This is a genomic window from Curtobacterium sp. 314Chir4.1, from assembly GCF_900215175.1.
GTDB classification, from domain to species: domain Bacteria; phylum Actinomycetota; class Actinomycetes; order Actinomycetales; family Microbacteriaceae; genus Curtobacterium; species Curtobacterium pusillum_A.
The window spans coordinates 856,688-914,358 of record NZ_OCMI01000001.1 but is presented as its reverse complement, the minus strand read 5'-3'; the positions used below and the strand labels follow the sequence as shown (position 1 = coordinate 914,358).

Sequence of the window (57,671 nt, the reverse complement as noted above, 5' to 3'; positions counted from 1 at the left end):
CGTCGGGCATGTACGTCCGACTCGGGTTCTCCGTCGCCGTCGCGGTGACACCGGACATCCTGGTCGTCGACGAGGTCCTGGCCGTCGGTGACGCCACGTTCCAGAAGCGGTGCCGGACCAAGTTCAAGGAGATGAAGGAGGAGGGCCGCACGGTCATCCTCGTCTCCCACTCGATGAGCACGGTCAAGGACATGTGCGACGAGGTGGCTTGGCTGAACGAGGGCGAGCTGAAGATGATCGGCAAGACGAACGACGTCGTCAAGGCCTACAACGAGACCGTCTGACCGGACCGGCTCCGTACCGGAGCACCTGCGGTCAGACGGTGTCGGACGCTCGGCGTCGCGACGGTCGCTTCTCCTGCTGGCTCATCGACTCGATTGCGGTCTGGACGGCCCTGCGGAGTGGCTTCGCGGCCCGCTGTTCGATCCCGATGTGCACCGCGACCGCCAGTGCGATGCTGACCAGGATCGCGATCGCGAGCGTCAGCGCCCACGGCAGGTGCGGGGCGAGCGCGCTGATGATCGTCCAGCCCAGTTCCTCGTGGACGAGGTAGAGCGGGTAGGTCAAGAGCCCGGCGACCGTGAGCCACTTCCAACCGATCCGTCGGACGGGCGTCAGCGTGACACACATGACCGCGAGGAAGCAGCACACGGTGACGGCGATCATGACGAGGTCGTTCATGCCCCTGCCTGTCAGGCGCGCGATCGAATCGGCAGCATCGGAACCGGCGGTGGGGATGGCCCACAACACGTTCGCTCCGAGCAGCAACCAGGTGATGAACGACCGGTGATCGAGCGACAAGAGATAGATCAGCATCCCGCCGGCGAAGAGCGGTGCGTACGTCGGCTGCAAGAACGTCGACAGCAGATGGGCGTCACTTGCCTCGGCGAGCGACGCCACTATCGGCCAGAGGCCACAGAACACCAAGATTCGGTTCCGTGTGATCCCGATGAGGAGGAACGCACCGATCATGAGGTAGAAGTGGAGTTCGATCCAGAGCGTCCAGTAGACACCGTCGACGTGCTCGACCCCGAATGCTGATTGGCCCATCGTCAAGTTCACGAGGATCTGCTTGACCGTGACGTCCTGCGGGGCGGTGACGAGGAGCAGCAACCCGGTGAAGAGCACCGCGAACCAATACGCGGGGTACAGCCGGGCGGTCCTCGAAGCGACGAAGGCTCCGAGCGGACGGCCCCACGCGCTCATGAGGATGACGAACCCACTGATGACGAAGAACAGGTCGACACCGAAGTAGCCGAACTTCGCCACCCCGAACAGCGGGGCTGAGAGGTCGCGGAACGATTGCCCCCAGCGGTCCGTCGAAGCGGCGTAGTGGAACAGCATGACCGCCACCGCGGCCACGAATCGCAGTCCGTCGAGCGCAGCGAATCGCCCCTTCGACGCGGGGATTGCTCTCGGCGTTACTTCGACCAAAGGAGTGACCTCACTCGTGGGGGTGGTGGAGGGGTTGCTCAGACGCGGACTGCAGGCCGGACCGCGTGGTCGAGTTCTTCAATTCGAGGGCCACCATCGAGTGCCTTCATCGCCCCGATGACCCGTTCGCAGTTCTGGCCGTCCCGCACGGGGAACGCTTCCCGCGCACGCTCCGCGTAGGTCGGCGCGACGTGGTAGCCGCCGGTAGCGATGTCGACGATCGCGTCAACCGCCTGATCGACGTCATGAGTGACCGGCCCGAAGCCGTCTCGCTCGTACTCGAAGTACCCCCGCCGACCGATGTGCATGCCGTTGAAGAACTCGTGGGCGTCGAACTGGAGGTAGACGAGTGGCACATCGACCACGGCGGCTTCGAAGGCAATCGACGAGTAGTCCGTCAACACGGTGCTCGCTGATGCGAGGACCTGCTGAACGTCCGCTTCGCGGTAGCTCAGGACCTCGACGTGCGCCGGGACGGTGAAGTCCGCGAGGTACGGACGCATGTTGGGGTGCGGCATGAAGATGATGCGCCGACCAGTGTCGCGAGCGACAGCGGCAAGACGTTCGTCGTGCAGGAGCCGCAGGTACGTCTGGGCGTACTCGCTCTCCATGAACCGCTCGTTCCGAAGCCGTTCGTTGGATCCGCGGAGCGCCGCCCCGACGATGTTCTGGCGCCACGTCGGCATGATCACGATGGTGTCGCGTTCTGACTCGGCGGTCGACGCTCGCTTCCGGAGCAGCGCATCATGGCGCGGGAAACCGGTCAGGACTGCCTCGCGGTCGCTGAACGCCCACGGGCTCGACTGAGCGATCGACTGCTGCTCCGCGCGGGTGCCGGTCACGAGCAGCGAGATCGGCTTGATGTTCAGCCAGCGCGAGAGGTCGTACTGGGTGATGCCGTGCTGCAGGAACGTGTACTTGAATCGTGGCTGCCCGTACCGACGGCCGTCCAACGGCGAAACCACGTAGGCGTCGGCGTGCGACGAGGCCAGATGGGCCGCATGCAGGATCAGGAGCCGCCACTCGGCGCTCCCGTACGCCACGAGACGGAACCCTTCGGCCTTGAGCCGGTCCCAGTCCTCGGACTTGCGTTCGAGCACGAACCAGGCGTTGATCTCGGGATGGTGTTCGCGTGCGTAGCGGTACAGATGTTCCGCGTTGTCGTTCGCGTCGGTGTTGCGATCCATGAACACCCACGCATCGTGGAATCGTCGTCGGACCGTCGGCGAATGGAATCGGACGGCGGTGAGATCGCTGCTGAGCTTCTGCTTGTCGAGGCTGCGCCTCCAAGCGAGCAGCGTCTGGCCGGCTTTCGAACGGAAGTAGCGCAGAAGGCTCTGCGAGGGGTCGAGCTCCGCCTTGTGGCGACGGCGCTGGCCGATGATCGTCGGATTGAGCTGCTTGTACGTCAGCGACTCTGCGTGGCCCCACTGATCCCCGCGCACCACCGACACTTGGAGCCCGTCCAGATGGATGATCGAACGCAGCCCGCGAGGAATCCAGATGTGACGACGCTTGAGGAGCGTGCGGCCGTAGAACTGGTACTCCTGCACCGTGCTGTACAGCGGCGCGACCACGACGTCGTCCACGACGATGTGCTCGGTCGGTTCCGGGCCGGAGAACCAGTACGTGAGGTGGACCTCCTGGCGCGACTCGTCCACGACGTTCAGCCGCACGTAGTCGGGGCGGAGGGGCTCCGGCTTGTACGCCTTGAGGAACGTCTCCTTCACGGCGAACTCGACGCCCATGACGTCGAACGTCCTGATCGCGTCATCGCCGATGAGCTCCAGGATCTCGCGCATGAGTTCGTGGAACTCGTCGAAGACTTCCGGGGGAGCGGCGGCCGTCAGCGAACGGATGGCGAGTTCGTTCTTGAAGTACCAGAAGAGGTCGTAGAGGACGGTGTTCTCGAGCCAGCGTGGAACCGTGCCTCGTTCACTCGCTTCTCTCAGCAGCGCGAGGAAGCCGTGCCGGACCAGAGTGGTGTACTTCTCCGGCATCAGGAAGCTCGTCTGCGTGGCAGACGAGCCGTTGCCGCGGGTCCGGTAGTAGTACTTGGCCGACGCCACCACTCCGAGTCGGTGCGTGTCCGAGCCGAGGAGGTACCGTGCGATGAAGTGTCCGTCCTCGAAGTTCGGGCGGATCCGCGTGTCGAACCGAAGACCCAGTTCATCGATGACCGACGTGCGCAGGAAGGTGTTTCCGGCGCTGACGTGCACGGTCGGCTCGACGTGCAGGTTGATGACGCGCGAGCCCTTCTGGAACTTGTGTCGCAACGGGTGTGTGTCGGTTCGCTCACCGGTGCGCTCGTCGAAGGGCATCAGGTGCGTGCAGACGACCGAGACTGCTTCGTCCTGGTAGATGTCCAGGAACTTCGTGACCTGGCTGAAGTAGTCATCCGACAGCACGTCGTCCGGGTCGCAGAACGTCACCCAGTCAGCCTCGACGGCGTCCAGCCCAGCGTTGCGGGCGGCGGCGACGCCGGCGTTCGGCTGTGAGATGACGGTCGCAGTCGCGCTGTGCTGCTCCGCCCACGCGCGGATCACCCGCTCGCTGTCGTCTGTCGAACCGTCGTTGACGAACACCAGCTGGACACGCTGGATCCCGCCTGCCTGGGCTGCCAGGGAATCCAGGAACTCCGGCAGATACGGAGCGACGTTGTACGTCGCGATGACGGCGGCAATACGAGGACGAGCGGCGACTGAGCGGCCTGCGAGATCGGACTTCGCCATCGACTGATTTGCTCCGTATCGGATTGAGGGCAGGGCAGTGCGTCAGAAACGCCTCAGGAGAATACCAGCGATCCTCATATCCGTTGTGCTTCTCGGGCCCTGCTAGCGTCAGGATCACGATGAAGACCGTGGAGAGCCGAACCGTCAGCAGTCTGGTCTCGGTCGTCGTGCCGCTCCGGAACAGCGCACCGTGGGTGGGCGAGCTCCTCGAGAGCGTTCTCGCGCAAGGGCTGCCGGACATCGAAGTCCTCGTGGTCGACAACGGTTCTGTCGACGCATCGGCAGAGGTGGTGAGGAGCTTCGCCGACCGAGACGACCGCGTTCAGCTCATCGAATCCGGTGCGGCCTCCGCCGCCGCAGCTCGGAACGAGGGAGTTGCGGCGGCGGCGGGGGAGTACCTCGTCTTCGCCGACTCAGACGACATCGTTCCTGATGGTGCCTACAAGACGATGGTCGAATCGCTCGAGACGAGCGGCTCCGACATGGCGATCGGCGATCACCTGAAGTTCTCGCCGACGACGACGTGGAGTCCGACTGCACGTTGGTCTTCCTTCGATCGCGCGCGAACCGGGATCGTCCCGGAAGACCTGCCGGGCATCCTTGCAGGCCGAGCCTGCTGGAACCGCATGTTCCGTCGGTCGTTCTGGGACCGAGCAGCTCTCCGGTTTCCCGAAGTGGTGAGCGTCGATGACATCGAGCCGATGACACGTGCGCTCGTGAGCGCTGAACACATCGATATCGTCCCCGTTCCCGTCTACCTGTACCGCGACAGGAGCGACAGCAGTTCGATCTCCAAGTGGGCGGACGCTGCCGCCACGGTGAGGTACCTCGAGCAAGAGCTCCTCTGCGCGCAGCTCCTCGATGGCCGACCCGTCCTCGAAGCGATACATGCTGAAGTCGTGCTCGATGCGGACGGATGGGCACATCTCGCTCGGTTCTTCGCCGTCGAACACTCTGATGATGACGTCGCAGCCGTCCGAGCCGCGGTGACGGCTCTGCTCCGAGTAGTTCCAGTCGACCGGATCGAGGAGGTCGCCCCCGTCCGGAGAATGCTGTGGGCGCTCGTGCTCAGCGACGAGCACGCTGTGCTGCCCGGTTTCGTCCGTGGTTCCACGTCCTCGCACGGTCAGGATCGCGTCGACGCCTGGACTGTCGGCCTGGCCGCGTTGCGCCGGGCGGATGCGAGCTGGGTCGACGTCGGGCGACTCGCGGCGGGGGGACTCCTCCCGACTCTGGTGAACGGCGCCGACGAAGTGGCTCCAGATCGGCTCGCTGACGCTGTGCGGGCCTTCGATGGGCTGCCGCTCCAGTCCAGCGAGCCCGGACTCCTCGCCGCCATGGCCGATGCTGTCCGTCGTGGCGATGTCGCTGCGGTGCGGGCTGTGTCCAGCCTGCGCCATCTCGTTCCGTTGGTCGTCAGCAGTGCAGAGCCCACGACGAGTGGACTCGCGCTCAGTGGCACGTTGAACGGACGGGCGCGGAACGCGAACCTGCAGCTGGTGCTGCGGTCGGACGAGGGCTCGGACACGCTCGTGGTGCCGGTGCGAACGACTCCTGGAAAGTGGGTCGCTTCGCTCGACGCCACGCAGTTCGCCGCCGGACGGTGGACCGTGAACGTCGAAGCCGACGGCGTACTCGGCGACTTCCCTGTCGTGACGGCGCGCATGCCGTTGCCGCCGCTCGACACCGGTTATCCGATGCAACCGCTCGCGGACCGCAAGAACGGTTGGCGGTTCCTCGTCGACCGACGCGGTGCTCGTAGACGAGGCATCACGGGGATCCTCGCGCGGGTGAACCGCAGGCTTCGTTGATGTTCTCTTGAAGAAGCCTCGCATGCCGCAGAATGGTCGCGTGCGTCGTGTGTTGTCCCTGAGCTTGGTGGTCGCCCTGCTCGTGGCGCTCTTCGTTGCCGGAGACCTCGTGCCGACGTTCCGCGAACCTGACTCGACACCGCAAGCAGCCGAACGTGCAGCTCCAGCTCCACTCCGGGTGGCCGTGGTCGGTGACTCGCTCAGTGCCGGACGATCGCACTTCTCGGGCAACGGCCTCGACGATGAGTCGTGGATGACCTACGCCGAGGGGGAGGGCATCCAGTACGCGGGCGGCTGGGCGCGTTCTGGCGCCACTCCCGAGCAGATGGCTGCCGCCGTGCAGTCGATCAGCGATGTCGACGTGCTCGTCATCCTCGCCGGTACGAACGCCGTGCGGACCGGCAAGACGCTCGCTGACGAAGCGCCCGCTTACGAGCAGATCGTCGCGGTCGTGCGGCCCAAGCGGGTCGTCGTCGCAAGGATCCCGCCGTACCGATTCCACGCTGCGGCGGCCCTCCGGTACAACGACGATCTGCGTGCGTTCACGGAGGCGCACGGCTGGTCCTGGGCGGACCCGTGGGCGGTCGCCAGGGACGGCGATGATTGGGCCGAGGGCTTCAGCACGGACGGCACCCATCCAGCCGGCCCAGCTCAGTACGAGGTGCTCGGTGAGGCCTTCCGCCGGATCATCCTCGAGACGCGAGTGTTCCCGTCAGCGCTCAGCTGAGACTGACGCCGAGACCTCGTCCAACACCCCCGCGTACTCCCTCGACCGCGCGAACGGCGCCAGCCGCCGGCTGAACGCCTCGGCCCCCTCCGCACTGCCCGCAGGTCCAGCGAGCACCGCAGCGAGCGACCCCGCAGCGTCACCGGTGTCGAACCACCGGATCCACTCCTCGCCCCCGAACTCCGCGCGCAGGTGTGCTTCGTCGGGCAGCACCGAAGGAACCCCGAACGACGCAGCCAGGTGCAGGCTGCCCGAGTTGAGCACCCGCCGGTAGGGGAACACCGCGACGTCGGCAGCCCGGAACCACCACTGGACGTCGATGTCCTCGACGTGGTCGTGCTCGCGGACGGCCCGGACGTCGTCGCCGAGCAGCACGTCGATCGAAGCGCGGTCCTCGTCCGACGTCCGACCCGCCAGCAGCAGCACCGGGCGGTCCGCTGCCGGGATCCGGCGCACGGCGTCGACGAGCACGTCGAGGCCCTTGTACGGACGCATCTGCCCGAACGCCAGGACTGCCCGGTCGTCGTCGCCGAGGCCGAAGCGTGCCCGGGCCTCGGACCGCGACACCGACGACGGGTACACGCCCTGGTAGCTGGGGTGCGGGATGTGCACCACGCGGTCGGTGTCGAGCGTGTAGTGCGGCGCGACGGCTGCGGGTGTGTCGCGGTTCATCACGTGCACGGCGTCGGCGGTCGCGGCGAGGTACCGGTTCAGTTCGAGTTCGAGTTCGAGGTGCTGGGCGTCGTGGGGCAGGACGTTGTGGATCGTCCACACGAGGCGTGCGCCGCGCGAGCGTGCCGCGTCGACGGCGCTGCGGAAGCGGTCGAGACGCGCGCCGGCCGAAGCGAGGTCGTCGTCGGTGCGCTGCACGATCGGGGCGGTCCAGTGCATGTGGAACACGTCGCCGGAGCCGAGGTGTCCGAGGTGCTGTTCGAGCTGCTCGAGGCGGAGGCTCTCGAGGACGTTCCAGCCGCGAGCCCGGGGGGCCAGCAGCATCAGGTTGAGGTACGGGTTGTCCCGGTAGGCCGGGAACACCACGAGGGAGCGATCGGGCACTGCCCGATCCTACGGGGAGACGTCAGTCGGCTGTGGCGACGATGTACTCGGCTTCGTGGAGGACCGAGCAGAACGCCAGCCCTTCGTGGCCGAGCGCATCGCGCTTCCGGATGACGGCACCGCACACGGAGCACTTGGTCGTGAAGGTCGACCGCATGGCATCGGAGAGGAGCGACATACAGATATGTTCGCCCCCGAAGATGAACAACGGGCTGCGTCCCGCTTGGAGCAGGGTGAACGTACCCCCAGAAAGGGCCACAGAGACGACGGGTGCTCACGTCACGCGAGCGCCCGGACCACCTGCTCCGCCCCGTCCTCGGCGTCCACGACCGCGGCGAAGTCCCCGTCGGCCACGACCTGTCCCGGCGCGAGCCACACGACGTTGTACGCGCCGGGCTGCGGCACGAACGAAGGACCCCCGGACGCTGACGGCGCCCCGGAGACCAGCACGGTCACCTCGTCGATCCCGCTCGACCCTCGGTACCAGGACGTCGGCACGTCGACCTGCACGGTGTGCCCTGCACCCTCCAGAGCAGCCACCAGCGCCGTCACGTCCGCCACCCGGGTGCCGTCGTGCTTGACCGCGACGCGGAGGCCCACGGCGCCTTCCTCGCGGACGACGACCGGACGCGAGGACCGCACCATCACGGCGTGCCCCTTCGGCAGTCCCGGTTCGACCCCGAGCCAGCGCAGGCCGGCAGCGTCGTACCGGTCGACGGCGTCTGCAGCCGGGTACCGGCCGCGCCAGCGCTCGTCGAAGATCCGGCGGTTGTCGACCCGGGCGTCGTCGCGACCGGGGGAGCGGCTCTCGTGGTGGACCACGACGGAGGACGGCACGACGACGAAGGTCGAGCCGGCCGGGGACGACGCCAGTGCGCGAAGGCACAGGTCGACGTCCTCCAGGCCGTTCGCGTACACGGGGTCGAACCCGTGCCACCGGATGAGGTCGGCGGCCCGGAACGCGGCAGCAGCAGCCGTGATGGCCGAGAACCGCAGAACCGACGACGACGCTCCGTCCGGAGCACCGAAGTACCGGTCCGCATCGTGCCGGGGGTGGTCGCCGAGGAAGTGCCACGGCAGCACCTTGTCGCCGCCGAACACGGTGCCGGCGGTCTGGACGACGCCGTCCGGGTAGACGAGGAGCGGCTGCGCTCCGAGGACCGCGCGGTCGTCCAGCGCTGCGACGAGCGGCCGGAGCCACCCGGTGGTGACCTCGGTGTCGTTGTTCAGCATGACGACGATCCCGCCCGAGGACCGCGCGAGGCCCAGGTCGCTGCCGAGGCCGAAGTTCCGGTTGCGGTCCTCGCGCTGCAGGACCACCCGCGGCTCGTCGCGGAACCACGCGCCGAGGATCGCGGACACGGATCGGGGTGAGCCGTTGTCGACGAGCACGACCTCGACGGTGTCGCCGTCGTGGTCCGCGGCACCGAGGACGGCGTCGACGGCTCGACGCGTCATCGTCCAGTCGCGGAAGACCGGGACGACGACGGACACCAGTGCCGCGTCGCGCGTCGGAGCGGCGGCGGCGAGGGCGTCCCAGTCGATGCGGTGCCGCGCGAGTGCGACCTCCTGCCAGGACGCCGGCTGCGCGGACGACACCCGGCGCGGGTCGCGGACGTTGTCGTAGTCGACACCGATCACCGGCACGTACGCGGGGACGCCGAAGCGCTTGCCGATCCGGAGCAGCCACTCCCAGTCGATCCAGCGGCGCAGGGTCTCGTCGAAGGGACCCACGGCCGCCGCGACGTCGCGCCGCACGACGAGGGCGTTGAGGTCGATGAAGTTCCCGGCGAGCAGGTCCTCGAGGGTGCCGTCCTCGCCGCGGTACGTCTCGACGGGCGCGGTGGAGTCGTCGGCGTTGTTGGCGCCGATCATCCGAACACCGGTGTGGACGCCGGGGCCGTCGGTCTCGAGCAGTGCGGCGAGGGCGGCGGCGAGGTGCTCCGGTCGCCACGTGTTGTCCGCGTCGAGGAACGCCACGAAGTCGCCGCGGACCGCCGCGAGCCCGGTGTTCCGTGCGGCGCCGGCCCCGCCGTTCTCCCGCTCGATCAGGCGGACCCGGGCGTCGTCCGCCGCGGCCCGGCGGACGACGTCGACGGTGTCGTCGCCCGAGCCGTCGTCGACGACGACGAGCTCCCACGCAGCGTGCTGTTGCGCGCGGACGGACGCGATGGCCGCGCCGACGACGTCGGCACGGCGGTGCACCGGCATCACGATCGAGACGAGCGGCTGCTCGGCCTCGCGTCGGGCCGCCCCGCGCGCGTACCGCGCGAGGACGTCGGCGGTCTCCGGACCGTCCCAGGTCGACCGGTAGCGACGCCGGGTCCGGTGCTGCGCGGCCGCGAACTCGCGGGCCGCCAGCACGGCCGACTCCCGGACGGCGCCCCACGTGGGTGCGGGTCCGCGACGGCCTGGAGGCACGGGGAGCGCGGTCGTGTCCGTCGCGTTCCGCAGGAAGTGGCGGAGTGCATCCAGGGTGGACGTCGGCCGGTCGGCCGCCGGGAGCGACGCCACGTACACGCCGGCGTCGAAGAGCGGCCCGGTCTGGAAGAGCTCTGGTCCCTCCTGGTGCAGTGCGTCGTACCAGGACATCGCGGGCACGGGCTGGTGCTCGCGCATCCACTCGTGCTCGACGAGCGGGCTGAGCGAGAGCCCCCGCTGGCCGTCGTTGTGCACGTAGAACGCGATCGCCTCGTCGTCGGTGGCGAACGTCCGACCGGTCTGCGCCTCGAGGTACCCGCGGTCGAGCACGCCGAACTCGCCGATCCGACGGGCCCACCGGTCGAGCCGGTCGGTGACGGTCAGCGGCTTCTCGGGGCCGCGCAACCCGCGTGCGAGCCGCCGTGCGACCCGCCCGAGCCCGGAACGGTCCGCCATCAGCGGCGCCCCGGCAGTCGCGAGGCGACCTTGGCGATCGCCTGGCCGGTGCGGAAGGAGCGGCTCGTGCGCAGCTCGTCGAGCTCCCGGCGCAGGCGCGCGACCTCGTCGGAGGCGTCGTCCGCGCCGACTTCGACGGCGGCGAGCTCGAGGGGCAGGAACGCCGCCCACCGCCGCTCCAGGTGTGCGGACGTGCCGTCGAGCGGCGCGAGCATGCTGTTCTCGACGCCCTCGCGAGCGCTCTCGAGTTCGTCGGGCGTGACCACGTCGGCGAACGGGCGTGCCAGGTCGGCCACCCGGTCGGCGCCGGCGCGGTACCGCGCCGAGGACCAGGGCGGCGTGGTCGAGCCGGTGCGCACCACCACCCAGACCGCGGCGCGACGGTTCGCGGTCACGAGGTCGCCCGGCGTCGGGTCGACCAGGATCTGCGCCGTCACGAGGTCGTCGGGGTTCGGGTCGTCCGAGGTGACCGCCCACCCGGCGGGGGCCGACGTGCCGGCGGGGAGCCGTGCCTCCAGGCTGAAGCCGTCCCCGAAGGCCGCGTCGATCTGCCGGGCCAGCCCCGCGGCGTCCTCGACGTGCCGCAGGTCGACCGCCAGCCGGGCGGCGGGCCCGGCGGGGACGAGCACGTCGGCGAAGCGCTCGGTCGCGGTCATGCCGTGCCGCTGGTAGGCGGCCACCGCCTCGGGAAGGAAGGGGTACCGGCGTTCGAGCTCCCGCTGGTGGGCGGCGCGGAGCGCGGACCGGTTGCCCGCGAAGCTCTTGCCGCCGGCGTGCAGGACGAGCGCCCGGTTGGCGATCTTCGCCAGCCAGCCGTGTGCGGCGATGCGGAGGCAGTAGTCGTTCTCCTCGCCGTACCCGGGGGCGAACGCCTCGTCGAAGAGGCCGTGCTCCGTGATCAGCTCGCGACGTGTCAGGAAGCAGAACCCCATCGCCACGGGGAGGACCTGGGACTCGGGCAGGAGCGGGGCGATCTCGGACCAGACCGCACGGGTGCGCGCCTCGGTCCGGGCGGCACCGCGGTTCGTCAGGCGGTACGGGATGCTCGCGATCGTCGCGTTGTCGCTGCGGGCGGTCACGACACCCGTGCGTTCCTCGTCGAGCACGGCGAGCATCGCGTCGAGGAAGCCCGCGGTCGGCACGGCGTCGCTGTTGAGCAGGAGGACGGCCTCGGCCCCGGTGTCCAGCTCGAGCACGGCGCGGTTGCAGGTGCCGACGAAGCCGAGGTTGTGGTCGTTGCGCTCGTACCGGAAGCCGGGCCGGTCGGCGATGCGGTCGAGCAGGGCCCGTTCGATCGTGTCGACGTCGGGGCCGCAGTCGTTGACGAGCAGCACACGGTGGCGGTCGGTGTCGAGGTGCTCGATCAACCCGTCGACGCAGCGCAGCAGGGAGTCGAGGTCGCCGTACACGGGCACGACGACGAGGGTGGAGCGGGTCATCGGGTGGACTCCTGGTTCGCTTCGGTCGCCGGCTGCTCGTGCTCGTGCTCGTGCTGGTGCTCGATCTGGGCGGCGAGGGTGTCGACGGCGCTGTCGAGCGGGCCGCCGAGCGCGTCGTCGTCGAGCGGCACGAACCCCGTCGGGCCGTCGGCCGCGGCGGCTCGGACGGCGTCGGCGACCGCGAGCCCGAGGGACCGGGCGTCGGCGGGGACCGCTGCGAGGTTCGGGTGCAGGTGGCCCCGGGTGTCGCGGAACTCGTTCGTCACGACCCGCGCGCCGGAGATCGCACCGTCGAACGGCGGGTGGCTCGGGTGCGGGCTGTGCTGCAGCGACAGGACGACGTTGGTCGAGGCGATGAAGCGGAAGTAGTCGTCCCACGGCATCGTCCCGTGGCTCACGAGCTTGACGTCGCCCCGGCCCCCGTCGAGCTCCACGTCGCCGTGCTGCTCGCCGGCGGAGTGGAACTCCACCCGGATGCCGTCGTCGGCGAGCTCCTGGACGGCGACCCGCAGCGCCGCGACGCCGAGCCGGAACAGGTTGCGGTGCTTGCTCGGGCGTCCGTAGAAGAGGACGCGGACGGTCGACTCGTGTGTACGGGCCCCGGCGACACGTTCGAGCAGCTCGAGGTCGAGGTGCGGCGCGAACGTCCGCTCCCTCGGGACGTCCAGGCCCTCGACCTCGGCGAGGTACTTCCGGAGCGGTTCCGAGTTCACGAGCATCCGGAAGCCGGCGCGGTAGGTCGACGCGGCGACGGCGTACTCGGTCGACCAGGGGCTGAACCCGGGTTCGTAGTCCTGCACGAGGTACACGACGCGGTCGCGGGGGACCACTCCGGCGGTGACGGCCACGTCGATCGGGTGCGCGGTCTTCCAGTGCGTGGCGATCCACACGTCGTCGCGGCCGAACGCGGTGTCGAGCACGTCCTCGCGGCGGACGACGCGGACACCGGGGCGGCCGTCGACGCGGGACTCCGGGAAACGGTCGGCGACCAGGGCCTCGGCGGCGGCCGCGCTGTTGCCCGGGGTCGTCCAGCGCACCATGACGACGCGGACCGGGCGGCCGAGCCGCTCGCCGAGCGCGAGGGCCACGGCGAGGGCGGTCTGCACGCCGGCGAACGCGGCGCCCTCGCGGAGCTCGTCGACCACGAGGACGACCTCGGGCGCGCGGTCAACGGTGCGGATGCCGGCGAGCGCCAGGCTGGTCTCGACCAGGCCCTCGAACGGGCGCGCGGTGAGCGGTGCCCGGTCGCGTTCGCGCCGGGCCACCCCGACGTCCACCCGGGACACCGTGCGCCCGAGTCGCTCGCGGACGTCGTTCCGGTAGTGGCCGTCGCGTGCGTACCGCTCGTTGACGCGGACGAGGTCGCTGACGAGGCGCCGTGCCTTCTCGAAGTTCATCGACCCTCACGTTACTGGGCGCGGGGCACGTTCCGTCCGACCCCCTCGGTAGGCTTGGCCCCCTGATGATGCAGCGAATCGACCTCCGCGGCGGCCTCCCCGCCCGTGCCGAACTCCTCCGACTCATGCCCCGCGCCGCCGGTGACGTCTCGCACGCCGTCGACGCCGCACGCGAGCTCGTGGACGCGGTCCGCGAGCACGGCGAGTCGGCGCTGCGCGAGCAGGCCGAGCGGTTCGACGGGGGAGCGCCGGAGCACGTGCGCGTGCCGGCCGCCGAGATCGCCGCCGCCGTCGCCGGGCTCACCCCGGCGCTGCGCGCGTCCCTCGACGAGGCGATCCGCCGCGTCCGTGCCGCGAGTGCCGCACAGGTGCCCGCGGCCTCCGTCACCACGCTGGCCGACGGCGCCGAGGTGCACCAGCGCTGGCAGCCGATGCGCCGCGTGGGGCTCTACGTCCCCGGTGGCAAGGCGGTGTACCCGTCGAGCGTGGTCATGAACGTGGTGCCCGCGCAGGTCGCCGGTGTCGGGTCGATCGCCCTCGTGTCCCCGCCGCAGCGGGACCACGGCGGAGCGGTGCACCCGACGATCCTCGCGGCCGCCGGGCTCCTCGGCGTCGACGAGGTCTACGCGATGGGCGGTGCCGGGGCGATCGGCGCGCTGGCGTACGGCGTGCCGTCGATCGGGCTCGAGCCGGTCGACCTCGTCACGGGTCCCGGCAACAACTACGTCGCCGCGGCGAAGCGCCTGGTGCGCGGGGTCGTCGGCATCGACGCCGAGGCCGGGGCGACCGAGATCCTCGTGATCGCCGACGACACCGCCGACGCCGGGTTCGTGGCCGCCGACCTCATCAGCCAGGCCGAGCACGACGAGCAGGCCGGCAGCGTGCTGGTGACGACGTCGGCGACGTTCGCCGATGCGGTGGAGGCGGCCATCCCGTCACGGGTGGCTGCGCTGGGGACTGCTGCGCGCCTCCAGACCGCCCTGGACGGACCGCAGTCCGCCATCGTGCTGGTGGACTCGCTCGCCGACGCCGCGACCGTGAGCAACGCGTACGGGCCGGAGCACCTCGAGATCCAGACGGCCGACGACGACGCCGTGCTCGCGCAGATCGACGCCGCCGGTGCGGTGTTCGTCGGGCCGAGCACGCCGGTCAGCCTGGGGGACTACCTCGCCGGGTCGAACCACGTGCTGCCGACCGGCGGTCAGGCGCGGTTCGGCTCCGGGCTGTCCGCGTCGACCTTCCTCCGGCCGCAGCAGGTCATCCGGTACACGCCCTCGGCGTTGTCCGAGGTCGCCGGCCACATCGTCGCCCTCTCCACCGAGGAACAGCTCCCCGCGCACGGCGCCGCCGTGACGGAGCGCACGAACCGATAGCCTGGGGGACGCCATGTTCTGCCCCTTCTGCCGCCACCCGGACTCCCGCGTCGTCGATTCCCGGACGAGCGACGACGGAACCTCCATCCGTCGCCGTCGTCAGTGCCCCAACTGCGGGCGCCGCTTCTCGACCACCGAGACCGCCTCGCTCAACGTGGTGAAGCGCAACGGGGTCACCGAGGCGTTCAGTCGCGACAAGATCGTCTCCGGCGTGCGCAAGGCGTGCCAGGGCCGCCCCGTGACGGACGGCGACCTGGCGGTGCTCGCGCAGCGCGTCGAGGAGACCGTCCGCTCGTCCGGCTCGAGCCAGATCGACGCGAACGACATCGGCCTGGCGATCCTCGACCCGCTGCGCGAACTCGACGAGGTCGCGTTCCTGCGCTTCGCGAGCGTCTACCAGGCCTTCGACTCGCTCGAGGACTTCGAGGACGCCATCGGGCAGCTCCGCATCGACCACCACGGCGGGGCAGGGGCTGCCTCACCGGCCGGGGCCGACGCGTGAGCGGCATCGCGGAACGCATCGTCCGTGGCGGGTACGCCGTCGTCTTCCGTTCCGTGTTCGCGAACATGGACCCGGAGCGCGCGCACCACATCGCCTTCGCGGTGATCAAGACCCTGCCGCACGTGCCGATCGTGCGCGGCCTGATCGAGCGGTACTCGCGTCCCTCGGCGATGGACGGCGTCACCACGATGGGGATCCACTTCCCGTCGCGGTTCGGCCTGGCCGCCGGGTTCGACAAGGACGCCCGCGGCATCGCCGGACTCGGGGTCCTCGGGTTCGGGCACGTCGAGGTGGGCACCATCACCGCGAAGCCGCAGCCCGGGAACGAACGACCGCGGCTCTTCCGGCTCATCGCGGACCGCGCGCTCATCAACCGGATGGGCTTCAACAACCACGGTGCCGCCGCGGCCGCCCGCAGGCTCGAACGCGCCCGCCGGAACCCCGGTCGCCCGGTGATCGGCGTCAACATCGGCAAGAGCCGGGTCGTCGACGTCGCCGACGCGATCGACGACTACCTCGAGTCCACCCGACGCCTCGCACCGTTCGCGGACTACCTGGCCGTCAACGTCAGCTCGCCGAACACGCCCGGGCTCCGTGGCCTGCAGGAACTCGACCAGCTCCGTCCGCTGCTCACCGCCGTGCGGGACGCCGCTGGCAAGGTGCCGGTGCTCGTGAAGATCGCTCCGGACCTCACCGACGAGCAGGTCGACGCGATCGCCGAGCTCGCGGTGTCCGTCGGGTTGGCCGGCGTCATCGCGAACAACACCACGATCTCGCGGGCGGGCCTCGTGACCCCGGAGGCTGAGGTGTCGGCGATGGGTGCCGGCGGCCTGTCCGGCGCTCCGGTGGCCGCCCGATCCCTCGAGGTCTTGCGGCGCGTGCGTGCTGCGGTGCCGGCTGACTTCTGCGTCATCGCGGTCGGGGGCGTGACGAGCGAGCAGGACGTGCAGGACCGCATCGACGCGGGGGCCACGCTCGTGCAGGGCTACACGGCGTTCCTCTACGAGGGGCCGACCTGGGCGACGCGCATCAACCGGCTGCGGCGGCGGCGCCTGCGGCGCGCTGCGCGCTGACGCGGGGTCGTACCGTGCCACAGCCGCCGCGAGATCGCAGTCCGGCGGCGTTGGCCCGGCGGCGACGCCGTTGCGCGTGGTGACCGGCAGACGGCCTGGAGGCACGGTGCCAGGCCGCCCCGCGCCTCCAGGCCGTCAGCTGGCCACTGCGAGAACGTGAGATCGCACTCCGGGCGGCTTCGATCCGACGCGCGCGTCAGGAAGTGCGATCTCGGCGCGAGGGTCGCGGGCCGGACGCGGCGAAGCGCCGCCCGGCGAACCGGACGGCGCTTCGTGGTGGGTCAGACGGCGGGGTACTCGCCGCGCTTGACCTGCGGCTTCGGCAGGCGCAGGAAGCGCAGCTGCCACGCACGCGTGAGGATGTAGAGGAACGTGCCGCGCTGCATCGACCCGAACTTGTTCGTCAGCTTCTTGCGGAACGACAGCCAGAGGATGACGCAGTCGAGCACGAAGAGCGCCACGAACGCCCAGACGAGCAGGAGCGCGTACGACGCGATCGCGGTCTGCGAGGCCGCGAACCCGACGATCAGGAACAGCACGAGCACCGGCATCATGATCTCGCCGACGTTCCAGCGGGCGTCGATCCAGTCGCGCACGAACCTGCGCTGCTCGCCCTTGTCCTTCGCGGGGAGGTAGCGCTCCTCGCCGTTGGCCATGCCGACGCGGGCCTTCTCGCGCTCGTTCGTGAGGCGTGCGCGAGCGGCCTTCTTGTCGACCGGGCTGTTGCCGACGAGGGGGCGGCGGTTGGCGGCCTCACGCTCGCGACGGCTCGGGGTCGGGCGACCCTTCCCCTGCTCGAGGAGCTCGGCCTCGGTCGGGTTCACGGTCGTGTTGGTCTTGGGGGCTGCCTTCGCCACGGTGCGTTCCTAACGGCGGTGTGCGTGCTGGATCGTCCTCTAGATTACCGGGCATGACCGACACCGCACAGCACAGCCCCGCGACCGACCCCGCACTCCTCGACGCCCTCCGCGAACACGTGCAGGGCGCGCTGCCCACGACGATCGCCGACCTCTCCGCGCTCGTGCGGCTGCCCTCGGTGTCCTGGTCGGCCTTCGACCCGGCGAACGTGCGGGCCAGCGCCGAGGCCGTCGCGGACCTCGCGCGGTCGACGGGCGTGTTCGCCGACGACGCCGTGCGGATCGTGCGGTCGGCGGTCTCCGGGGACACCGCCGACGCCGAGTCCACCGGCGGCGAGCTCGGACAGCCCGCGGTGCTCGCGGTCCGCCCAGCCCGCAACGGCAAGCCGACGGTCATGCTCTACGCCCACCACGACGTGCAGCCGCAGGGCGACGACGCGCTCTGGGAGACCCCGCCGTTCGAGCCGACGCTCCGCGGTGACCGCCTGTACGGCCGCGGCGCCTCGGACGACAAGGCCGGCGTCATGACCCACATCGCCTCGCTCCGGGCGGTGCACGCGCAGTTCGGCGACGACCTCGACCTCGGCGTCGTGCTGTTCGTCGAGGGCGAGGAGGAGTTCGGCTCCCGGTCGTTCCGCACCTTCCTCCGCGAGCAGAAGGAGCACCTGGCGGCGGACGTCATCGTGGTGGCGGACAGCGACAACTGGTCGACCGAGGTGCCGTCGATCACGGTGTCCCTGCGCGGCAACGTCACGTTCAAGCTCACCCTGACGACGCTCGAGCACGCCAGCCACAGCGGCATGTTCGGGGGAGCGGCACCAGACGCCATGATCCCGATGGTCCGGCTGCTCGCGTCCCTGCACGACGACGACGGCTCGGTCGCGGTCGAGGGGCTGACGTCGTACGACGCGCCCGTGCCGGCCCGCTCCGAGGACGAGCTCGCGTCGGACGCAGCGCTCCTGCCCGGCGTCCGACCGGTGGGCCGCGGCGACGTCCTGTCCCGCATGTGGTTCCAGCCGTCGATCACCGTCACCGGCATGGACGTGCCGAGCGTCGCGAACGCGTCGAACACGCTGCTGCCGACCGTCTCCGCCCGGGTCTCGGTCCGGGTCGCCCCGGGGCAGGACGCGTCCGAGGCCGCCGCGGCGGTGGAGCGTCACCTGCGCGAGCACGTGCCGTTCGGTGCGCAGATCGAGCTCACCGAGCCGGACGCCGGCGACGGGTTCCTGGTGGACACCGCCGGCTGGGCCGTCCAGGAGGCGCGGACCGCGATGCGCGAGGGCTGGGGCAACGACGCCGTCGAGCAGGGCATCGGCGGGTCGATCCCGTTCGTGTCCGACCTCGCGGCGGAGTTCCCGGAGGCGCAGATCCTCGTGACCGGCGTCGAGGACCCGGACACCCGCGCGCACAGCCCGAACGAGTCGCAGCACCTCGGCGTGCTGCACCGCGCGATCGCTTCGGAGACGATCCTGCTGGCGCGTCTCGCGACTCGCGGCTGACGGTGCTTACAATCGGACCAGGAGCGGTGAACCACACCGCCCGGAGGGAGACGCGCGGATGAGCGACACCATCACCGAGAACGCACCGGCGACCGAGACGCCCTCGCACGGCGTCCTGCTCAGCGACGCGGCCGCGGCGAAGGTGGCGAGCCTCCTCGAACAGGAGGGCCGCGACGACCTGCGCCTGCGTCTCGCCGTGCAGCCCGGCGGCTGCTCCGGGCTGATCTACCAGCTGTACTTCGACGAGCGGCTGCTCGACGGCGACACCACGGCCGAGTTCGAGCCGGGTGTCGAGGTCGTCGTCGACAAGATGAGCGTCCCGTACCTCGACGGTGCCTCGATCGACTTCGAGGACACCATCCAGAAGCAGGGCTTCACGATCGACAACCCCAACGCGCAGGGCAGCTGCGCCTGCGGTGACAGCTTCCACTGATCACCCGTCGATCCGACACGAGCGGGGAGTGACCGACACGGTCGCTCCCCGCTCGTGCGTTCCCCGGGCGTGGCATCCCGCACGACCAGGGAAAACGCGTCCGGAACGGGTGCGGATCGCGGCCGAGTGCGTGTCGCGTGTGCGCGAGCGGTCTCCAGCTGCGAGTAAGCTAGGAGTGTTCCAACCAAGCTGGGAGCGGGCCATGAGCGACCTTCGCGTCGCAGGCTCCTCCGGTTTCACGTCTTCCGAGAGGTAACAGTGCGTTCGAATCGCCGTATACGTTGGGCGGCCGTCCCGGTGGCCGTCGGTCTGGTCATCGCACTGGCTGGCTGCACGCAGCAGCAGCTGAACGGATGGCTCCCCGGCACGGAGGAGACGAAGGACGTCACCAACCACACGAGCCGCATCGTCGGCCTGTGGACCACCAGCTGGGTCGTCCTGCTCGCGGTCGGTCTGATCGTCTGGGGCCTCATCATCTGGGCCGCCATCGTCTACCGCCGCCGCAAGGGCCAGACCGGACTGCCGGTGCAGATGCGGTACAACATGCCGCTCGAGATCTTCTACACGATCGTGCCGCTGATCCTCGTGCTCGGCTTCTTCGCCTTCACCGCGAAGGACCAGGCCGCGATCGAGAAGCCGTTCACCAACCCGGACGCCACCGTGCACGTGTACGGCAAGCGCTGGGCGTGGGACTTCAACTACATCGACCAGAAGAACCCCGACGAGAGCGTCTACTACCAGGGCATCCAGGCCCAGGAAGAAGAGAACGCCAAGGGGGCGATCGACGAGTCGCAGCTGCCGACCCTGTACCTGCCCCAGGGCAAGAAGGTCAAGATCGAGCTGTCCTCGCGCGACGTCGACCACTCCTTCTGGATCATCGACTTCCTGTACAAGAAGGACATGCTCCCGGGCAAGACGAACTACGAGTACTTCATCCCGGAGAAGCTCGGCACGTACCAGGGCAAGTGCGCCGAGCTCTGCGGTGAGTACCACTCGCTCATGCTCTTCCAGGTGAAGGTCGTGACGCCGGCGCAGTACCAGGACTACCTCGACACCCTGAAGGACCAGGGCAAGGTGGGTCTGCTCGGCAACGAGTACAACACCAACACGAACGAACCGGACAACAAGGCGCCGGTGGCGTCGAGCGAGAACGAGTAGGGGCTCCGAAAGATGACAACGTCATTTGTCGGCCAGCCGACTGCACAGACCACGACGCCGGACTTCCAGGCGTCGAAGGTCGGTCGGAAGGGCAACATCATCGTCCGGTGGATCACCTCCACGGACCACAAGACCATCGGGTACATGTACCTGATCGCCTCGTTCATCTTCTTCCTGCTCGCGGGTGTGATGGCGCTCGTGATCCGCGCCCAGCTCTTCGAGCCCGGCCTGCACGTGGTCGCGACGAAGGAGCAGTACAACCAGCTGTTCACGATGCACGGCACGATCATGCTGCTGATGTTCGCGACGCCGCTGTTCTCGGGCTTCGCGAACGCGATCATGCCGCTGCAGATCGGTGCGCCGGACGTCGCGTTCCCGCGTCTGAACGGCTTCGCCTTCTGGCTCTACCTGTTCGGCTCGCTCATCGCGGTCGGTGGCTTCCTCACCCCGCAGGGTGCCGCGTCCTTCGGCTGGTTCGCCTACGCGCCACTGAGTGACACGACGTTCACTCCGGGGCTCGGCGGCACGTTGTGGGTCTTCGGACTCGGCATGACGGGCTTCTCGACGATCCTCGGTGCGGTGAACTTCATCACCACGATCATCACGATGCGTGCCCCGGGTCTGACCATGTTCCGCATGTCGATCTTCACCTGGAACACCCTCGTGACGGCGCTCCTCGTGCTGATGGCCTTCCCGGTCCTCGCCGCAGCGCTCTTCGGCCTCGGGCTCGACCGCGTGTTCGACGCGCAGATCTTCAACCCGGCCAACGGCGGTGCCCTGCTCTGGCAGCACCTGTTCTGGTTCTTCGGGCACCCCGAGGTGTACATCATCGCCCTGCCGTTCTTCGGCATCGTGTCCGAGGTCTTCCCGGTCTTCAGCCGCAAGCCGATCTTCGGGTACAAGACCCTCGTCTACGCGACCATCGCGATCGCGGCCCTTTCGGTCACGGTGTGGGCACACCACATGTACGTCACCGGTGGCGTCCTGCTCCCGTGGTTCTCGCTCATGACGATGCTCATCGCGGTCCCGACGGGCGTGAAGATCTTCAACTGGGTCGGCACGATGTGGCGCGGTTCGGTCACGTTCGAGACCCCGCTGCTCTGGGCCGTCGGCTTCCTCATCACCTTCACGTTCGGTGGTCTCACCGGTGTGATCCTGGCGTCGCCGCCGCTCGACTTCCACGTGTCCGACTCGTACTTCGTCGTCGCGCACTTCCACTACGTGGTCTTCGGAACCGTCGTCTTCGCGATGTTCTCCGGCTTCTACTTCTGGTGGCCGAAGTGGACCGGCAAGATGCTCAACGAGCGCCTCGGCAAGATCCACTTCTGGCTCCTGTTCATCGGGTTCCACACGACGTTCCTCATCCAGCACTGGCTGGGCGTCATCGGCATGCCGCGTCGGTACGCGACGTACCTGCCGAACGACGGCTTCACCTGGATGAACCAGCTGTCGACGATCGGCTCGATGATCCTCGCGATCTCGTTCCTGCCGTTCATCTTCAACGTCTACGTCACCGCCCGGAACGCGCCGAAGGTCGCCGTGAACGACCCGTGGGGCTACGGCCGCTCGCTCGAGTGGGCGACCAGCTGCCCGCCGCCGCGCCACAACTTCACGTCGATCCCGCGCATCCGTTCGGAGTCCCCGGCGTTCGACCTCAACCACCCCGAAGCGGGTGTGCCGATCGGTGTGGGTCCCGCGAAGGACGCGCCCGATGCCCCGACCTACGACGCCGCGAAGGGCGAGGTGAAGTAAGGCGATGCGCGCCAACACCAACCTGTTCTGGATCCTCTTCGGGTTCTTCATCCTCGCGGACGCCGCGTACACCATCTGGTCGCTGATCTACTACGGCGAGCCGGAGTGGGTCGGCACCGTGGCCATCGGCCTCACCGGGATCATGTCCGCGTTCATCGCGTTCTACCTCGGCAAGGTCATGTCCTCCCAGGGCGGCGAGCTGCCCGAGGACCGTCCGGACGCCAACATCGAGGACGGCGACGCCGAGCTCGGACACTTCAGCCCGTGGTCGTGGTGGCCGATCCTCCTGGCGGCGTCGACGGCGGTCGTCTTCCTCGGCGTCGCGGCCGGCCTCTGGATCGTGCCGATCGGTCTCGCCCTCGTGGCGGTCACCCTCGTCGGCTGGGTCTACGAGTACTACCGCGGCAACTTCGGTCACTGACCTGGACCTGCAGCGCTCCTGACTTCGGGCGGCACCACACCGGTGCCGCCCGAAGTGCGTCCGCCCCCGCAGCCGGAAGCGCCGCCGGGAGCGCAGCAGGAACCGGAACGAACCGGCCCCGCCCGGGAATCAACCAGTCCGCCCACGGCTTGGCTTCAAGCGGACCACCCCCACCACAGCGAAAGGAGTCACCTCCGGTGACCGACAAGCGCACTCTCATCATCTTCGGCGCGACGGGCGACCTCGCCTCCCGCCTGCTGCTGCCGGGCCTCGGCACGTTCCTGCAGAGCGGTCGAGCGGTTCCCGTCCAGCTCATCGGCACGGGCCGCAGCGCCCGCAGCGAGGAGCAGTGGAAGGACGTCGTCACGAAGTCCTTCGCGTCGCAGGACGTGAAGGGCCCCGAGGTGGACGCAACGCTCGCCTCGACGCAGTTCATCCAGGGTGACCCGACCGACCCCGAGCACCTCAAGGCACTGTTCGCCGCTGCGGACGCCGAGCCGATCCTCTACTTCGCGCTGCCGCCGCAGATCGCCTCGGACATCTGCGAGGCCCTGCAGCAGGTGGAGCTCCCCGAGGGCACCACGCTCGCGTTCGAGAAGCCCTTCGGCACCGACGTCGAGAGCGCCCGCGCCCTCAACGAGACGGTCCTGAAGCTCGTTCCCGAAGAGCGCGTGCACCGCACCGACCACTTCCTCGGCCGCACCACGGTCCTGAACATCATCGGCCTGCGCTTCGCGAACCGCCTGTTCGAGCCGATCTGGAACGCCGAGAACATCGAGAAGGTCGACGTCTTCTACGACGAGACCCTCGGTCTCGAGAACCGCGCCCAGTACTACGACGAGGCCGGCGCGATGGTCGACATGATCCAGTCGCACCTGCTCCAGATCCTCGGCATCGTGACGATGGACGCCCCGGCGGACATCGACTCCGTCGAGTTCCGCTCGTCCCTGGCGCGCGTGCTCCGCTCGACCGAGCTCAAGGGCGGCGACCCGAAGATCGCATCGCGTCGCGCCGTCTACACGGCCGGCACGATCGACGGCAAGGAACTGCCGTCGTACCAGGACGAGGACGGCGTCGACAAGTCGCGGGGCACCGAGACGCTCGCCGAGATCTCGGTCGAGGTCGACACCGCTCGCTGGAAGGGCGTTCCCTTCACCCTGCGTTCCGGCAAGGCGCTCGGCGCCAGCCGGAAAGAGGTGCTCATCACCTTCAAGCCGGTCACGCGCCTGCCCTCCGGCCTCTCCGGTCGGCCGAAGGCGGACACCCTCCGCATCGTGCTGAACCCCGACGAGATCGAGCTGACGGTGTCGGCGAACGGTGGCGGCAACCCGTTCGAGATGGGCCAGGTCACGCTGTCCTCGTCCTTCGCGGACGGCGAGCTCACCCCCTACGGCGAGGTCCTCAACGGGATCTTCCACGACGACCCGCTGCTCTCCATCCGCGGTGACGTGGCCGAGCGCTGCTGGGAGATCGTCGAGCCGGTCGTCAAGGCCTGGAAGGCCGACGAGGTCCCGCTCGAGGAGTACCGCGCGGGTTCGCGCGGCCCGGCGGACTGGGAGTCCTCGTCCTGAGTTCCTGACGGACGTGACGGCCGCGCCCTGGACGGGCGGGTCTGACGGACGGGAGGCGCGGTGCCAGCTGGCACCGCGCCTCCCGTCCGTTGTCGGGTCACGTTCTTTCCCAGAACGCGCGCGATGGAAGGTGGGAACGGGCGTACCTGGCGGTCCTGTACGACCAGGTGTGCCCGGAACGACCAGGTAGGCCCGGTTCCGACCGGTCAGGCGGGCGTGCCCGCCCGCTCGCCCTCCCCGGTCCAGGAGCGCGTGCCGCCGTCGTGCACGGGCAGGCGGGTGCGGTGCCCGGCGGCTGCTCCGCGCGCGCGGGCGATCGCGTCCGCAGCCGACACGAGCGTGAGGTGCGAGAGTGCCTGCGGCGTGTTGCCGACGTGGTGTCCGGTGGTGACGTCGATCTCCTCGGAGAGCATGCCGACGTCGTTCGCGTACCCGACGAGCACGTCCATGAGCCGTTCGGCGTCCTCGATCCGGCCGGAGGCGGCGTACTGCTCGACGAGCCAGAACGAGCACGCCAGGAACGGGTGCTCGCTGCCGGAGAGTCCGTCGAAGCCGGAGGACGTGCGGTACCGGAGCACGAGTCCGTCGTCGCCGGTGCGGAGGTCCTCCTCGATCGCCCGAACGGTCCCGGTCATCCTCGTGTCGTCGGCCTTGACGTAGCCGATCTGCGGCAGGACGAGCAGGCTGGCGTCGACCTCGTCGGTGTCGTAGTGCTGCCGGTAGCTGCCTCGCTCGGCGTTCCAGCCGTGCTCCTCGATCTCGGCCCGGACCGCGGCGCGCAGGGTCCGCCAGCGCTCGACGGGACCCTCGAGCCCGAACTCCTCGACGGCGGCGACGCCGCGGTCGAAGGCCGCCCAGATCATCGCCCGCGAGTGCGTGAAGTGCCGTCGGGGTCCGCGCATCTCCCAGATCCCGTTGTCGGGCTCCTGCCAGTGCTCCTCGACGTACCCGAGCAGGGCTCGTTGCAGGGCCCAGGAGTCCGCGTTCTCCTCGACCCCGAGCTCGCGGGCGTCGTGCAGTGCGGCGAGGACCTCGCCGAACACGTCGCCCTGGTACTGCGTGTACGCGCCGTTGCCGACGCGCACCGGCGTGGACCCGGCGTACCCGGGCAGGTTCTCGAGCTCGCGCTCCGGGAGCTCCCGCTCGCCGGCGATGCCGTACATGATCTGGACGTCGGCGGGATCGCCGGCGATGGCACGGAGCAGCCAGCCACGCCAGTGCGTCGCCTCGTCACGGTAGCCGTGCGCGATGAGCGACGCCAGCGCGAGCGAGGCATCCCGCAGCCACACGTAGCGGTAGTCCCAGTTCCGTTCGCCGCCGGGGTCCTCCGGCAGGCTGGTGGTCGCCGCCGCCACGACGCCACCGGTCTCGGCGTGGGTCATCGCGCGGAGGAGCAGCAGGGAGCGTCGGGCCGGCTCGGCGTACCGGCCGTCGGTCCGCGCGGTCGCCATCCAGTCCCGCCACCACTGCACCGTGCGACGGAGCGCCGCGTCGACGTCGAGCGGCTCCGGCGGTTCGCGGTGGGACGGGTACCAGGTGAGCACGGTGTCGAGGACGTCGCCGTCGTGCACGGTGCGTGTCGCGGTGTGCCGGTGGTCGTCGGCGTGGAACCGGACCCCGCGGACGATGACCGAACCGGGCCCCGCGGTGGCGAGGAGCGCCGGGTCCTCGTCGCCGCCGATCTGCCGGACCCAGGGGAGCGCCCGCGCGTAGTCGAAGCGGATGCGCAGGGTCTGCCGGAGTTCCACCGACCCGCGCAGGCCACGGACGCGCCGGACGATCGTGGCCCGGTGCGCACCGATCGGCATGAACTCGGTCACCTCGACGACGCCGGTGCTCGTCGTCCACACCGTGGCGAGGACGAGCGTGTCGTGGTCGTACCGGCGGGTGGCGGTCGCGTCGGGGTCGGTCGGTCGGAGGGTCCAGTGTCCGTTGTCCTCGGTGCCGAGGATCGACGCGAAGGTCGACGGGCTGTCGAACCGCGGCAGACAGGCCCAGTCGATCGTGCCGTCCCGTCCGACGAGCGCGGCGGTGTACGTGTCACCGATCAGTGCGTGGTCCTCGATGCGGTTGGTCGGTGGGGTGGTCGTGCTCGCCGCGCTCATGGGCCGATCCAACCACCGCGCGATCGGGGAACGGGCGCGGTTGCTGAAGGATGCTTCAGGCGGGGTCGGTCGGGTCGGCTTCGGTGATGCCGACCCGGGCGAGCTCCGACCACATGCCGGCGCCGTCCGGGGCGTAGACCCACGGCGCCGAGGAGTCGCGGGACCGCTCCTGCGCACGGGAGCGTCCACCGGCGAGGACGGCCTCGCTCGTGGACAGCTGGCGGATCGCGACGCCGGCGACGTTCTCGGGGTGGGCACGGGCGAACTCGCCGTACAGCGACTCGTCGTGCTGCCCGTCGTCGCCGACCAGCAGCCACTGCACGTCGGGGAAGTCCTTCGCCAGGCGCTCGAGGTTCTGCTGCTTGTGGAGCTGCCCGCTCCGGAAGAAGCGGTCGTGCGTCGGGCCCCAGTCGGTGAGCAGGAGCGTGCCCGACGGGTAGAGGTTCCGGCTCAGGAAGCGCTGCAGCGTCGGCGCGACGTTCCACGCGCCCGTGGACAGGTACACGGTGGGCGCACCCGGGTGCTGGGCCAGCACGCGTTCGTAGAGGACCGACATGCCCGGGACCGGCCTGCGGGCGTGCTCCGTGAGCACGAACGAGTTCCACGCCGCCAGCATCGGGCGGGGGAGGGAGGTCACCATCACGGTGTCGTCGATGTCGGAGAGGAGCCCGAACCGGGTGTCCGGGTGGACGATGAAGACGTCGGCCTCGACGTCGCGCATGCCGCCGGCGGACAGCTTGATCGTCCGCCACCCCGGTTCGAGGTCGATCGGGACGATGGTGTCGACGACGCCACCCCGGTCGGACTGCACGACGTGCGTGGTGCCACCGGCGGTGATCGTGACCTCGGCGTCGTCGACCGCGACGCTCGTGAAGCTCTTCCACCCGCGGACGCCGTAGAAGGACGCGTCGGACGCCAGCCCACGGCGGGTGAGCAGGACCCGGCAGAGGACGCGGACCCATCCGGGGGCGCCGTAGCCGTTGTACGGGATCACGGTCGGCACGAGCCCGCGGCGCCGTGCACGCTGCTCGCGGAACTCCTGGACGGCGTCCTCGATGCGAGCGGCCCGGTGGAGGATCGGCTCGGCCAGCGACGGCTCGTGGTGCGTCGGGTCGGGCATCGCCCCATCATCCCACGTCGGACCCTGCGCACCTACGACCTCGCAGGTGCTTTGGGAGAGTCGCAGCGATATTCCAGCCGGTCTCTGCGACAGTTGGTCAGTCACATCCCACATGACCGCGCCGTCGGCGCAAGAGGAGAACACGTGCTCGTCACCGAGGTATCGAACGCACTGCCGGGGGGATCATCACTGCTCAGGAACGAGCCGGTCCAAGCCCGCAGTTCGGCGCGCCTCGCCGGCCTCCTCGACGCCGCTGCCGCGGTCATCGACGAGATCGGTTTCGAGCGCCTGACGACCGCGATGGTCGCCGAGCGGGCCGGGGCGTCCATCGGCACCGTCTACCGCTACTTCCCCGACCGCATCGCCGTGGTCGAGGCCCTCGCGATCCGCAGCACCCAGCGGCTCGCCGAGAAGTTCATCGTCGCCCTCGACGCGAGCGACGGCACGACCTGGCAGGACGCCTGCGACGCGCTCATCGACGTCACCGCCGAGATGTACCGGACGGAGCCGGGCTTCCGCGCGATCCGGTTCGGCGACGCGGCCGACGTCGGTGCCGGAGCGGGCGACGGCGAGGACCGCATGGCCGCGCTGGGGAACGCGGTCGCGCAGATCATGCACGAGCGCTTCGACCTGCCGACCGGCGAGCGCATGGAGCGGACGTGGGTGGTCCTCGCCGAGTCCGCGCACGCCGTGCTCGCTCGGGCCCACCGTGACCCCGCGCACCCCGACACGGCCCTGGTCGAGGAGTACCGCGCGATGAGCCGGATCCACCTCGAGGCGGTCCTCGCCGCGCACTGAGGCACGAACCACGGCGCGGCGGGACACGCCACGCAGCGCCGGTCACCAATCCCACGACGCCCGCACTCCGAACAGGAGGCGCGGGCGTCGTCGTGCCTGCGGCCTGCGGTCGCGCAGACGGCCGTCCCATCGCGTCATCCGGCTGTCCGGGACACGTCACGGATCGTCACGGCCGAACCGGTGTCGGACCCGACGGGTACTCTCACTCGGAGTCGGGCTACCTCCGAACAGAAGGGCACCCATGATCGAGTTCCGCTCGGTGCGCAAGACCTACCCGGACGGCACCAACGCGGTCGACGACTTCAGCCTCGTCATCCCTTCGCGGACCACCACGGTCTTCGTCGGTTCGAGCGGCTGCGGCAAGACCACGCTCCTCCGGATGATCAACCGGATGGTGGACCCCAGTGCGGGCGCTGTCCAGATCGACGGCGAGGACGTCGCCGGGGTCGACCCCGTGCAGCTCCGGCGCCGCATCGGCTACGTCATGCAGAACGCCGGGCTGCTGCCGCACCGCAAGGTGGTCGACAACATCGCCACGGTGCCGCTGCTGACCGGCGTGTCCAAGGCCGAGGCCCGCGAGCGTGCCCTCGAGCTGATGGACACCGTCGGGCTCGACCGCGCCTTCGCGAACCGGTACCCCTCCCAGCTCTCCGGCGGCCAGCAGCAGCGCGTCGGCGTCGCCCGCGGCCTGGCCGTCGACCCGAACATCCTGCTGATGGACGAGCCCTTCGGCGCCGTCGACCCGCTCGTGCGCAACGACCTGCAGGACGAGCTCATCCGTCTGCAGCGCGAGCTCGGCAAGACCGTCGTCTTCGTGACGCACGACATCGACGAGGCCTTCAAGCTCGGCGACCAGGTCGTCATCCTCAAGAAGGGCGGCGAGATCGCGCAGCTGGGCACCCCGGCGGAGATCCTCGCCGAGCCGGCCGACGACTTCGTCGCGAACTTCATCGGTGCTGGCCGCGGTCGTCGTGCGCTCCGCGTCGAGCAGACCCCGACCGGGCCGATCGTCGTCGACGGCGAGGGTCGCGCGGCCGGTGTGCTCACCGGGCCGGTCCAGGTGGTCGACGCCGCACAGGCCGTGCCGCAGGAGCAGCGGGGCGACGCGTGAACTGGGTCCTCGGCAACACGGACACGATCAGCGACAACCTGATCGCGCACGTCTGGCTGTCGATCCCGCCGATCGTCATCAGCTTCCTGCTGTCGGTGCCGATCGGGCTGCTCGTGTCGCGACTGCGGAAGCGCAGCGGCGTCGCACGGGGCACGGCCTCGACGATCGTCGTCGTCGCGAGCCTGCTGTACACGATCCCGGCGCTGCCGCTGTTCCTCGTGCTGCCCGCCATCATCGGCACGAGCACCCTCGACCCGGTGAACGTCGTCATCGCGATGACCATCTTCGGTGTCGCGCTCATGGCCCGGTCCGCGGCCGATGCCATCGACGCGGTCGACCAGGACGTCGTCGGCGCGTCCGAGGCGCTCGGCTACTCGCCCGCGCAGCGGTTCTTCAAGGTGGAGCTGCCGCTCGCCGGTCCCGTCCTGCTGGCCGGCATCCGCGTGGTGTCGGTGTCGACGATCAGTCTGGTGACGGTCGGCGCGCTCATCGGTGTCCCGAACCTCGGGTTCCTGCTCACCGACGGCCTGAAGCGTGGCATCAGCGCGGAGATCCTCACCGGCATCGTCCTGACCATCGTGCTCGCGCTCGTCATCGACCTGCTGCTCGTCGCCCTCGGTCGGCTCGTGATGCCGTGGACGCGGGGGAGCGGTCGCTCCGCCCGGGCCGTCCGCCGCCGCGCCGCCGACGACGTCCGCGCGAACGAGGTGTCCGCATGAACCTCTTCGCACAGGGCTTCGCCTGGATCTTCGACCCGGCCAACAACGTCGGCAGCAACGCCATCGGCATCCGCGTCTGGGAGCACGTCTGGATCACGCTGCTGGCCGTGGCCATCGCCGTCGTGATCGCGGTCCCGATCGGGTTGCTCATCGGGCACACCGGCAAGGGGCGCTCGATCGCGGTCGGTGTCTCCGGTGGCATCCGCGCGCTGCCCACCCTCGGCCTGCTGACCCTGCTCGCGCTGGCGATCGGTCTCGGGCTCGGCGCGCCGCTCATCTCGCTCGTCGTCCTCGCGATCCCGTCCGTCCTGGCGGGCTCGTACTCCGGTGTGGAGGCGATCGACCGCGTCGTCGTCGACGCCGCCAAGGCGCAGGGCATGACCGGGTGGCAGATCCTCGGCAAGGTCGAGATCCCCCTGGCGCTCCCGCTCATCGTCGGGGGCATCCGGGCCGCCGTGCTCCAGGTCGTCGCCACCGCGACCCTCGTCGGCTACATCAACGCCGGAGGGCTCGGCGGCTACGCCTTCTCCGGCATCGCCAATTCGGACTACGCAGAGGTCCTGGGCGGTTCCATCCTGGTGATCGCCCTCGCCATCGCGTTCGAGATCGTCTTCGCCGCACTGCAGCGGCTCGCCGTCCCAGCGGGGGTATCCCTCGGGTCGGCGCGTCAGTCGCGTCGGAGCACCCGCAGCTCAGCACCACGAGCATCAACCCCTGTGGAAGGAACCCACCCGTGATCACAGCTACGACCCGGCGCCTCGCCGCGACGATCGCCGTCGCGTCAGCGGCCGCCATCGCCCTCGCGGGCTGCTCCTCGAGCGACCCGCTCTCCTCCGGCTCCGGCGGGGACTCCAAGACCATCGTCGTGGGTTCGCAGGCGTACCCGTCGAACGAGATCATCGCCGAGCTCTACGCCCAGGAGCTCGAGCACGAGGGCTTCACCGTCACGAAGAAGCTCAACATCGGTCAGCGCAAGGCGTACTGGCCCGAGGTCGCGAAGGGGAGCATCAACGTCTTCCCGGAGTACAACGGCAACCTGCTGAACTACCTCCTGCAGGAGGACGGCAAGGACACCACGACCGAGACCACGACGGACGGCATCAACTCGGCGCTCAAGTCGGCGCTGCCGTCGGACGTCAAGGCGCTGCCCTCGGCCGACGCCTCGGACGCGGACACCTACACGGTGACCCAGGCCACGGCGGACAAGTACGACCTCAAGACGATCGCCGACCTGTCGAAGATCGGTGGCACCATCTCGATCGCCGCCAACCCCGAGTTCGCGACGGCCGCCTACGGTCCGACCGGTCTCAAGGCGAAGTACGGCATCACCGGTGAGGTCAACCAGCAGAACGACTCCGGTGGCCCGCTGACGATCAAGGCGATCCAGGACGGCGACTCGCAGGTCGCGGACATCTACTCCGCCAGCGCCTCGATCAAGACCGAGAAGCTCGTCACGCTCGAGGACCCGAAGCACCTCGTGCCGGCGAACAACGTCACGCCGATCGTCTCGAAGGACCTCGACTCGAAGGCCGCCGACGCCATCGAGAAGGTCAACAAGCTCCTGACGACCGACGCGCTCATCGAGCTGAACCGTCAGAACTCGGTCGACCAGAAGTCGGCGGCCTCGGTCGCCAAGTCGTTCCTGCAGGACAACGACCTGCTGTAGCGACCAGTCGCAGTAAAACGACAGGTGTCGGGCAATCGCCCGGCACCTGTCGTCGTTCGTGGAGTGGACAGACGGCACGATCGTGCCGCACGGTTGTGCCGTGCAGTGCGCCTGCACGTTCGTGCAGCCGGCGGTTCTACAAATTGTCGAATCGGGTGTCCGCGCGGTAACGTGTTCGTGTCCCAATGGTTGTGACAGCAGAAGTTCCACCTTCCACAGGAAGCAACTGACGTGCACGAACAGCGCGCGGCGACCCGGCTCGGACACGCCGCATGAACGACATCCTCGACCCGCTCATCCTGTCGCGGTGGCAGTTCGGTCTGACGACGATCTACCACTTCCTCTTCGTCCCGCTGACGATCGGCATGGCCGTCGTCGTGGCCGTGTTCCAGACGGCCTGGTACCGGACGGGCCGCGCGCACTACCTCCAGCTGACCCGCTTCTTCGGACGCATCTTCCTCATCAACTTCGCGATGGGTGTCGTCACCGGGATCGTGCAGGAGTTCCAGTTCGGCATGAACTGGTCGAACTACTCCCGCTTCGTCGGGGACGTGTTCGGCGCCCCGCTCGCGCTCGAGGGCATCCTCGCGTTCTTCTTCGAGGCGGCGTTCATCGGGATCTGGATCTTCGGGTGGGACCGTCTGCCGAAGGGCCTGCACCTCGCGAGCATCTGGTGCGTCAGCGCCGGGACGATCATGTCGGCGTACTTCATCATCGCCGCGAACGCGTTCATGCAGCACCCGGTGGGCTTCTCCATGAACGAGGCCAAGGGGCGTGCCGAGCTCACGGACATCTGGGCCGTGCTCGGCAACAAGGTCGCGCTCGCGGCGTTCCCGCACACGCTGTTCGCCTGCTTCATGGTCGCGGCCGCCGTCATCATCTCGGTCGCCGTCTACCACCTGGCGCGCAACCAGAACCTCGAGACGATGATGCCGGCGCTGAAGTTCGGCATGTGGACGATGCTCGCGGCGGGGGCGCTCACGGTGCTCACCGGCGACCAGCTCGGCCTCACCATGGTCGACACGCAGCCGATGAAGATGGCCGCGGCCGAGGCGCTGTACAACACCGCCACCGGCAAGGACGCCTCGTTCTCGATCTTCACCCTCGGCACCCCGGACGGCGTCCACGAGCTGTTCTCGATCCGCGTGCCGTACCTGCTGTCGTTCCTGTCGACGCACACCTTCAACGGCACGGTCGAGGGCATCAACGACCTGCAGGCGCAGTACTCGCAGGTCTACGGCCCCGGCGACTACAAGCCGATCATCTGGGTGACCTACTGGTCGTTCCGGTGGATGATCGCCCTCGGCGTCGGCGCGGTGCTGGTGTCCCTCGTCGGGCTCTGGCTGACCCGCAAGGGCCGGTTCCCGACCAGGCGGTGGATCTGGCGGGTCGCCACGTGGACGGTCCCGCTGCCGATGGCCGCGATGATCGTCGGCTGGATCTTCACCGAGATGGGTCGCCAACCGTGGCTCGTGTTCGGGTTGCTCAAGACGAGCGACGGCGTCTCGCCGAACGTGACCGGGATCGAGGTCCTCATCTCGCTCGTCGTGTTCACGCTCATCTACGGCAGCCTGGCGGTCGTCGAGTTCCGGCTGATCAAGAAGGTGGCGCAGGAGGGCCCCGCCGCCCCGGCGGAGGTCGACGAGGAGACCGGCGAGGTCAAGCACGAAGTGACGGTGTACTGAGATGGACCTGCCCGTTCTGTGGTTCGCGATCGTCGGCCTGTTCTTCGTCGGCTACTTCGTCCTCGACGGCTTCGACTTCGGTGTCGGCATGTCGCTGCCCTTCCTCGGCAAGGACGACACCGACCGCCGCGTGCTCATCAACACGATCGGCCCCGTGTGGGACCTCAACGAGACCTGGGTCATCGTCGCGGGCGCCTGCCTGTTCGCGGCCTTCCCGGAGTGGTACGCCACGATGTTCTCCGGGTTCTACCTCGCGCTGCTGCTCATCCTGGCGGCGCTCATCGCCCGCGGTGTCTCGTTCGAGTACCGGCACCAGAACAAGCACCTCGAGTGGAAGCGCCGCTTCGACCTGATGATCATCGTCGGCAGCGCCGTGCCGTCGTTCCTCTGGGGCGTCGCGTTCGGCAACGTCGTGCGGGGCATCCCGATGGACTCCGGGCACAACTACACCGGCACGCTGTTCGACCTGCTCAACCCGTTCGCACTGCTCGCCGGTCTGGCGACGCTGCTCGTGTTCTTCACCCACGGTGTGGTGTTCGTCGCGCTGAAGACCGAGGGTGACATCCGTGTCCGCGCCAAGCGCCTCGCGACCCGGGCGGGCATCGTGACGATCGTCGTCGGTGCTGCGTTCCTGGTGTGGATGGCGTTCGTCCGGGCCACCCCGACGTCGCTGGTCCTGTCCGTGGTCGCCGCGCTCGCACTCGTCCTCGCGGTGCTCTGCAACGCCTGGGGCAAGGAGGGCCGGGCCTTCACGCTCATGGCCGTCACGATCGCCGCGATCGTCCTGGCGATGTTCACGGCGATCTTCCCGGACGTCATGCCCGCGACGAACGACCCGGCGAACAGCCTGAACGTCTACAACGCGTCGAGTGGTTCGTACACGCTCGGGGTGATGAGCTGGGTGGCGTTGATCTTCGTGCCCCTCGTGTTCGCCTACCAGGCCTGGACCTACTGGATCTTCCGCAAGCGCGTCTCGCGGGCCCAGGTCACCCAGGCCGCGCACTAGGCGACGACGGTGAAGCCGCTCGATCCGCGTCTCCTGCGGCTGTCGCGGACGGCACGCGGCTTCATCGTCGCGGCCGCCGGCACCGGCGTCCTCCGCACGCTCGCGACCATCGCGATCGCCTGGGGCATCGCCGCTGCCGTGACCCTCGGGGTGGACGCCGTCCGCGACGGGAGCGTCCCTGCCGCGTTCACCCCGGCGCTCGCCCTGCTCGCTGGCGCGTTCGTGGTGCGTGCCGTCGCCGCGTGGGCGACGGACGACCTCGCCGCGCGCGCCGCTGCCAGGGTCAAGAGCGAGCTGCGGGCGACCGTGCTCGCCCGGGCCGCCGAGCGTGGGCCGTCGTGGCTCGCGGAACGGTCGAGCGCGGGCTTCGCCACGACGCTGGGCCCCGGGCTCGACGCGCTCGACGCCTACTTCGGGCGGTACCTGCCGCAGCTCGCCCTCACCGCCATCGCGACGCCGATGCTCCTCGTGGCGATCGGCCTCGGCGACCTGACCAGCGGGATCGTCATCCTGTGCGCGCTGCCGGTCATCCCGGTCTTCATGATCCTGATCGGCCTCGCGACGCAGGCACTCCAACGGAAGCAGTCCGACGCGCTCGCGAAGCTCGGGGGCGCCTTCACCGAGGCCGTCGAGGGGCTCGCGACGCTCAAGGTCTTCGGCCGTGCGCGGCGCCAGGTCGGTCGGATCGGCGCGCTCACCGACGAGTACCGGAAGGGCACGCTCGGGGTGCTCCGGCTGTCGTTCGTGAGCGGCTTCGCCCTCGAACTCGCCGCGAGCCTGTCGGTGGCCCTGGTCGCGGTGTCGATCGGCATCCGCCTGGTCGACGGCTCGCTCGGCCTCGGCGCCGCGATGTTCGTGCTCGTCCTCGCACCGGAGGCCTTCGCCCCGATCCGGCAGGTCGGCGCCGACTTCCACGCCGCGCAGGACGGCGTCGAGGCCTCGACCGCCGTGCTCGACGTCCTCGACGACACGACGCCGGCCCCGGCACGCCCGGTCGCGGCACCCGCCTCGGCGGACCTGGTGCTCGACGGGCTGACCGTGCGTCGGCCGGACGTCGTGATCGGCCCGCTCGACCTCCGCGCCGGGCCGGGGACGATCGTCGTCCTCGCCGGCCCGAGCGGTTCCGGCAAGTCCAGCCTGATCGCCGCGATCCGTGGCGTCCTGGCCCACGACGGCACCGTCACGGTGCCCGGCCGCGACGGCACCACGCCCACCGAGCGGACCACCTGGGCCGACCAGCGCCCCCGTCTCGTGCGCGGCACGATCGCCGAGAACGTCGCGCTCAGCGCGACCCCGGACGACCGCGACGTGCGGACCGCGCTCGGTGCGGCGGGGCTGGGACTCGACCCGTGCCTCCCGGTCGGATCCGGTGGCAGCGGCCTGTCCGGCGGCCAGGCGCAGCGCGTCGCGGTCGCCCGCGCGCTCTACCGCGTCCAGCGGGAGGCGACCCCGCTGGTGCTGCTCGACGAGCCGACGTCGGCGCTCGACGCCGACGCCGAGGCGCACGTCGTCGACACGCTCCGCCGGCTCGCCGCGGACGGCGCGGTCGTCGTGGTCGCGAGCCACCGCCCCGCCGTCGTCGCCGCCGGCGACGTCCGGGTCGACGTGCGGTCCGGTGGATCGGTGACGGTCACCCAGACGAGCGGAGCGCGGGCATGAGCCGGGAGGCACGACACGACTCGGTCCTGCGGCTCGCCATGCCGCACGGGGCCGGTTGGGGCAGGGCCGTGGCAGCCGGCGCGCTCAGTGCGGTCTGCGCGGTCGCGCTGCTCGCCGCGAGCGGCTACCTCATCACGCGTGCGGCGGAGCACCCGCCGATCCTGTACCTGACGCTCGTGATGGTCGGTGTGCGGGCGTTCGCACTCGGGCGTGCTGCCCTGCGCTACGTCGACCGGCTCGCCGGGCACGACGCCTCGTTCCGGCAGCTCGCGGTCGTGCGGACGGAGATGTACCGGCGGCTGTCGTCGGTCGCACCGGCCGGGCTCGGGTCCACCGGGCGCGGCGACCTGCTGACCCGGCTCGTCACCGACACCGACCGGTTGCAGGACCTGCCGATCCGGGTGGTCGGCCCGCTCGTGTCCGCCGGTGTCGTCGCGGTGCTCTCCGTGGTGGCGGTCGCGTTCGTGTCGGTGCCCGCGGCGCTCGTGCTGCTCCTCGCCCTCGCCGTGGCGGCGCTGCTCGGGTCGGTCGTCACGCTGTCGATCGCGAAGCGCTCCGACGAGCAGACCGCCGCCGAACGCGGACGCGTCGCAGACCTCGTGCTCGACACCGTGCGGACGCTCGACGTGTTCGCCGCCTACAGCACGCTCGACGAACGGCTCGCCCACATCGCCGGACTCGACGCCCGCGTGACCGCCGCGGTCCGTCGTCGCGGCACGGTCGAGTCGCTCGTCGGGGCGCTCGTCGGGCTCGTCGGCGGCGGTGCCGTCATCGGGATCCTCGCCGTCGGCGCACCCGCGGTCGTGTCGGGGGCGCTCGACGGACCGCTCTGGGCACTCGCGGTGTTCGTGCCGCTCGCGCTGTTCGAGGTCGTCGGCGGGGTCCCGCTCGCGGTGCTGACGCTCCGGCGGGTGCGCGCGGCGGCGGACCGGGTCGAGCGGGTCGTCCCGGCGTCGGTCCCTGTCGGGATCGTGCCGGAGCCGGACGAGCCGGCCGACGCGGACTCGCTCGTGGTCGACGGCCCCGTGGCGGTGTCCCTGCGGGACGTCTCGGTGCGGTGGCCGGGGGCGTCGACGGACGCGGTCGACGGGGTCTCGCTCGACCTCCGTCCCGGCGAGGTCGTCGTGCTGCAGGGGCCCAGCGGCGCCGGCAAGTCGACCCTCGTGGACGCCCTGGTCCGGTTCGTCGACCACCGCGGCTCGTACACGCTCGACGGCGTCGAGGCGAGGGACATGCACCCCGACGCGGTCCGCGCCCGCATCGGCCTCATCGAGCAGGACCCGTTCGTCTTCGACCAGTCCGTGCGGCAGAACCTGCTCTTCGCCCGTGAGACCGCGACCGACGACGACCTGCTGGCCGTGCTCGACCGGGTCGGCCTCGGCGCGTGGGTCGAGCGCCGCGGCGGACTCGACGCCGGCGTGGGGGAGCGCGGCGTCCTGGTGTCCGGCGGGCAGGCACACCGGCTCGCACTCGCGCGGGCGCTGCTGCACGCGTTCCCGGTGCTCGTGCTCGACGAACCGACCGCCGACATCGACCCGGACCTCGGCGACGCCGTGCTCCGCGACCTCGTCGGGGCAGCGCGGCAGGACGGACGCACGGTCGTCATCGTGTCCCACGTGCCGGTCGCGGCCGACCTCGTCGACCGGACGGTGCGGATGCGCGACGGACGGCTCGTGCCCGCCTGACCAGGCAGCCCGACGCGTGCGCGTGGGAGGCGCGCGCCGGCCGAGTCTCGGTGCGCGCGACACATCGTGCGTTGCGGGACGCGAGACGTGTCGCGCAGGGCGAGTCTCGTCGAGCGCGTGAGGGTGACCCGGCCACCCGCGCGACGCACGGCGCGCGGACGGCTCTGGACGTGCCTTCAGGCCCGGTAATCTTGGACACCGGAACGCGCCCGACGGGCGTGGGCCGTGCCTCCCAGACCGATTGAGAGTTCCGTGACCACCGAGCAGACCGTCGACGACCCGAACGCCTACGACTTCCGTCGTCTCCAGGAGAAGTGGCAGCCCCGCTGGGAGGAGCTCGGCCTCTTCACCACGGACCTCGACGACACGCGTCCGCGGAAGTACATCCTCGAGATGTTCCCGTACCCGTCCGGGGACCTGCACATGGGGCACGCCGAGAACTGGGCGCTCGGTGACTTCGTGGCGCGCTACTGGCGGCAGCAGGGCTTCAACGTGCTGCACCCCATCGGCTGGGACTCGTTCGGTCTGCCCGCCGAGAACGCGGCGATCAAGCGCGGGGTCGACCCGAGGGAGTGGACCTACGCGAACATCGAGCAGCAGAAGGCCTCCTTCAAGCGCTACGCGCCGTCGTTCGACTGGACCACCGAGATCCACACCTCGGACCCCGAGTACTACAAGTGGAACCAGTGGCTCTTCCTGAAGATGTACGAGAAGGGGCTGGCGTACCGGAAGGACAGCTGGGTCAACTGGGACCCGGTGGACCAGACCGTGCTCGCCAACGAGCAGGTGCTGCCCGACGGCACCTCGGACCGCTCCGGTGCCGTCGTCGTGAAGAAGAAGCTCACGCAGTGGTACTTCAAGATCACCGAGTACGCCGACCGCCTGCTCGACGACCTCAACCAGCTCGAGGGGCGGTGGCCCGCGAAGGTCATCGCGCAGCAGCGGAACTGGATCGGTCGCTCGGTCGGGGCCGACGTCGACTTCGTGATCGAGGGCCGCGACGAGCCCGTCACGGTGTTCACCACGCGTCCGGACACGATCCACGGGGTGACGTTCCTCGTGGTGGCGCCGGACTCGGACCTGGCTGCCTCGCTCGTCTCCACTGCCCCTGATGACGTGCGTGCTGATTTCGACGCGTACCTGACGGCGACGCAGAAGACCTCGGAGATCGACCGCCAGAACGCCGACCGTCCGAAGACGGGCGTGCCGCTCGGGCGCTTCGCGATCCACCCGCTGACGGGGGAGCGCCTGCCGATCTGGGCCGCCGACTACGTGCTCGCCGACTACGGCCACGGCGCGGTCATGGCCGTGCCCGCGCACGACCAGCGCGACCTCGACTTCGCGCGGGCGTTCGACCTGCCCGTCCGGGTCGTGGTGGACACGAACGCGGCGGTGACCGGGGCGATCCCGGTGATCTCCTCCGAGACGGAGCTGCCGGACGTCGATCCGGTGTCCACCGGGGAAGCGCTCACCGGCCAGGGGCGGATGATCAACTCCGGGCCACTCGACGGCATGTCGAAGCAGCACGCGATCTCGGCCGCCATCACGTTGCTCGAGGAACGCGGTACCGGTCGCGCCGCGAAGACCTACCGCCTGCGCGACTGGCTCATCTCCCGCCAGCGCTTCTGGGGCACCCCGATCCCGATCATCCACGGCGCCGACGGCACCGAGCACCCGGTGCCCATGGACCAGCTGCCCGTGCGGCTGCCGTCCACCGAGGGACTCGACCTCAAGCCGAAGGGCACCTCGCCCCTCGGCGGCGCGACCGACTGGGTCAACGTCCCGAACCCCGTCGACGGCACCCCGGCGCTCCGGGACACCGACACGATGGACACCTTCGTCGACTCGTCCTGGTACTTCCTGCGCTTCCTGGCGGCCAACGACGACACGCAGGCCTTCGACCCCGCCGTCGCGCGCAAGTGGGCACCGGTCGACCAGTACATCGGTGGCATCGAGCACGCCATCCTGCACCTGCTGTACGCCCGCTTCGTCACGAAGGTCCTGTTCGACCTCGGCTACCTCGACTTCACCGAACCGTTCTCGGCGCTGCTCAACCAGGGCATGGTGCTGTCCGGCGGCTCGAAGATGTCGAAGTCGAAGGGCGGCGTCTCGCTCGGCGACGAACTCGACGCCAACGGTGTCGACGCGATCCGCCTGGTGATGGGCTTCGCCGGCCCGCCGGAGGACGACATCAACTGGGAGGACGTCTCGCCCTCCGCCTCCGCGCGGTTCCTCGCCCGGGCGTACCGCCTGGCGCTCGACGTCACCTCTGCTCCGGACGTGGTGTGGGCCGAGGGCGACCGGGCGCTCCGCCAGGTCACCCACCGGTTCCTCGCCGACGCGCCGGGGATGATGGAGTCGTTCAAGTTCAACGTCGTGATCGCGCGGCTCATGGACCTGGTGAACGTCACCCGCAAGGCGATCGACAACGGCCCCGGCGCCGCGGACCCCGCCGTCCGCGAGGCCGTCGAGACCATCGCCCTCGGCCTCAGCGTCTTTGCGCCGTACACCGGCGAGGAGATGTGGGAGAAGCTGGGCTACGAGGCCACCGTCGCCACGTACGGCTGGCGGAAGGCCGACCCGACGCTGCTCGTGCAGGAGACCCTCACCGCGGTGGTGCAGGTCAACGGCAAGGTGCGGGACTCGTTCGAGGTGTCGAAGTCCATCGACCCGGCCGAGCTCGAGTCGCTGGCCCGGGGCTCCGCGAACGTGCAGCGGTACATCGGTGACCGGGAGATCGTGAAGGTCATCGTCCGGGCGCCGAAGCTCGTGAACATCGCGATCAAGGGGTAGGTTCCTCCTCCTTCATCCCTCCACAGTGGCGCCGCAGGGGCGGTCATCCACCAGTGTTCGTCGCGGAGCCCGGCCGGTCGGCCGGGCTCCGTAGCGTTCCGGCATGGCTTCTCCGTCTGGGTCCGGTTCCCGGTTCGCTGCGTTGGCGATGTCGCCCCGGGCGGCGGTGGTGCTGGCTGCGGTGGTGGTCGTGGCGGCACTCGTGGTCGTGCTGCTCGGGTCGCGGTCCGGTGGAGGGGCAGACTCGGCGACCGTCAGCGTCACGGGTGGCCCGTCGGCGGTCGTGGCGACACCGACCGGGTCGTCGTCGCCGCCTGCAGGGGTGGTCGTCGTGCACGTGGTCGGGGCGGTGCAGCGGGCGGGGGTCGTCTCGCTCGGTGCCGGCAGCCGGGTGTCGGTCGCGATCGACCGGGCGGGCGGAGCGACGCCGGACGCCGATCTGGCCCGGCTGAACCTCGCCCGTGTGGTGGTCGACGGGGAGCGGCTGTACGTGCCGGAGGTGGGGGAGACGGAGGTCCCGGCGGCGCTCGACGACGCTGGTGCCGTCCCCGTCCCCGTCCCCGGCGCAGGTGGATCGGCCGGCGGGTCGGACGGTGGCGACGCGGTCGTGGACCTCAACTCCGCCGACCAGGCCGCGCTCGAGACGCTGCCCGGGATCGGGCCGTCGCTGGCCGGACGGATCCTCGCCTGGCGGGAGGAGCACGGGCGGTTCGGCGCCGTGGAGGACCTGCTCGACGTGAGTGGCATCGGGGACGGGCGGTTCGCCGACCTGCGCGACCGCGTGCGGGTGTGAGCCGTGGACCTCGCACCGGGCCCCGCCGACCTGCGTGTCGCCGTGCCGGTCACGGCCGCGTGGGTGTGTGCGGCGCTGCTCGTCGGCGCCCCCGGCATCGCCGGGTGGGTGCTGGTGTGCGCGACGGTCGCGACCGGGACGAGCATCGTGCTGCTCGCGCGCTGCGGCGGGGTCCGCGTGGCGATCGGCCTGGCCCTGACGGCGTCGGCGCTCTGTGGCCTGCTCGCCGTCGCCGTGCTGGTCGGGGACGGTCGGCGGAACCCGGCGGCGCTGGACGATCGCGGTCCGGGCACGGTGCCGGTGTCGATCGTCCTGAGCAGGGACCTCGTCGAGGGGGACCGGTCCGTGCTCGGCACCCTCGAGCGTGCCGGCGAGGCCGACGGGTTGCGGGTACCCGTCCGCCTGGTCCCCGCTGCCGGTGGTGCTGGCGGTGGGACGGTGCCGGCGGGGACGACGGTGCGGGGCTCGGCGACGCTGGAGCGCGACGAACCGGGGAGCACGACGTCCTTCGTGGCGTTCCTCCGCGGACCGACCGTCGACGTCCCACCGACCGGACTGCTCGCGTCGACGGACCGGGCGCGCCAGGCGTTCGTCGCCGCGACCCGGGCGCTGCCGGAACCCGGCGGATCGCTGCTGCGTGGCCTGGCGATCGGCGACCGGAGCGGGGTGGACGCCGCGACCGAGGCGGCGATGGAGACCTCGGCGCTGACGCACCTCACGGCGGTGTCCGGCGCCAACTGCGCGGTGATCGTCGGGCTGGTGGTCGTCTGCGGGCGGGTGCTGGGACTGCCACGGGCCGTCCGTGCCGGCATGGCGGTCGTGCTCCTGCTGGCGTTCGTGGTGCTCGTCCGGCCCGACCCCTCGATCGTCCGGGCCACGGTGATGGCCGTCGTGGTGCTCGTCGTGCACCTGGCCGGTCGACCGGTCCGGGGAGTCCCCCTGGTCGCCCTCGCCGCGATCGGGATGCTCGTCGTCGACCCCTGGTACTCGAGGTCGTTCGCGTTCACCCTGTCCGTGCTCGCCACGAGCGGGATCGTGGTCCTCGGTCCGCCGCTCACGACGCTGTTCGCCAGGCGCCTGTGGACGCCGTTGGCTGCGGTGCTCGCGGTCCCGGTCGCCGCGCAGCTCGCCTGCTGGCCGGTGACGATCCCCTTGACCGCCGCCCTGCCGACGTACGCGGTGCCGGCGAACCTGCTCACCGAGCCACTCGCGCCGATCGTGACGGTGGTGGGACTCGCGGCGTGCGTGACGGCGCCGGTCTGGCCGTGGGGCGGGTCGGTGCTGGCCGGTGTGGCCTGGGTACCGGCGACGGCGATCGGCGAGGTGGCGCACGGTGCGGCCGCGCTCCCGTACGCCTCGGCGCCGTGGCCGGGTGGTGTGGGCGGCGTGGTCGCCGCGGGACTGGTGAGTGCGAGCCTGGCGGTGGCGGTGCTCGTCCCGAGGCCCGCCGGGTTCCGTCTGCTGCTGCTCGCCGGGGTGGTCGTGCTGATCGGGATCGTGGTCGTCGCCGTGCCACGGCTCGTCGTCCGAGCGGGGCTGCCGGACGACTGGTCGGTCGCGGGGTGCGACGTCGGTCAGGGTGATGCCGTCCTCCTCCGCGGAGACGGTCCGGGCGTCGCCCTCGTGGACACCGGGGACGACCCGGAACGCCTCGAGGCCTGTCTCGACCTGCTCGGCGTCGGCCGGATCGACCTGCTCGTCCTGACCCACTTCGACCGTGACCACGTCGGTGCGGTCGACGCCGTGGCAGACCGGGTGACGACGGCGCTCGTCGGGCCGGTCGGGCGATCGGAGGACGAACGGGTCGTCCGGACACTGCAACGCGCTGGCGTCGATGTCCGCCAGGCCGACGACTCGACGTCGGGTGCGTTGGACGGCCTGCGCTGGCGGGTGCTCTGGCCGCGCGCGGGTACCCGGGAGGCCGGCAACGACGCGAGCCTCGTCCTCCGGACGACCCCGGGAGCCGGGTGTCCGTCGTGCGTGTCGAGCCTGCTCCTCGGCGACCTGGGGGAGACCGCCCAGCGACGCCTCCGTGCAGCGGTTGCCGCCGTCGGGGCGGGCCCCGGCGCCGTCCCGGTCGACCTCGTCAAGGTCGCGCACCACGGATCCGCGGACCAGGACCCGTTGCTCTCCCGCCAGGTCGCCGCAGCAGTCGGCCTGATCGGCGTCGGTGCCGACAACACCTACGGGCACCCGACCCGTTCGGCGCTCGACATGCTCGACGACGCCGGCACCACCGTGTACCGAACGGACCTGCACGGCACGGTGGTCGTGGGGCGCGGCGACGACGGTGCCCTGTGGGTGTGGACGGAGCGGTCGGGGTCGGCGGTCGCCCGTAGGATCGAGGCATGGCCGCCAAGAAACCCGCTCGCGCCGCCGCGAAGATCGACCAGGTGCCGTGGTCGGGGATCCGTCCGGCGCCCGTGGTGCTCGTCACCGGCCCCGAGACGTTCCTGGCAGAGCGTGCGAGCAGCGTGCTCCGTGACCTCCTCGTCGGGGAAGACCCTGCGCTCGAGGTGCACGACCTCGAAGCCGACCAGTACGCCCCCGGCCTGCTGGCGACGCTCGCGAGCCCCTCGCTGTTCGGGGAGCCCCGGCTCGTCCGGGTGACCAACGTCGAGAAGTGCACCGACGCGTTCATCACCGAGACCATCTCCTACCTCGGTGCCCCGGCGGACGACGTCACGCTCGTGCTCCGTCACGGCGGGGGTGTCCGGGGCAAGAAGCTCCTCGACACGATCCGCAGCGGGGTCGGCGGCGGGATCGAGGTGCTGTGCGACGAGCTCAAGCGCGAGACCGACCGCATCGACTTCGTCCAGGCCGAGTTCCGGGCAGCCCGGCGGAAGATCGCGCCCTCGGCGGTCCGCACCCTCGTCGCGGCGTTCGCCGACGACCTGGCCGAACTCGCGGCGGCGTGCCGGCAGCTCCTCGCGGACGAGGCCGAGGAGATCACGGACAAGGTCGTCGACAAGTACTACGGCGGACGCGTCGAGACGAACGCCTTCAAGGTGGCGGACATCGCACTCGCGGGCCGATCGGCGCCGGCGATCGTCGAGCTGCGGCACGCCCTGTCGACGGGCGAGGCCCCGGTCCCGATCGTCGCCGCCTTCGCGAGCAAGATCCGCACGATGGCGAAGGTCAGCGCGTTCCGGGGGCCGAGCGGGCAGGCCGCGTCGGCGCTCGGGATGGCGCCGTGGCAGGTGCAGCGGGCACAGCGGGACGTCGCCGGGTGGAGCGAGGCCGGACTGGCGAACGCCATCATCAGCATCGCCGAGGCGGACACCGCGGTGAAGGGTGGTTCGCGGGATGCCCACTACGCGCTCGAGGTCATGGTCCGCACGATCGCCCGGCGCGGCGAGGCCCGCTGACCCGTCTGCGCCTGGTCGGCGCTGGCCCGAGACTCGCCGGCGCTGGCCCGAGACTCGGGCTGGGCGACGACTCTCGCGCTTCCCCGGCCGAGAACCGTCGCTCACAGCGAGACTCGCCAACGCCCGCCGCCGACGCCCGCCGCCCGGCGCCGCGCCCGCGGCCCCACACACGACGAAGGCCCCGCACCGATCGGTGCGGGGCCTTCGTCAGCAGGTCAGTGCGTCAGAGCGACGCGACCTTCTTCGCGATGGCCGACTTGCGGTTCGCGGCCTGGTTCTTGTGGATGACGCCCTTGCTCACGGCCTTGTCGAGCTTCTTCGAGGCGAGGGTCAGGGCCGCTACGGCCTTGTCCTTGTCGCCGGCGACGACGGCCTCGTTCGTGTGACGGATGACCGTCTTGAGCTCCGAACGGTAGGCCTTGTTGCGCTCCTGGGCCTTGAGGTTGGTCTTGATGCGCTTGATCTGCGACTTGATGTTCGCCATGTGTTGCTCCTGTTGTCTCTGACGGGTGGCCGCGACCGCTGGGTAGAGGGGCCCTTGGTCGCATCGCGTTCCACCCGTGGGCGACGGAACGCGGAAGTCCAGCCAGCTACATTACCAGGCCGACCGGGCTGGACCAAAGCACCGAAACGCCGGGAAACCGCGCCGCAACACGGATTCGCTACCGTGACGAGCATGCCATCCCTCGCGCCCCGGATCGAGACCGTGCCCGCCTCCGGAATCCGCCGGGTGTTCGAGCAGGCCGCGGTCCTGCAGCAGGACGGGATCGACGTCGCGATGCTCGTCATCGGTGAACCCGACGTCCCGGTCGCCCCGCACATCGGCGAGGCCGCCCGCCGCGCCTGGTCGGAGGACCGCACGGACTACACGCCGAACGGCGGCATCGCACCCCTCCGTGCGGCCATCCGCGAGAAGCTGCGCCGCGAGAACCGCATCGAGGTCGACGTCGAGCAGATCTGGATGACCATCGGAGCGACCCAGGCGCTCTTCCAGGCGATGACGCTCGTGCTCTCCCCGGGCGACGAGGTCCTCGTGCCGGACCCGGGCTACACGACCTTCACGATGAACGCCCACATCATCGGGGCGACGCCCGTGCCGTACCAGCTGTCGCCGGCCCACGGCTTCGAGCCCGACCTGCAGGCGCTCGAGGCGAGCATCACCGAACGCACGCGGGCGATCGTCGTGAACTCGCCGTCGAACCCGCTCGGCTCGGTGTTCGGCGAGCAGACCCTGCGTGACCTCCTCGCCCTCGCGAAGCGGCACGACCTCTGGGTGATCAGCGACGAGGTCTACGAGTACTTCACCTACGGCACCCGGCACGTCAGCCTGGCGAGCCTCGACGAGGACGACCGGGTGTTCACGGCGTTCTCGCTGAGCAAGACGTACGCGATGACGGGGGTGCGCGTCGGGTACCTCGTCACGCCGAAGGGGCTCGGCCCGGTGATGCGCACCACGCAGGAGGCGATGATCAGCTGCGTCGCCGAGCCCGACCAGTGGGCGGCACTCGCGGCGATCGTGGGGGACCACTCCGCGGTGCAGGACGCCCGCGAGCACTACCGCGCCAACCTCGGCGTCGCGAAGGACGTCCTCGACGCCGCCGGCATCCGCTACCTCGACCCGCGTGGCGCCTTCTACCTCTGGGTCGACGTCTCGCACGTCTCGCAGGGCGACGTCGCCGAGTGGGCGCTCGGGTTCCTGCACCGCGAGCGGGTCGCGGTCGCACCGGGCAGCGCGTTCGGCCGCACCGGGGAGGGCTGGATCCGCGTCTGCCTCGCGGCGACGCCGGCGGACCTGCGGCGCGGCCTCGGCGCGCTGCCGACGCCGGCACGCGAGCGCGTGTAGACACCGGCCTGGAGGCACGGCGCGCGTCCGCCACGCCTCGCACCGTGCGAGGTCGGCCAGGCATCGTGCGCGGTTCCGATCAGTGTGCGAGGTCGCGTTAGTGCCACGGTGCGTGGAACCTCGCACGCTGCGGACGGGCGGCCCGCGGTGCGCGCCGCCGGCGCGCGGACGTGGGACAATCGTTCGACCGTCCGACCCACCTGAGGAACCGTGAGCCCACAAGCATCCGCGCCGCTCGAGCCCGCCGCGACTCCGGCCGAGTCGATCCGCAACTTCTGCATCATCGCGCACATCGACCACGGCAAGTCCACGTTGGCCGACCGCATGCTGCAGATCACCGGCATCGTCGAGGACCGCGCGATGCGTGCCCAGTACCTCGACCGCATGGACATCGAGCGCGAGCGCGGCATCACGATCAAGTCCCAGGCGGTGCGCATGCCGTGGGAGCTCGACGGGCAGACCTTCGCGCTGAACATGATCGACACGCCCGGACACGTCGACTTCTCGTACGAGGTGTCCCGGTCCCTGGCCGCGTGCGAAGGTGCGATCCTGCTCGTCGACGCCGCGCAGGGCATCGAGGCCCAGACGCTCGCGAACCTCTACCTGGCGCTCGAGAACGACCTCGAGATCATCCCGGTGCTCAACAAGATCGACCTGCCAGCGGCCGAGCCGGACAAGTACGCCGCCGAGCTCGCGCAGCTGATCGGCGGCAAGCCCGAGGACGTCCTCCGCGTCTCCGGCAAGACCGGTGTTGGCGTCCCCGAGCTCCTCGACCGCGTGGTCCGCACGGTGCCCGGCCCCGTCGGCGACGTCGACGCCTCGCCCCGCGCGATGATCTTCGACTCCGTCTACGACAGCTACCGCGGTGTCGTGACCTACGTCCGGATGATCGACGGCACGATCCACCCGCGCGAGAAGGTCCAGATGATGTCGACCAAGTCGACGCACGAGATCCTCGAGATCGGTGTGTCGTCGCCCGAGCCGAAGCCCACGAAGGGGCTCTCGGTCGGCGAGGTCGGCTACCTCATCACCGGCGTGAAGGACGTCCGCCAGTCGAAGGTCGGCGACACGGTCACGACGGCGCAGAAGCCCGCGACCGAGGCGCTGCCCGGTTACACGGACCCGAAGCCGATGGTGTTCTCGGGCCTCTACCCGATCGACGGTTCGGACTACCCCGACCTGCGCGAGGCACTCGACAAGCTCAAGCTCTCGGACGCCGCTCTGGTGTACGAGCCCGAGACCTCCGTCGCGCTCGGGTTCGGCTTCCGCTGCGGGTTCCTCGGCCTGCTGCACCTCGAGATCATCACCGAGCGCCTGAGCCGCGAGTTCGGGCTCGACCTCATCACGACGGCGCCGAGCGTGATCTACGAGGTCACGAACGAGGACAACACCGTGACCGAGGTCACGAACCCGTCCGAGTTCCCCGGCGGTCGGATCGTCGAGGTCCGTGAGCCGATGGTCCGCGCGGCCATCCTCGCGCCGAAGGACTACGTCGGCGCGATCATGGAGCTCTGCCAGTCGCGTCGAGGGTCCCTGCTCGGCATGGAGTACCTCGGCGAGGACCGCGTCGAGATCCGCTACGAGATGCCCCTCGGCGAGATCGTCTTCGACTTCTTCGACCAGCTGAAGAGCAAGACGCAGGGCTACGCGTCCCTCGACTACGAGCCCACCGGTGACCAGGCGGCCGACCTCGTGAAGGTGGACATCCTGCTCCAGGGCGAGCAGGTGGACGCGTTCAGCGCGATCGTGCACCGCGACAAGGCCTACGCGTACGGCACCCTCATGACCGAGCGCCTGCGCAAGCTCATCCCGCGGCAGCAGTTCGAGGTCCCGATCCAGGCCGCGATCGGCGCACGCATCATCGCCCGCGAGAGCATCCGGGCGATGCGCAAGGACGTCCTCGCGAAGTGCTACGGCGGTGACATCACCCGCAAGCGCAAGCTCCTCGAGAAGCAGAAGGAGGGCAAGAAGCGCATGAAGATGGTGGGTCGCGTCGAGGTCCCGCAGGAAGCCTTCATCGCGGCGCTCTCCGGCGACGTCGAGGAGAAGAAGAAGTAGCTCGGGACTGGTCCGCGAGAGCGACACGCTCCGGGCTGGCGGTTTCGGGACGTCCGCCGAAGCGACAGGCTGCCGCGGGATACTGGTGGCAGCCTGTCGCTTTCGCGGACACGTGACCAGGACCCCCGCGCCGGGTCGGGTACCGCCCGCTACACGCGGCGGGCGCGGGTCCGCAAGGCGGACAGTGCGAGGGCCGGGAGGCTCGCGGCAGCCAGTCCGGTCAGTGCGGTCCGCAGGATGACGAGTCCCGCGGCCGCGTCGTAGTCCGCCTGCCCGGCAGCGGCGAACCCGGCCACCACGGCACCGATCACCATCGCGAGCATCGTGAACCCGAGCACCACGGACAGCCCGCGCGCCCGGTGCCGGCGCACCGCGAGCACGAGTGTCGCGCCGAACAGCAGGACCCCGGCTCCCGCACTGCACGCCCCGAACACGGCGATCGCGTTGGCGGTGTCGACACGTCCCAGCCGCTCGGCGGCGCGGACACGTACCGGGCGGGGGAGTCGAGGCCGGCGGTGGCCCACTCGACCGCGGCGCGGGCGGTGGCGGCGAGCCCGAACGCCGCGAGCGTCAGGACGGCGAACGCGGCCGTCGTGCGGTCGACGGACCGCGTACGGGCGGGGGTGGAGTGGGGCACGGACCAAGGGTAGGGGCGTGGCGGACGCGTGTCGGGCCTCCAGTTCGGGGTGCGCGGAAAGCGGATCGCGGCGCGCGCCACTGCGTCGACCTCGGTTCGATCGTGAGCACCGCCGGCAAGTAGGCTGACGGCATGAGTTCCCGCGGCAGCTACCGGACCGCCCTGACGTACGGAGCCGTGGGTGCGACCCAGGCGTCCGACCTCATGACGTACCCGCCGGAGGGGTTCACCCCGACCGAGTCCCGCGCCCGGATCGGGCACGGCGACCAGCGCTTCGAGACCGCGGTCACGCAGGCCCTGACCTGGCAGATCCAGGAGCGCAGCGGCATCCGCGTGCAGGTCGAGGACCAGCCGGACGACGACGAGGTCCGCTACAACCCGGTGACCTTCGACGAGGCAGGGGTGCCCATCGCGCCCGCCTCGATCGGGACGCCTCGGGTGGAGAAGTTCGCGCCGGACGGCACCCCGCTGCTGACGGCGGGCACGAGTGCGACGCTGACGATGCACGCGTTCGGGCAGACCGTGCACGCGCCGGTCCGGGTCGTGTCGATCATCGACGAGAACGACCGCAAGGGTTTCGCGTACGGCACGCTCGAGGGGCACCCGCTCTCCGGCGAGGAGTCGTTCGTCGTCGAGCGCACGCCGGACGGTTCGGTGTGGCTGCAGATCCGGCAGTTCTCGCAGCCGTCGAGCCGGAAGTGGCAGTTCGTCGCGCCGCTGCTGCGTCGCCAGCAGAAGGTGATGGCGGAGAAGTACCTCGGGGCCCTCCGCGGCGACTAGGACCGTTCGTCGACCGGACGCAGCGGGGGGAGCGCCGCGATGGCGTCCTCGATGAGTGCGGCGTCGTCGACGCAGTTCCGGGCGATCGTCACGGCGCCGGTGGCCCGCAGCGACTCGACGTCGTAGACCCCGGTGGCCACGGCGAGGAACGGGATCCCGACGGCGTCGGCGGCCTCACCGTCGCGCGGGGTGTCCCCGACGATGACGGCACGGGTGCCAGCCAGGGCCGCGGCGGCGCGGGCGGTGACGCCGGTCCGCTCCACCTCGGTGTCACCGAAGTACGAGTGCTCCCAGTCGAACGCGTCGACGTCGAACCCGGCCCCCTGCAGCTTCACGCGGGCGCGGTACGCGGAGTTGCCGGTGAGCAGGCCGTTCCGCCACCCGAGTTCCGCGAAGCGCGCCACCAGCGCGATCGCTCCGGGGGCAGGGCTGCGGTGGTCGCCGGAGCGGTGCCGCTCCTCGGTGAGGTCGCGGAGGTGACCGCTGACGACCGGGATGAGGTCGGTGTCGAGTTCGTGGGCGCGGACGTGCTCCGCGATCAGCCCGGCGTCGGTGCGGCCGTGCTGGTGCCCGACCCGCAGCACGAGGTCGCGGCCCACCGCCCGCTCGAGCGCGAGGTGGTACAGGTTGCCCGGCGACGAGGCGTTCATCACGAGGGTGCCGTCGATGTCCCACAGCACTGTGGTGGGGACGGTGTGGTGCTCCATGCCTCCATCATGACGGACAATGGAGTCCATGCCGAGTGCTCTCCCGATCGCCGACCCAGCGCCCGTGGACGGCCTGATCTCCCCGGCCTCCGACGCGGGCGACGTCCCGTTCGGCGTGTACGTGCACGTGCCGTTCTGCCGGGTGCGCTGCGGCTACTGCGACTTCAACACCTACACGGCGTCCGAGCTCCGTGGGGTGCGACGTGACGACTACGCCGGGCACGCCGTGCGCGAGATCGAGTGGGCGGCTTCCGTTCTCGACGCGTCGGCAGTGCCCCGTCGCCCGGTGTCCACGGTGTTCTTCGGCGGCGGGACCCCGACGATGCTGCCGGCGTCCGACCTCGCCATGATCCTGCGCGCGATCGACGACACCTGGGGGATCGTCCCCGGGGCCGAGGTCACGACGGAGGCGAACCCGGACTCCGTGGACGCCGTGTCGCTGGAGACCCTGCGGGCCGGCGGGTTCAACCGGATCAGCTACGGCATGCAGTCGGCGGTGCCGCACGTGCTCGCGACGCTCGACCGCACCCACGACCCCCTCCGTGTGCCCGGCGTCGTCGACCTCGCGAAGCAGCAGGGCCTCGACGTGTCGCTCGACCTCATCTACTCGACGCCCGGGGAGTCCCTCGACGACTGGCGCGCCTCGCTCGACGCCGCCCTGGCGTGCGAGCCGGACCACGTGAGCGCCTACTCGCTCATCGTCGAGGACGGCACGGCGATGGGGCGGATGGTCGCGCGGGGCGAGTTGCCCGCGCCCGACGACGACCTCGCGGCGGACATGTACGAGCTGGCCGACCAGGTCCTCGGCGACGCCGGCTACTCCTGGTACGAGGTCTCGAACTGGTCGCGTGGCGCCCAGCACGCCAGCCGGCACAACCTGTCCTACTGGAAGGGCCACGACTGGTGGGGCGTCGGCCCTGGCGCGCACTCGGCGGTCGCCGGCACGCGCTGGTGGAACGTGAAGCACCCGGCCGCGTACGCGAACCGGGTGCTGTCGGGGGAGTCGCCGGCCGCCGGTCGCGAGACCCTGGACGACGAGACCCGTTACGTCGAGCGCGTCCTGCTCGCGGCACGCGTCCGTGGCGAGCTCGCCACCGCGGAACTCCGCCAGGAGGCCCGTGGCCGGGTCGCGGGGCTCATCGCGCGTGGACTCGTGGACGGCTCGGCCGCGGTGCGGGGACGGATCGAGTTGACCCTGCAGGGTCGCCTGCTCGCGGACGCGGTGGTCCGCGAGCTGCTCGACTGATCTCCTAGGGCTTGATGAACTCGATGGAGAGCGGGTAGCGGTAGAACTCGCCCCGGTTCGCGGCGACGGCGGCCATGATGCCGAAGACGACCGACAGGACCCCTGCGGCGAGCACGACGAGCCCGCCGATGACGATGATCGTCAGGATCGTCCCGACGACGTACGCGATCGCCATCGTGATGTGGAAGTTCAGCGCGACGCGGGTGTGCTCGCGGATGAACCCGCCGCGGTCACGCAGGACGAGGTACGCCACGAGCGGTGCGATGAAGGTGAAGAAGATCCCGCCGACGTGCGTCAACGTGGCCCAGAGTCGCTGGTCCTCCGGCGACATCGGCTGGGGCGGCTGGTACCCAGCGGGGTACTGCGGTCCACCGGGGTGCTGCGGGCCACCGGGCTGCTGTCCGTAGGTCATGCGGGAAGCGTACCGACCGGGTGTGCAGAAGTCCCGGTCCGTCGGCGGTCGGGCGTAGGATCAGCAGTCGAGACGTCCGAGTGCCAGAACGAGTGGAAGGGGTCCGGGTGGTCAGCGAACGCAGCCTCGAGGTCCTCAAGGCCATCGTGCGGGACTACGTCGCGTCGCGCGAACCGGTCGGCTCGAAGACGATCGTCGAGCGGCACGCCTTCGGGGTGAGTGCCGCCACGATCCGCAACGACATGGCCCAGCTCGAGGACGAACAGCTCATCGCCGCCCCGCACACGTCGTCCGGCCGCGTGCCGACCGACAAGGGCTACCGGGTGTTCGTCGACCACCTCGCCGCTGCCCGGCCGCTCTCCAGCGCCCAGCGGCACGCGATCGAGACGTTCCTCGGGGCGCCGAACGACCTCGACGAGGTCCTCGGCCGCACGGTCCGGCTGCTCAGCCAGCTCACCAACCAGGTCGCCCTCGTGCAGTACCCCTCGATGGTCCGTGCACGTGTGCAGCACATCGAGCTCGTGCGCCTCGGCGACAACCGCCTGATGGTCGTGCTGATCACCGACACCGCCCGGGTCGAGCAGCGCGTGGTCGAGACCGACGTGACGCTCGACGAGGGCGCGCTCACCGAACTCCGCGCGGTCGTGAACGGCGCCACCGTCGGGCTCCTGCTGCAGGACGTCTCGACCGCGCTCCGGGCCGTCCCGCAGCAGATCCGACCGGACGCCCAACCGCTCGCCGGGGTCGTCGTCGCCACGCTGATCGAGCAGGTCGCCGCCAACCGGCAGGACCGCCTCGTGATGGCCGGCGCGGCGAACCTCGCCAAGAGCGAACAGGACTTCTCCGGCGGCCTGTTCCCCGTGCTCGAGGCGATCGAGGAACAGGTCACGCTGCTCCGGTTGTTCGGCGAGATGCAGATCGACGACGTCGCCGTGGCGGCCCGGATCGGCGTGGAGAACGCCGAGTACGGGCTCGACGCCACGAGCATCGTCGCCGGTGGCTACCTGGCACGCGGCGAGGTCGCCCGCCTCGGCGTGCTCGGACCGACCCGGATGGACTACGGCACGAACATGGCCGCCGTGCGCGCCGTCGCACGGTACCTGTCCAAGCTCCTGGGCGAACATTGACCCTGCGGCACCCGCCGCACCGAACCGAAACCGACTGAGGGATACGTGGCAGACCACTACGACGTCCTCGGCGTCCAGCAGGACGCCTCCGATGCCGACATCAAGAAGGCGTACCGCCGTCTGGCGCGCGAGCTGCACCCGGACGTGAACCCGAGCCCGGACGCCGCCGAGCGCTTCAAGGACGTGACGCACGCGTACGACGTGCTGAGCGACCCCGAGCAGCGCCGCCGGTACGACGCCGGACCGCAGGCCGACAGCCCGTTCGGCGGCGGCGCCGGTGGCTTCAGTGACATCTTCGACGCGTTCTTCGGCGGCGGTGGTGGTGGCGGCCGCGGCAGTGGTCCGCGCAGCCGCGCCGAGCGGGGCCAGGACGCCCTGCTCCGCATCGACGTCGACCTCGACGAGGTCGTCTTCGGCACCCACAAGGACGTCGAGGTCGACACGGCCGTGCTGTGCGAGACGTGCAACGGCTCCTGCTGCGCGCCCGGCACGAGCCCCCAGACCTGTGACATCTGCGGCGGTTCCGGCCACATCCAGCGCCAGGTCCGCTCGCTCCTCGGCAACGTCGTGACGAGCGCGCCGTGCGGCACCTGCCGCGGCTACGGCACCGTCATCCCGAACCCCTGCCCGACGTGCCAGGGCCAGGGCCGGGTCCGTGCCCGCCGCACCGTCCCGGTCGACGTCCCCGCCGGGGTCGACTCCGGTCTCCGACTGCAGATGCCCGGCCAGGGTGAGGTCGGCCCGGCCGGTGGCCCCTCCGGCGACCTGTACCTCGAGATCCGGGTGCGGCACCACGACGTCTTCAGCCGCGACGGCGACGACCTCCTCGCCACGCTCGAGGTCGCGATGACGGACGCCGTGCTCGGCACCACGGCGACGATCGACGGGCTCGACGGTCCGGTCGAGCTCGAGATCCGCCCGGGCGTACAGAGCGCCGACGTCCTCGTGCTCAAGGACCGCGGGGTCACGAAGCTGCGCGGCAACGGGCGCGGCGACCTGCGCATCGGCGTCCAGGTCGTGACGCCGACGAAGCTCTCGCACAAGGAACGGCAGCTCGTCGAGCAGCTCGCGAAGTCGCACAAGGCCGCGGCACCGCAGTTGTCGCGGTTCCAGCAGGGCATGTTCGGCAAGCTCCGCGACCGGTTCTTCAACTTCTGATGGCGTCGCTCTACCTCGTCGACTCGCTCGACGGCGTCACGGTCGGCGACACCGTCCCGCTCGACGGGGCAGAGGGACGCCACGCGGTCGCGGTCGCGCGGGTCCGGGCGGGGGAGACCCTGCGGTTGTCGGACGGTCGCGGCACCGTCGTGACCGGGTCCGTGACCGAGCTCGGGCGGGACTCGCTGTCGTTGGCGGTGTCCGAGGTCGCCGTCGACGAGGCACCCTCGCCGACGCTGACGCTCGTGCAGGCGCTCGCGAAGGGCGGGCGTGACGAGATGGCGGTGCAGGCGGCGACCGAGATCGGCGTCGACCGGATCGTGCCGTGGTCGGCCGCGCGCAGTGTCTCCCGGTGGGACGGCGCGAAGGTCGAGAAGGGCCGGACCCGCTGGGCGGCGATCGCGCAGGAGGCCTCGAAGCAGGCGATCCGCTCGCGCGTGCCGGCGGTGGACGCCCCGGTGACGACGGCGCAGCTCGCCGGCGGTGCGGAAGCGGACCCGTCGCGCGCGGTGCTCGTGCTCGACCCCGCCGGGGACGTCCGACTGTCCTCGTGGGAAGCTCCGGCCGACGTCGCCGAGATCGTCCTGGTCGTCGGACCGGAGGGCGGGATCGACGGCTCGGAGTTCGACCGTCTGGTGGCGGCGGGCGCGGTGCGGGTGCGACTCGGCGACACCGTGCTCCGGACCTCGACCGCCGGGCCCGCGGCGCTGGCAGTGCTGCAGACGCGGCTCGGGCGCTGGTAGTCGGCGCGATCGTCCCGGATCGGGAAGGCCCGGCGTCGGTCCCGCGTTCTACGATGGGTCCATGAGCACCAGCACGCCCAGCGTCTTCTCCAAGATCATCGCGCGCGAGATCCCGGCGACCGTCGTCGCCGAGGACGACCGCGTCATCGCGATCGAGGACATCGCACCGAAGGCCCCCGTCCACGTGCTCGTCATCCCCAAGACCGAGGAGTACGCGAACGTGTCCGAACTCGCCGCCGGCGACCCGGACCTCCTCTCCCACGTGGTCGCCACCGCGCAGCGCATCGCCGACGAGCGCGCCGACGGCCAGTTCCGACTCGTCTTCAACACCGGCGAAGCAGCCGGTCAGACCGTGTTCCACGTGCACGCGCACGTACTCGCAGGTGAACTGCAGGAAGGCACCCTTGCCGGCTAACGAACCAGCACCCTCCCCGATCGACCCCGCCGAGCCGGAGTCGACCGTCTCGATCCAGGTCGACGGCATCGCCATGGTGCAGCTGCTCGGCCCCCAGGACCGACTGCTCAAGACCGTGGAACGGCAGTACCCCGGCGTCCGCGTGCTCGTGCGCGGCAACGAGGTCTCGCTGACCGGACCCGAACGGGACGTCGCGCGCGCGAACGCCCTGGTCGACGAACTCGTCGGCATGGTCCGGCGCGGACAGGACATCGGCCCGTCGGACATCCCCGTGTCGGCGAAGCTCCTCGACGAGGACCGCAAGCCGTCGGACACCTTCGGTACGCCGATCGTGTCGAGCCGCGGCAAGTCCGTGCGCCCGAAGACCGACGGGCAGCGCGCCTACGTCGACGCCATCGACGAGCACACCATCACGTTCGGCATCGGCCCGGCCGGCACCGGCAAGACCTACCTGGCGATGGCGAAGGCCGTGCAGGCACTGCAGCGGCGCGAGGTGACCCGGATCATCCTCACCCGCCCCGCGGTCGAGGCCGGCGAACGGCTCGGGTTCCTGCCGGGCACGCTCACCGACAAGATCGACCCGTACCTGCGCCCGCTGTACGACGCCCTGAACGAGATGATGGACCCCGAGCTGGTCCCGAAGCTCCTGGCGGCAGGCACGGTCGAGGTGGCGCCGCTCGCGTACATGCGCGGCCGGACGCTGAACGACTCGTTCGTGGTCCTCGACGAGGCGCAGAACACCACGCCCGAGCAGATGAAGATGTTCCTGACGCGACTCGGCTTCGGGTCGAAGATGGTCGTCACCGGTGACATCACCCAGGTCGACCTGCCCGGCAACCTGTCCGGGCTGCGGCTCGTCACACGGATCCTCGACCGCGTCGAGGACATCCACTTCTCCCGACTCACGAGCGACGACGTCGTCCGGCACACCCTCGTCGGCCGCATCGTCGACGCCTACACCGTCTACGACGAGGAGCGCCTCGCCGAGCAGTCCGGGTACCGCCCGGGCGGCCGCGGCAGCGCTGCCACGCCGAACCCCGCCGGCACGAACCGTGCCGAGCGACGGGGGCGTCCGCCGCAGGACCGCCAACGCTCCCCGTACCCCCAGAACGACGCCCGAGGAGGCAACCGGTGAGCATCGAGCTCAACAACGAGTCCGGTGTCGAGGTCGACGAGGCAGCCATCCAGCGCCTCGCCGCCTTCGCGCTCGACGTGCTGCACGTCCACGCCGACGCGGAGCTCGCGATCGTGCTCGTCGACGAGGGCGCGATGGAGCAGCTCCACGTCCGGTGGATGGACGAACCCGGCCCGACCGACGTCCTGAGCTTCCCGATGGACGAGCTCCGTCCGGGCACCGAGGACGAGCCGACGCCCGCCGGCCTGCTGGGCGACATCGTGCTGTGCCCCCAGGTCGCCGAGGAGCAGGCGAAGACCGCCGGGCACTCGAGCACCGACGAGATGCTCCTGCTGACCTGCCACGGCATCCTGCACCTGCTCGGGTTCGACCACGCCGAACCCGACGAGAAGGCCGAGATGTTCGGTCTGCAGGGCGAGATCCTCACGGCGTTCGCCGCCCAGCGCCGAGGACGGTGAGCTGATGCTGCTCGTCGCCGGCCTGCTCGCGGTGGCGTTCGTGCTGGTCGTCCTCGGCGGTCTGCTCGCCGCGTCCGACGCCGCGCTGTCCGTGCTGTCGCGCGCCGACCTCGACGAGATCGCGCGGGGGAGCAAGCACCGGCGGGCGATCGAGGCGATCGGTGACGACGTCGGCGCGCACGTCAACGCGCTGAACTTCTTCCGGGTCCTCGCCGAGACGGCAGCGGCCGTGCTCGTCGCGATCGGCCTCGTGATGGTCTTCGACACGTGGTGGGTGGCGCTCATCGTGGCGGCGGCGATCATGACGGCGGTGTCCTTCGTGCTCGTCGGGT

49 protein-coding genes and 1 pseudogene (2 of these 50 running past the window's edge) are annotated in these 57,671 nt (G+C 70.4%); 36 read left to right on the top strand and 14 right to left on the bottom strand.

Features of this window, described 5'->3' with window-relative positions; all coding sequences use genetic code 11:
* Positions 1 to 284: the final stretch of an ABC transporter ATP-binding protein gene (locus tag CRP27_RS04200; protein ID WP_217990683.1), read on the top strand. The gene continues 445 nt to the left of window position 1, outside the view; the window shows 284 of its 729 coding nt (coding positions 446–729); the start codon falls outside the window, past its left edge; its stop codon occupies positions 282 to 284.
* A gap of 31 nt (positions 285 to 315) precedes the next feature.
* Here CRP27_RS04200 and CRP27_RS04195 read toward each other — a convergent pair whose 3' ends face one another.
* Together CRP27_RS04195 and CRP27_RS04190 are read right to left on the bottom strand one after the other, a co-directional pair.
* On the bottom strand, positions 316 to 1,434 hold the full coding sequence (locus CRP27_RS04195) for an acyltransferase (RefSeq protein WP_255257422.1): 1,119 nt from the start codon (positions 1,432 to 1,434) through the stop codon (positions 316 to 318).
* Between the two features lie 38 nt (positions 1,435 to 1,472).
* Positions 1,473 to 4,166: a CDP-glycerol glycerophosphotransferase family protein gene (locus CRP27_RS04190; protein ID WP_097179433.1), complete on the bottom strand. Its 2,694-nt coding sequence runs from the start codon at positions 4,164 to 4,166 to the stop codon at positions 1,473 to 1,475.
* A gap of 119 nt (positions 4,167 to 4,285) precedes the next feature.
* On the opposite strand from CRP27_RS04190, the gene CRP27_RS04185 reads away from it, so the two are divergent.
* A complete protein-coding gene (locus CRP27_RS04185; RefSeq protein WP_097179432.1) occupies positions 4,286 to 5,977 on the top strand; it encodes a glycosyltransferase family 2 protein in 1,692 nt (563 codons plus the stop codon).
* A 40-nt stretch (positions 5,978 to 6,017) separates the two neighbouring features.
* Complete coding sequence (locus CRP27_RS04180; protein WP_176505454.1) at positions 6,018 to 6,704, top strand: SGNH/GDSL hydrolase family protein; 687 nt, start codon at positions 6,018 to 6,020, stop codon at positions 6,702 to 6,704.
* Here the strand turns inward: CRP27_RS04180 and CRP27_RS04175 are convergent.
* The 5 genes from CRP27_RS04175 to CRP27_RS18115 all read right to left on the bottom strand — a co-directional run bounded on the left by CRP27_RS04175 (position 6,690) and on the right by CRP27_RS18115 (position 13,473).
* Positions 6,690 to 7,760 carry a glycosyltransferase gene (locus CRP27_RS04175; protein WP_097179430.1) on the bottom strand — a complete coding sequence of 357 codons (1,071 nt, stop codon included), beginning with the start codon at positions 7,758 to 7,760 and terminating at the stop codon, positions 6,690 to 6,692. The two genes, CRP27_RS04180 and CRP27_RS04175, sit on opposite strands and share 15 nt — an antisense overlap.
* A 22-nt stretch (positions 7,761 to 7,782) precedes the next feature.
* The gene (locus CRP27_RS18120; protein WP_158521767.1) at positions 7,783 to 7,938 is read right to left on the bottom strand and encodes a hypothetical protein; all 156 of its coding nucleotides are present in this window, start codon (positions 7,936 to 7,938) and stop codon (positions 7,783 to 7,785) included.
* Positions 7,939 to 8,039: 101 nt separating this feature from the next.
* Entirely contained in the window at positions 8,040 to 10,637 is a 2,598-nt protein-coding gene (locus CRP27_RS04170; RefSeq protein WP_097179429.1) for a glycosyltransferase, read from the bottom strand.
* Positions 10,637 to 12,076: a glycosyltransferase family 2 protein gene (locus CRP27_RS04165; RefSeq protein WP_097179428.1), complete on the bottom strand. Its 1,440-nt coding sequence runs from the start codon at positions 12,074 to 12,076 to the stop codon at positions 10,637 to 10,639. The genes CRP27_RS04170 and CRP27_RS04165 overlap by 1 nt, the downstream gene beginning before the upstream one ends.
* Positions 12,073 to 13,473 (bottom strand): hypothetical protein, encoded by a 1,401-nt coding sequence (locus CRP27_RS18115; protein ID WP_097179427.1) that lies wholly within the window; start codon positions 13,471 to 13,473, stop codon positions 12,073 to 12,075. The genes CRP27_RS04165 and CRP27_RS18115 overlap by 4 nt, the downstream gene beginning before the upstream one ends.
* 65 nt (positions 13,474 to 13,538) lie before the next feature.
* Here CRP27_RS18115 and hisD point away from each other — a divergent pair, with 65 nt between their 5' ends.
* Genes hisD through CRP27_RS04145 form a run of 3 tightly spaced genes read left to right on the top strand, consistent with a single transcriptional unit; the run spans position 13,539 to position 16,421 of the window.
* On the top strand, positions 13,539 to 14,846 hold the full coding sequence (hisD, locus tag CRP27_RS04155) for a histidinol dehydrogenase (RefSeq protein ID WP_097179426.1): 1,308 nt from the start codon (positions 13,539 to 13,541) through the stop codon (positions 14,844 to 14,846).
* Positions 14,847 to 14,859: 13 nt separating this feature from the next.
* On the top strand, positions 14,860 to 15,348 hold the full coding sequence (gene nrdR / locus CRP27_RS04150) for a transcriptional regulator NrdR (protein WP_079235725.1): 489 nt from the start codon (positions 14,860 to 14,862) through the stop codon (positions 15,346 to 15,348).
* Positions 15,345 to 16,421, top strand: coding sequence for a quinone-dependent dihydroorotate dehydrogenase (locus tag CRP27_RS04145; protein WP_097179425.1), 1,077 nt, complete (start codon positions 15,345 to 15,347; stop codon positions 16,419 to 16,421). Before nrdR ends, CRP27_RS04145 begins: the two co-directional genes overlap by 4 nt.
* 281 nt (positions 16,422 to 16,702) lie before the next feature.
* Here CRP27_RS04145 and CRP27_RS04140 read toward each other — a convergent pair whose 3' ends face one another.
* Positions 16,703 to 17,278 carry a DUF3043 domain-containing protein gene (locus CRP27_RS04140; protein WP_255257421.1) on the bottom strand — a complete coding sequence of 192 codons (576 nt, stop codon included), beginning with the start codon at positions 17,276 to 17,278 and terminating at the stop codon, positions 16,703 to 16,705.
* 53 nt (positions 17,279 to 17,331) lie between these two features.
* On the opposite strand from CRP27_RS04140, the gene CRP27_RS04135 reads away from it, so the two are divergent.
* From CRP27_RS04135 to CRP27_RS04110, 6 genes are all read left to right on the top strand, one after another.
* Complete coding sequence (locus tag CRP27_RS04135; protein ID WP_097179424.1) at positions 17,332 to 18,777, top strand: dipeptidase; 1,446 nt, start codon at positions 17,332 to 17,334, stop codon at positions 18,775 to 18,777.
* Positions 18,778 to 18,835: 58 nt separating this feature from the next.
* Positions 18,836 to 19,210, top strand: coding sequence for an iron-sulfur cluster assembly accessory protein (locus tag CRP27_RS04130; RefSeq protein ID WP_097179423.1), 375 nt, complete (start codon positions 18,836 to 18,838; stop codon positions 19,208 to 19,210).
* 258 nt (positions 19,211 to 19,468) lie between these two features.
* A complete protein-coding gene (gene coxB, locus CRP27_RS04125) occupies positions 19,469 to 20,368 on the top strand; it encodes a cytochrome c oxidase subunit II (RefSeq protein WP_097179422.1) in 900 nt (299 codons plus the stop codon).
* Between the two features lie 12 nt (positions 20,369 to 20,380).
* The gene (gene ctaD / locus CRP27_RS04120; RefSeq protein ID WP_079235731.1) at positions 20,381 to 22,120 is read left to right on the top strand and encodes a cytochrome c oxidase subunit I; all 1,740 of its coding nucleotides are present in this window, start codon (positions 20,381 to 20,383) and stop codon (positions 22,118 to 22,120) included.
* Positions 22,121 to 22,124: 4 nt separating this feature from the next.
* The gene (locus CRP27_RS04115; protein WP_097179421.1) at positions 22,125 to 22,541 is read left to right on the top strand and encodes a cytochrome c oxidase subunit 4; all 417 of its coding nucleotides are present in this window, start codon (positions 22,125 to 22,127) and stop codon (positions 22,539 to 22,541) included.
* Positions 22,542 to 22,738: 197 nt separating this feature from the next.
* Entirely contained in the window at positions 22,739 to 24,112 is a 1,374-nt protein-coding gene (locus CRP27_RS04110) for a glucose-6-phosphate dehydrogenase (RefSeq protein ID WP_097179420.1), read from the top strand.
* A gap of 206 nt (positions 24,113 to 24,318) precedes the next feature.
* Here the strand turns inward: CRP27_RS04110 and CRP27_RS04105 are convergent, their stop codons facing one another.
* Together CRP27_RS04105 and CRP27_RS04100 are read right to left on the bottom strand one after the other, a co-directional pair.
* A complete protein-coding gene (locus CRP27_RS04105; protein ID WP_097179419.1) occupies positions 24,319 to 26,217 on the bottom strand; it encodes a glycoside hydrolase family 15 protein in 1,899 nt (632 codons plus the stop codon).
* 55 nt (positions 26,218 to 26,272) lie between these two features.
* Positions 26,273 to 27,337 carry an App1 family protein gene (locus tag CRP27_RS04100; RefSeq protein ID WP_097179418.1) on the bottom strand — a complete coding sequence of 355 codons (1,065 nt, stop codon included), beginning with the start codon at positions 27,335 to 27,337 and terminating at the stop codon, positions 26,273 to 26,275.
* A 144-nt stretch (positions 27,338 to 27,481) separates the two neighbouring features.
* Here CRP27_RS04100 and CRP27_RS04095 point away from each other — a divergent pair, with 144 nt between their 5' ends.
* The 13 genes and pseudogenes from CRP27_RS04095 to holA all read left to right on the top strand — a co-directional run bounded on the left by CRP27_RS04095 (position 27,482) and on the right by holA (position 44,620).
* On the top strand, positions 27,482 to 28,135 hold the full coding sequence (locus CRP27_RS04095) for a TetR/AcrR family transcriptional regulator (protein ID WP_176505453.1): 654 nt from the start codon (positions 27,482 to 27,484) through the stop codon (positions 28,133 to 28,135).
* 241 nt (positions 28,136 to 28,376) lie between these two features.
* Complete coding sequence (locus tag CRP27_RS04090; RefSeq protein WP_079235737.1) at positions 28,377 to 29,246, top strand: ABC transporter ATP-binding protein; 870 nt, start codon at positions 28,377 to 28,379, stop codon at positions 29,244 to 29,246.
* Positions 29,243 to 29,965: an ABC transporter permease gene (locus tag CRP27_RS04085; protein ID WP_097179417.1), complete on the top strand. Its 723-nt coding sequence runs from the start codon at positions 29,243 to 29,245 to the stop codon at positions 29,963 to 29,965. Before CRP27_RS04090 ends, CRP27_RS04085 begins: the two co-directional genes overlap by 4 nt.
* Entirely contained in the window at positions 29,962 to 30,702 is a 741-nt protein-coding gene (locus tag CRP27_RS04080; RefSeq protein ID WP_097179416.1) for an ABC transporter permease, read from the top strand. The genes CRP27_RS04085 and CRP27_RS04080 overlap by 4 nt, the downstream gene beginning before the upstream one ends.
* Positions 30,699 to 31,631 (top strand): ABC transporter substrate-binding protein, encoded by a 933-nt coding sequence (locus CRP27_RS04075; RefSeq protein ID WP_255257420.1) that lies wholly within the window; start codon positions 30,699 to 30,701, stop codon positions 31,629 to 31,631. The genes CRP27_RS04080 and CRP27_RS04075 overlap by 4 nt, the downstream gene beginning before the upstream one ends.
* Positions 31,632 to 31,903: 272 nt before the next feature.
* Positions 31,904 to 33,316 (top strand): cytochrome ubiquinol oxidase subunit I, encoded by a 1,413-nt coding sequence (locus CRP27_RS04070; RefSeq protein WP_097179415.1) that lies wholly within the window; start codon positions 31,904 to 31,906, stop codon positions 33,314 to 33,316.
* Between the two features lies 1 nt (position 33,317).
* On the top strand, positions 33,318 to 34,322 hold the full coding sequence (cydB, locus tag CRP27_RS04065; RefSeq protein WP_079235741.1) for a cytochrome d ubiquinol oxidase subunit II: 1,005 nt from the start codon (positions 33,318 to 33,320) through the stop codon (positions 34,320 to 34,322).
* 9 nt (positions 34,323 to 34,331) lie between these two features.
* Positions 34,332 to 35,981 (top strand): thiol reductant ABC exporter subunit CydD, encoded by a 1,650-nt coding sequence (cydD, locus tag CRP27_RS04060; protein ID WP_097179414.1) that lies wholly within the window; start codon positions 34,332 to 34,334, stop codon positions 35,979 to 35,981.
* A complete protein-coding gene (gene cydC / locus CRP27_RS04055) occupies positions 35,978 to 37,666 on the top strand; it encodes a thiol reductant ABC exporter subunit CydC (RefSeq protein WP_097179413.1) in 1,689 nt (562 codons plus the stop codon). Before cydD ends, cydC begins: the two co-directional genes overlap by 4 nt.
* A gap of 252 nt (positions 37,667 to 37,918) precedes the next feature.
* Positions 37,919 to 40,459: a leucine--tRNA ligase gene (gene leuS / locus CRP27_RS04050; protein ID WP_097179412.1), complete on the top strand. Its 2,541-nt coding sequence runs from the start codon at positions 37,919 to 37,921 to the stop codon at positions 40,457 to 40,459.
* 103 nt (positions 40,460 to 40,562) lie between these two features.
* On the top strand, positions 40,563 to 41,252 hold the full coding sequence (locus tag CRP27_RS04045) for a ComEA family DNA-binding protein (RefSeq protein ID WP_097179411.1): 690 nt from the start codon (positions 40,563 to 40,565) through the stop codon (positions 41,250 to 41,252).
* Positions 41,253 to 41,255: 3 nt separating this feature from the next.
* Positions 41,256 to 43,013: pseudogene (locus CRP27_RS04040) on the top strand (ComEC/Rec2 family competence protein); the annotation flags it as partial.
* A 587-nt stretch (positions 43,014 to 43,600) separates the two neighbouring features.
* Positions 43,601 to 44,620 (top strand): DNA polymerase III subunit delta, encoded by a 1,020-nt coding sequence (holA, locus tag CRP27_RS04035; protein WP_097179409.1) that lies wholly within the window; start codon positions 43,601 to 43,603, stop codon positions 44,618 to 44,620.
* A gap of 223 nt (positions 44,621 to 44,843) precedes the next feature.
* Here the strand turns inward: holA and rpsT are convergent, their stop codons facing one another.
* Complete coding sequence (rpsT, locus tag CRP27_RS04030; protein WP_022905736.1) at positions 44,844 to 45,104, bottom strand: 30S ribosomal protein S20; 261 nt, start codon at positions 45,102 to 45,104, stop codon at positions 44,844 to 44,846.
* Between the two features lie 192 nt (positions 45,105 to 45,296).
* Here rpsT and CRP27_RS04025 point away from each other — a divergent pair, with 192 nt between their 5' ends.
* Both CRP27_RS04025 and lepA read left to right on the top strand, forming a co-directional pair.
* Positions 45,297 to 46,463 (top strand): pyridoxal phosphate-dependent aminotransferase, encoded by a 1,167-nt coding sequence (locus tag CRP27_RS04025; protein WP_097179408.1) that lies wholly within the window; start codon positions 45,297 to 45,299, stop codon positions 46,461 to 46,463.
* A 210-nt stretch (positions 46,464 to 46,673) separates the two neighbouring features.
* Entirely contained in the window at positions 46,674 to 48,521 is a 1,848-nt protein-coding gene (gene lepA / locus CRP27_RS04020; protein ID WP_097179407.1) for a translation elongation factor 4, read from the top strand.
* A gap of 149 nt (positions 48,522 to 48,670) precedes the next feature.
* Here lepA and CRP27_RS04015 read toward each other — a convergent pair whose 3' ends face one another.
* Positions 48,671 to 48,955 carry a hypothetical protein gene (locus CRP27_RS04015; protein WP_141399682.1) on the bottom strand — a complete coding sequence of 95 codons (285 nt, stop codon included), beginning with the start codon at positions 48,953 to 48,955 and terminating at the stop codon, positions 48,671 to 48,673.
* A 335-nt stretch (positions 48,956 to 49,290) separates the two neighbouring features.
* Here CRP27_RS04015 and CRP27_RS04010 point away from each other — a divergent pair, with 335 nt between their 5' ends.
* A complete protein-coding gene (locus CRP27_RS04010; protein WP_079235750.1) occupies positions 49,291 to 49,938 on the top strand; it encodes a DUF1990 family protein in 648 nt (215 codons plus the stop codon).
* On the opposite strand, the gene CRP27_RS04005 is transcribed toward CRP27_RS04010, so the two are convergent.
* Complete coding sequence (locus CRP27_RS04005; protein ID WP_101685996.1) at positions 49,935 to 50,645, bottom strand: HAD family hydrolase; 711 nt, start codon at positions 50,643 to 50,645, stop codon at positions 49,935 to 49,937. The genes CRP27_RS04010 and CRP27_RS04005 overlap by 4 nt on opposite strands.
* A 28-nt stretch (positions 50,646 to 50,673) precedes the next feature.
* On the opposite strand from CRP27_RS04005, the gene hemW reads away from it, so the two are divergent.
* Entirely contained in the window at positions 50,674 to 51,891 is a 1,218-nt protein-coding gene (hemW, locus tag CRP27_RS04000; protein WP_097179404.1) for a radical SAM family heme chaperone HemW, read from the top strand.
* 4 nt (positions 51,892 to 51,895) lie between these two features.
* Here hemW and CRP27_RS03995 read toward each other — a convergent pair whose 3' ends face one another.
* Entirely contained in the window at positions 51,896 to 52,303 is a 408-nt protein-coding gene (locus tag CRP27_RS03995) for a DUF4870 domain-containing protein (RefSeq protein ID WP_255257419.1), read from the bottom strand.
* A 107-nt stretch (positions 52,304 to 52,410) separates the two neighbouring features.
* Here CRP27_RS03995 and hrcA point away from each other — a divergent pair, with 107 nt between their 5' ends.
* The 7 genes from hrcA to CRP27_RS03960 all read left to right on the top strand — a co-directional run.
* Positions 52,411 to 53,430, top strand: coding sequence for a heat-inducible transcriptional repressor HrcA (gene hrcA, locus CRP27_RS03990; RefSeq protein ID WP_097179403.1), 1,020 nt, complete (start codon positions 52,411 to 52,413; stop codon positions 53,428 to 53,430).
* A 45-nt stretch (positions 53,431 to 53,475) separates the two neighbouring features.
* Entirely contained in the window at positions 53,476 to 54,588 is a 1,113-nt protein-coding gene (gene dnaJ, locus CRP27_RS03985; RefSeq protein ID WP_097179402.1) for a molecular chaperone DnaJ, read from the top strand.
* Entirely contained in the window at positions 54,588 to 55,331 is a 744-nt protein-coding gene (locus CRP27_RS03980) for a 16S rRNA (uracil(1498)-N(3))-methyltransferase (protein WP_097179401.1), read from the top strand. Before dnaJ ends, CRP27_RS03980 begins: the two co-directional genes overlap by 1 nt.
* 61 nt (positions 55,332 to 55,392) lie before the next feature.
* Positions 55,393 to 55,746: a histidine triad nucleotide-binding protein gene (locus CRP27_RS03975; protein ID WP_079235756.1), complete on the top strand. Its 354-nt coding sequence runs from the start codon at positions 55,393 to 55,395 to the stop codon at positions 55,744 to 55,746.
* Positions 55,747 to 55,819: 73 nt separating this feature from the next.
* Positions 55,820 to 56,881 carry a PhoH family protein gene (locus tag CRP27_RS03970; RefSeq protein ID WP_079238846.1) on the top strand — a complete coding sequence of 354 codons (1,062 nt, stop codon included), beginning with the start codon at positions 55,820 to 55,822 and terminating at the stop codon, positions 56,879 to 56,881.
* Positions 56,878 to 57,339 (top strand): rRNA maturation RNase YbeY, encoded by a 462-nt coding sequence (ybeY, locus tag CRP27_RS03965; protein ID WP_097179400.1) that lies wholly within the window; start codon positions 56,878 to 56,880, stop codon positions 57,337 to 57,339. The genes CRP27_RS03970 and ybeY overlap by 4 nt, the downstream gene beginning before the upstream one ends.
* A gap of 4 nt (positions 57,340 to 57,343) precedes the next feature.
* On the top strand, positions 57,344 to 57,671 hold the 5' portion of the coding sequence (locus tag CRP27_RS03960) for a hemolysin family protein (RefSeq protein ID WP_097179399.1). 995 nt of this gene lie beyond the right edge of the window; the window shows 328 of its 1,323 coding nt (coding positions 1–328); its start codon is at positions 57,344 to 57,346; the stop codon falls past the right edge of the window.

Coding starts and splice junctions, on each gene's coding strand:
- CRP27_RS04190 (WP_097179433.1), bottom strand. CDS start 4,166: ATGGCGAAGTCCGATCTCGCAGGCCGCTCAGTCGCCGCTCGTCCTCGT.
- CRP27_RS04185 (WP_097179432.1), top strand. CDS start 4,286: ATGAAGACCGTGGAGAGCCGAACCGTCAGCAGTCTGGTCTCGGTCGTC.
- CRP27_RS18120 (WP_158521767.1), bottom strand. CDS start 7,938: ATGTCGCTCCTCTCCGATGCCATGCGGTCGACCTTCACGACCAAGTGC.
- CRP27_RS04170 (WP_097179429.1), bottom strand. CDS start 10,637: ATGGCGGACCGTTCCGGGCTCGGGCGGGTCGCACGGCGGCTCGCACGC.
- CRP27_RS04165 (WP_097179428.1), bottom strand. CDS start 12,076: ATGACCCGCTCCACCCTCGTCGTCGTGCCCGTGTACGGCGACCTCGAC.
- CRP27_RS18115 (WP_097179427.1), bottom strand. CDS start 13,473: ATGAACTTCGAGAAGGCACGGCGCCTCGTCAGCGACCTCGTCCGCGTC.
- hisD (WP_097179426.1), top strand. CDS start 13,539: ATGATGCAGCGAATCGACCTCCGCGGCGGCCTCCCCGCCCGTGCCGAA.
- nrdR (WP_079235725.1), top strand. CDS start 14,860: ATGTTCTGCCCCTTCTGCCGCCACCCGGACTCCCGCGTCGTCGATTCC.
- CRP27_RS04135 (WP_097179424.1), top strand. CDS start 17,332: ATGACCGACACCGCACAGCACAGCCCCGCGACCGACCCCGCACTCCTC.
- CRP27_RS04130 (WP_097179423.1), top strand. CDS start 18,836: ATGAGCGACACCATCACCGAGAACGCACCGGCGACCGAGACGCCCTCG.
- ctaD (WP_079235731.1), top strand. CDS start 20,381: ATGACAACGTCATTTGTCGGCCAGCCGACTGCACAGACCACGACGCCG.
- CRP27_RS04115 (WP_097179421.1), top strand. CDS start 22,125: ATGCGCGCCAACACCAACCTGTTCTGGATCCTCTTCGGGTTCTTCATC.
- CRP27_RS04105 (WP_097179419.1), bottom strand. CDS start 26,217: ATGAGCGCGGCGAGCACGACCACCCCACCGACCAACCGCATCGAGGAC.
- CRP27_RS04100 (WP_097179418.1), bottom strand. CDS start 27,337: ATGCCCGACCCGACGCACCACGAGCCGTCGCTGGCCGAGCCGATCCTC.
- CRP27_RS04090 (WP_079235737.1), top strand. CDS start 28,377: ATGATCGAGTTCCGCTCGGTGCGCAAGACCTACCCGGACGGCACCAAC.
- CRP27_RS04080 (WP_097179416.1), top strand. CDS start 29,962: ATGAACCTCTTCGCACAGGGCTTCGCCTGGATCTTCGACCCGGCCAAC.
- CRP27_RS04070 (WP_097179415.1), top strand. CDS start 31,904: ATGAACGACATCCTCGACCCGCTCATCCTGTCGCGGTGGCAGTTCGGT.
- cydB (WP_079235741.1), top strand. CDS start 33,318: ATGGACCTGCCCGTTCTGTGGTTCGCGATCGTCGGCCTGTTCTTCGTC.
- cydC (WP_097179413.1), top strand. CDS start 35,978: ATGAGCCGGGAGGCACGACACGACTCGGTCCTGCGGCTCGCCATGCCG.
- CRP27_RS04045 (WP_097179411.1), top strand. CDS start 40,563: ATGGCTTCTCCGTCTGGGTCCGGTTCCCGGTTCGCTGCGTTGGCGATG.
- holA (WP_097179409.1), top strand. CDS start 43,601: ATGGCCGCCAAGAAACCCGCTCGCGCCGCCGCGAAGATCGACCAGGTG.
- rpsT (WP_022905736.1), bottom strand. CDS start 45,104: ATGGCGAACATCAAGTCGCAGATCAAGCGCATCAAGACCAACCTCAAG.
- CRP27_RS04025 (WP_097179408.1), top strand. CDS start 45,297: ATGCCATCCCTCGCGCCCCGGATCGAGACCGTGCCCGCCTCCGGAATC.
- CRP27_RS04010 (WP_079235750.1), top strand. CDS start 49,291: ATGAGTTCCCGCGGCAGCTACCGGACCGCCCTGACGTACGGAGCCGTG.
- CRP27_RS04005 (WP_101685996.1), bottom strand. CDS start 50,645: ATGGAGCACCACACCGTCCCCACCACAGTGCTGTGGGACATCGACGGC.
- hemW (WP_097179404.1), top strand. CDS start 50,674: ATGCCGAGTGCTCTCCCGATCGCCGACCCAGCGCCCGTGGACGGCCTG.
- CRP27_RS03995 (WP_255257419.1), bottom strand. CDS start 52,303: ATGACCTACGGACAGCAGCCCGGTGGCCCGCAGCACCCCGGTGGACCG.
- CRP27_RS03980 (WP_097179401.1), top strand. CDS start 54,588: ATGGCGTCGCTCTACCTCGTCGACTCGCTCGACGGCGTCACGGTCGGC.
- CRP27_RS03975 (WP_079235756.1), top strand. CDS start 55,393: ATGAGCACCAGCACGCCCAGCGTCTTCTCCAAGATCATCGCGCGCGAG.
- CRP27_RS03970 (WP_079238846.1), top strand. CDS start 55,820: ATGGTGCAGCTGCTCGGCCCCCAGGACCGACTGCTCAAGACCGTGGAA.